38 protein-coding genes and 2 tRNA genes are annotated in these 44428 nt (G+C 58.0%); 23 read left to right on the top strand and 17 right to left on the bottom strand.

The genetic code is table 11. The features are described 5' to 3' along the window. Positions 1-117: 117 nt before the first annotated feature. Together CORAM0001_RS09485 and CORAM0001_RS09480 are read right to left on the bottom strand one after the other, a co-directional pair. Positions 118-1884: a hypothetical protein gene (locus CORAM0001_RS09485; protein ID WP_040361849.1), complete on the bottom strand. Its 1767-nt coding sequence runs from the start codon at positions 1882-1884 to the stop codon at positions 118-120. Next, positions 1885-2859, bottom strand: a complete 975-nt coding sequence (locus tag CORAM0001_RS09480; RefSeq protein ID WP_005511621.1) for a hypothetical protein — start codon at positions 2857-2859, stop codon at positions 1885-1887. Positions 2860-2928: 69 nt separating this feature from the next. On the opposite strand from CORAM0001_RS09480, the gene CORAM0001_RS11115 reads away from it, so the two are divergent. Continuing rightward, entirely contained in the window at positions 2929-3240 is a 312-nt protein-coding gene (locus CORAM0001_RS11115; protein ID WP_005511619.1) for a helix-turn-helix domain-containing protein, read from the top strand. A 269-nt stretch (positions 3241-3509) separates the two neighbouring features. Here CORAM0001_RS11115 and CORAM0001_RS09475 read toward each other — a convergent pair whose 3' ends face one another. Further along, entirely contained in the window at positions 3510-4505 is a 996-nt protein-coding gene (locus CORAM0001_RS09475) for a tyrosine-type recombinase/integrase (RefSeq protein WP_005511616.1), read from the bottom strand. A gap of 613 nt (positions 4506-5118) precedes the next feature. Between CORAM0001_RS09475 and CORAM0001_RS09470 the strand changes: the two genes are divergently transcribed. From CORAM0001_RS09470 to CORAM0001_RS09455, 4 genes are all read left to right on the top strand, one after another. Continuing rightward, positions 5119-5787 carry a hypothetical protein gene (locus CORAM0001_RS09470; RefSeq protein WP_005323141.1) on the top strand — a complete coding sequence of 223 codons (669 nt, stop codon included), beginning with the start codon at positions 5119-5121 and terminating at the stop codon, positions 5785-5787. 209 nt (positions 5788-5996) lie between these two features. Beyond that, the gene (locus CORAM0001_RS09465; protein WP_005323142.1) at positions 5997-6308 is read left to right on the top strand and encodes an ArsR/SmtB family transcription factor; all 312 of its coding nucleotides are present in this window, start codon (positions 5997-5999) and stop codon (positions 6306-6308) included. Continuing rightward, complete coding sequence (locus CORAM0001_RS09460) at positions 6305-6526, top strand: hypothetical protein (protein WP_005323143.1); 222 nt, start codon at positions 6305-6307, stop codon at positions 6524-6526. The genes CORAM0001_RS09465 and CORAM0001_RS09460 overlap by 4 nt, the downstream gene beginning before the upstream one ends. A 275-nt stretch (positions 6527-6801) precedes the next feature. Beyond that, positions 6802-7740, top strand: coding sequence for a serine hydrolase (locus tag CORAM0001_RS09455; protein WP_005511645.1), 939 nt, complete (start codon positions 6802-6804; stop codon positions 7738-7740). Between the two features lie 54 nt (positions 7741-7794). On the opposite strand, the gene CORAM0001_RS09450 is transcribed toward CORAM0001_RS09455, so the two are convergent. From CORAM0001_RS09450 to CORAM0001_RS09435, 4 genes are read right to left on the bottom strand one after another with little or no spacing between them, the layout of a single operon-like run. Then, positions 7795-8145 carry a branched-chain amino acid transporter permease gene (locus CORAM0001_RS09450; protein ID WP_005511612.1) on the bottom strand — a complete coding sequence of 117 codons (351 nt, stop codon included), beginning with the start codon at positions 8143-8145 and terminating at the stop codon, positions 7795-7797. Further along, positions 8142-8933 (bottom strand): AzlC family ABC transporter permease, encoded by a 792-nt coding sequence (locus CORAM0001_RS09445; RefSeq protein ID WP_005511636.1) that lies wholly within the window; start codon positions 8931-8933, stop codon positions 8142-8144. Before CORAM0001_RS09445 ends, CORAM0001_RS09450 begins: the two co-directional genes overlap by 4 nt. After that, a complete protein-coding gene (locus CORAM0001_RS09440; protein ID WP_005511653.1) occupies positions 8934-9575 on the bottom strand; it encodes a YqgE/AlgH family protein in 642 nt (213 codons plus the stop codon). After that, positions 9575-11017: a CCA tRNA nucleotidyltransferase gene (locus CORAM0001_RS09435; protein WP_005511640.1), complete on the bottom strand. Its 1443-nt coding sequence runs from the start codon at positions 11015-11017 to the stop codon at positions 9575-9577. Before CORAM0001_RS09435 ends, CORAM0001_RS09440 begins: the two co-directional genes overlap by 1 nt. 160 nt (positions 11018-11177) lie before the next feature. On the opposite strand from CORAM0001_RS09435, the gene CORAM0001_RS09430 reads away from it, so the two are divergent. The 7 genes from CORAM0001_RS09430 to CORAM0001_RS09400 all read left to right on the top strand — a co-directional run bounded on the left by CORAM0001_RS09430 (position 11178) and on the right by CORAM0001_RS09400 (position 22418). Then, the gene (locus CORAM0001_RS09430; RefSeq protein WP_172620226.1) at positions 11178-12035 is read left to right on the top strand and encodes an NUDIX hydrolase; all 858 of its coding nucleotides are present in this window, start codon (positions 11178-11180) and stop codon (positions 12033-12035) included. 237 nt (positions 12036-12272) lie between these two features. Continuing rightward, entirely contained in the window at positions 12273-14579 is a 2307-nt protein-coding gene (locus CORAM0001_RS09425; protein WP_005511617.1) for a hypothetical protein, read from the top strand. A gap of 27 nt (positions 14580-14606) precedes the next feature. After that, the gene (locus CORAM0001_RS09420) at positions 14607-18209 is read left to right on the top strand and encodes a murein biosynthesis integral membrane protein MurJ (protein ID WP_005511644.1); all 3603 of its coding nucleotides are present in this window, start codon (positions 14607-14609) and stop codon (positions 18207-18209) included. A 148-nt stretch (positions 18210-18357) separates the two neighbouring features. Next, entirely contained in the window at positions 18358-19008 is a 651-nt protein-coding gene (locus CORAM0001_RS09415; protein WP_005511647.1) for a sigma-70 family RNA polymerase sigma factor, read from the top strand. 164 nt (positions 19009-19172) lie between these two features. Continuing rightward, complete coding sequence (trxB, locus tag CORAM0001_RS09410; protein WP_005511625.1) at positions 19173-20111, top strand: thioredoxin-disulfide reductase; 939 nt, start codon at positions 19173-19175, stop codon at positions 20109-20111. 393 nt (positions 20112-20504) lie between these two features. Next, the gene (trxA, locus tag CORAM0001_RS09405) at positions 20505-20825 is read left to right on the top strand and encodes a thioredoxin (RefSeq protein ID WP_005511613.1); all 321 of its coding nucleotides are present in this window, start codon (positions 20505-20507) and stop codon (positions 20823-20825) included. A 408-nt stretch (positions 20826-21233) separates the two neighbouring features. Beyond that, entirely contained in the window at positions 21234-22418 is a 1185-nt protein-coding gene (locus CORAM0001_RS09400) for an N-acetylmuramoyl-L-alanine amidase (RefSeq protein ID WP_005511642.1), read from the top strand. 26 nt (positions 22419-22444) lie between these two features. On the opposite strand, the gene CORAM0001_RS09395 is transcribed toward CORAM0001_RS09400, so the two are convergent. The 8 genes from CORAM0001_RS09395 to rpmH form a co-directional block, all read right to left on the bottom strand. Next, the gene (locus tag CORAM0001_RS09395) at positions 22445-23398 is read right to left on the bottom strand and encodes a hypothetical protein (protein ID WP_005511618.1); all 954 of its coding nucleotides are present in this window, start codon (positions 23396-23398) and stop codon (positions 22445-22447) included. An 11-nt stretch (positions 23399-23409) separates the two neighbouring features. Next, the gene (locus CORAM0001_RS09390) at positions 23410-24687 is read right to left on the bottom strand and encodes a ParB/RepB/Spo0J family partition protein (protein WP_005511614.1); all 1278 of its coding nucleotides are present in this window, start codon (positions 24685-24687) and stop codon (positions 23410-23412) included. Positions 24688-24708: 21 nt separating this feature from the next. Then, complete coding sequence (locus tag CORAM0001_RS09385; protein ID WP_005511648.1) at positions 24709-25665, bottom strand: ParA family protein; 957 nt, start codon at positions 25663-25665, stop codon at positions 24709-24711. A gap of 279 nt (positions 25666-25944) precedes the next feature. After that, the gene (gene rsmG / locus CORAM0001_RS09380; protein ID WP_081451127.1) at positions 25945-26580 is read right to left on the bottom strand and encodes a 16S rRNA (guanine(527)-N(7))-methyltransferase RsmG; all 636 of its coding nucleotides are present in this window, start codon (positions 26578-26580) and stop codon (positions 25945-25947) included. 321 nt (positions 26581-26901) lie between these two features. Continuing rightward, positions 26902-28050, bottom strand: coding sequence for a membrane protein insertase YidC (gene yidC / locus CORAM0001_RS09375; protein ID WP_005511623.1), 1149 nt, complete (start codon positions 28048-28050; stop codon positions 26902-26904). Between the two features lie 86 nt (positions 28051-28136). Beyond that, a complete protein-coding gene (yidD, locus tag CORAM0001_RS11110; protein ID WP_005511649.1) occupies positions 28137-28469 on the bottom strand; it encodes a membrane protein insertion efficiency factor YidD in 333 nt (110 codons plus the stop codon). Further along, positions 28429-28809: a ribonuclease P protein component gene (rnpA, locus tag CORAM0001_RS09370; RefSeq protein ID WP_005511651.1), complete on the bottom strand. Its 381-nt coding sequence runs from the start codon at positions 28807-28809 to the stop codon at positions 28429-28431. The genes yidD and rnpA overlap by 41 nt, the downstream gene beginning before the upstream one ends. A gap of 20 nt (positions 28810-28829) precedes the next feature. Further along, positions 28830-28967, bottom strand: coding sequence for a 50S ribosomal protein L34 (gene rpmH / locus CORAM0001_RS09365; protein ID WP_005511646.1), 138 nt, complete (start codon positions 28965-28967; stop codon positions 28830-28832). 695 nt (positions 28968-29662) lie between these two features. Between rpmH and dnaA the strand changes: the two genes are divergently transcribed. The 7 genes from dnaA (at position 29663) to CORAM0001_RS09330 (ending at position 40305) form a co-directional block, all read left to right on the top strand. Continuing rightward, positions 29663-31411 (top strand): chromosomal replication initiator protein DnaA, encoded by a 1749-nt coding sequence (gene dnaA, locus CORAM0001_RS09360; RefSeq protein WP_005511638.1) that lies wholly within the window; start codon positions 29663-29665, stop codon positions 31409-31411. A 514-nt stretch (positions 31412-31925) separates the two neighbouring features. Then, the gene (gene dnaN, locus CORAM0001_RS09355; RefSeq protein WP_005511615.1) at positions 31926-33116 is read left to right on the top strand and encodes a DNA polymerase III subunit beta; all 1191 of its coding nucleotides are present in this window, start codon (positions 31926-31928) and stop codon (positions 33114-33116) included. Between the two features lie 9 nt (positions 33117-33125). Continuing rightward, a complete protein-coding gene (gene recF, locus CORAM0001_RS09350) occupies positions 33126-34325 on the top strand; it encodes a DNA replication/repair protein RecF (RefSeq protein WP_005511634.1) in 1200 nt (399 codons plus the stop codon). Between the two features lie 5 nt (positions 34326-34330). Further along, positions 34331-34993, top strand: a complete 663-nt coding sequence (locus tag CORAM0001_RS09345) for a DciA family protein (RefSeq protein WP_005511606.1) — start codon at positions 34331-34333, stop codon at positions 34991-34993. 289 nt (positions 34994-35282) lie between these two features. Then, complete coding sequence (gene gyrB, locus CORAM0001_RS09340) at positions 35283-37322, top strand: DNA topoisomerase (ATP-hydrolyzing) subunit B (protein ID WP_005511643.1); 2040 nt, start codon at positions 35283-35285, stop codon at positions 37320-37322. A gap of 74 nt (positions 37323-37396) precedes the next feature. After that, positions 37397-38305: an alpha/beta fold hydrolase gene (locus CORAM0001_RS09335; RefSeq protein ID WP_244262051.1), complete on the top strand. Its 909-nt coding sequence runs from the start codon at positions 37397-37399 to the stop codon at positions 38303-38305. Positions 38306-38352: 47 nt separating this feature from the next. Continuing rightward, complete coding sequence (locus tag CORAM0001_RS09330; RefSeq protein ID WP_005511641.1) at positions 38353-40305, top strand: alkaline phosphatase family protein; 1953 nt, start codon at positions 38353-38355, stop codon at positions 40303-40305. 13 nt (positions 40306-40318) lie between these two features. On the opposite strand, the gene CORAM0001_RS09325 is transcribed toward CORAM0001_RS09330, so the two are convergent. Together CORAM0001_RS09325 and CORAM0001_RS09320 are read right to left on the bottom strand one after the other, a co-directional pair. Continuing rightward, positions 40319-40657 carry a hypothetical protein gene (locus CORAM0001_RS09325; RefSeq protein ID WP_005511632.1) on the bottom strand — a complete coding sequence of 113 codons (339 nt, stop codon included), beginning with the start codon at positions 40655-40657 and terminating at the stop codon, positions 40319-40321. Continuing rightward, entirely contained in the window at positions 40654-40881 is a 228-nt protein-coding gene (locus tag CORAM0001_RS09320; RefSeq protein ID WP_005511609.1) for a hypothetical protein, read from the bottom strand. Before CORAM0001_RS09320 ends, CORAM0001_RS09325 begins: the two co-directional genes overlap by 4 nt. 256 nt (positions 40882-41137) lie before the next feature. Between CORAM0001_RS09320 and gyrA the strand changes: the two genes are divergently transcribed. From gyrA to CORAM0001_RS09300, 4 genes are all read left to right on the top strand, one after another. Further along, on the top strand, positions 41138-43654 hold the full coding sequence (gene gyrA / locus CORAM0001_RS09315) for a DNA gyrase subunit A (protein WP_244262052.1): 2517 nt from the start codon (positions 41138-41140) through the stop codon (positions 43652-43654). Positions 43655-43658: 4 nt separating this feature from the next. Continuing rightward, positions 43659-43991 (top strand): DUF3566 domain-containing protein, encoded by a 333-nt coding sequence (locus CORAM0001_RS09310; protein ID WP_005511650.1) that lies wholly within the window; start codon positions 43659-43661, stop codon positions 43989-43991. A gap of 202 nt (positions 43992-44193) precedes the next feature. Next, positions 44194-44267 (top strand) — tRNA-Ile (locus CORAM0001_RS09305). Between the two features lie 31 nt (positions 44268-44298). Further along, positions 44299-44371 (top strand) — tRNA-Ala (locus CORAM0001_RS09300). Positions 44372-44428 lie beyond the last annotated feature (57 nt).

The following is a 44428-nucleotide window of genomic DNA, read 5'->3' as shown; positions in this document are numbered from 1 at the left end:
GCCGGACAGTGCTAACCAATAAGAAACACAACATGGTTCGTCCCCTCTAAAACGACTTCTAGCCCGGAACCCCATATCGGTTTTCCGAGCTAGATGGATAAAGCTATTTAGTTGGTCTTAAGCTGCCTCGCGCGCAGGCGGCGCGTTCGGGCTTGCCTTCTCGCGCGCCGGATCGCGCGGCGGGTGCGGATCTCGCGTGCCAGGTGGCGGAGTCTTTTCATCCCGATCCACCCGGCCAAGAAAACGCCGAATCATAGATACATTGGCCGCAACCACACCAAGAGCTGTATAGAAGAAGGCCGCAGCAAAACCGCGTACAGGTCTTCTCGTATGGTCACCAATAGCAGCACCGCCGCGATTGTTCTTCACATAGTCGTTGCGCGTTTCAATCACATTGCGCCAGGTACCGTAAATTTTCTGCCACTCAGGTGTCTTGTAGGCCGGGCCAGTCTGGCGGTAGCGAATACCCTCTGTGTGAGGGATGGTCAAAGAGGACTTATTGGTACAGCACTTTCCCATTTGGCTGCGCGGGGCTTCAAGACTAGGTGTTGGGATAATAGGCAGACCTTTAGCCCGAGCGTCCTGCCTCTCGGCCTTTTGCACCAAGGGACATACCAGTGTCTTTCCTTTACCGCGACCAGGACAAATAAACATTTGACTCTCGCCGGTATCATCAGCACCTTTACGACGCATGGCATAAGCGCGGCGCTCGTTAATACGGGCCTTGTAGGTGTCCTCATCAATAAGACCAGCCCTAAACTGCTCGGTGGCCTCAATCAGTGACTTCGGCATGGCCGGGCAATACCAGTGGCCTTCGACCAAGCTCATGGTTTCAAAGCTGCCACGTTGGCCTAACTGGTTGGATTTGTAGTCGCCAACCAGGGTGTATCCCTTTTTACGTAGTGGCTCGTGGAAGTCTTTGGTCTTGGCCACAGCGAAATACGCACGGTCACCAACCACCACGCCTTTAGGCGTAGACGGATCATCAGTTAAATGGCGCATGGCTTGCAGCCCACGAATCGCAGGGTTGTGGCTGGGCCGGTCAAAGGCCATGCCCATAATCAGGTGAGGCTGTGCATATGGGCCTTGTTCACGGATAACTCCAGCCACAAGGGTGGCCTCCCAGCCCCACACGTGCTTAGCGTTCCTTGTGCGCTTGTTTTCACCGTGTGTTTCCTGTCGCTCATCACGGGAATACCAACCTGCCTCCGGCTCAGAGGACATAAGATCATCTGGTCGGTTCGTCCATCGGTTATTTCCACGGCGAACCCCTGGAATCAGTGTTCCGTCTAGAGTGAGGTCTCCCTGCCAGTTGTTGCGGTATTCCTCCGGCATGTCTTTGGTGCTGGCCATGACCAGCTGGTTGAACACATAGGTGGCGCGCTGCCATTTTTCTTCGCGGCGCTCAGGATCTTGTTCGTCCATCAGCCGGTTGAACTCGGCACGGGTTAGCCGTACATGGTGTGGGATGTTGTCGAAAGGGGCAACCAGTTCTAGGAACCTGTGCAATGCACGCCACAGGCGGTGATACCACAGGCCGTGCTGAACAAAGTAATTATCGCCCACGCGACGTGCCTTATCGCGGCTGGGTAGCTCAAGAAGTTCCAGAGCTTTTTCGGTGGTGTCTTTACTAGCTAGCAGGGCAACCATGGTGGTCAAATGCATGGGTTGACCAGAGCGCGCCAGAATCAGATACAGCGCAAGGATGGCGCGGTCACTGACAGTCTTTGGTCGCCCACCTTTCTGCGGGTCGTATCCCTCCTCGCGCCGCCACGTATCAAGGCTTTCGCAGATGTCAGTACGGTCGATGATGTTTAGTGCCCAGGACACACTAGCTCCGTCCAGGCGCAGAAGCGGGGTGGGAGTAACCGATATGCGGGCCATTTAGCTCTCCTCCCCTGTAGGTGTAACCAGCCGCAGCGGCGGATAAGCCGGTTCGTCCCTGTTGCCTGTAGTCCACACCCAGTACTCGGCCTCAGTTAGTGCCCCGGCCTCGACGATCATCCGGTGGAAGGTGTCGTGGAATGGCTGTATGGTGCCAGTGGCATAGACCAGCTGGTTAAAGTCCACACGCGCGGCGGCATGATGAGCAATCCAGGTGTAGCGCAGCCTGTTGATGTTGGGTGCAAGCCCAGTACTCGACGGGTTTTGGCTGGTCTTGTGGATAAAGTCAGATATGAGGTGCGGGCCTGTGGCATCGTTGCGGCGGCGCGCTGAGTTTGGCTTCACCAGTGGTTCGTCCTTACGGTCTGCGCTCACACCGCGCAGGACTTGACGCATGACATCGCTATAAGGCGCGGTCAACGGAATGGTTCGCGACGTAAGGCCTCGGCCACCGCGGGCATGTACTGCTAGCACGGTGCCGAAGTCAGTGAAGTCACCATAGACGCAGTGATAAATCTCCTCTGTGGTCATACCAGCACCAAGGCCTAAGGCCACAAGGATGTAGGCCACACGCCGCGATTCGCGGCGGGGTCTAGAGCGCAGCCAATCCGTAATACGGATCAGCTCGTGGGAGGTGTAGGCGCGGCGCTTCGACTTCGCCGCAGGATGAATAACTTCGGGTAGATCTTCTACCCAATCCAGCGCGCCGTGGTGCTTAATGACGTGGCGCGCGCAGCGGTTAAGGAGGCGGCGGGTGGCATCGAGGCTAGTTGTGGATAAATCTGTGCGGTATTGCAGGTAGTTATGAATGGAGCCGCCGTCTTTAAGCAGCATGATACAGTTGTCCACGGTTAAATCCACGTACCAGCGGTCTCGCACGTAGCAAAAATATGCAGCGAGTTGGCGCTTGCGGTTTGTCGCTACCGCAGGCGTGGTGGCGGGCAGTAATCCGCGTGTCGTCAGTGTGTCGATCACAGCGTAGACCTCACTGTATTTAGACTTAAGTGGTTCGTCCTTTAGTTCTGTTGTCTGAAAAGGTGGCTCGTGGCTTCCGACATTCCCGCCGAGGCTCCGGTCAGGCGTTACGCCAACTGGCCTAATGCCCATATCGAGGCCCACGATCCGGTCATGCGGAAATTGCAGGACTTCGCCCGCAACGTCCAGAAACTCACCCTGGACGGGAGCTACCCCAGTGCCAAAGACTTGGCCGAGGCCTGCGGTATCCCCACCTCCACCATCACCCGAATCATCCGCGGCGAGATGATCCCGACGGGACGTGTCATTGCCAATATCGAGGTCACCACAGGCAAGCCCTTGTGGCCGCGCCATCGCAGCAACCGATACGGCAGTCAGTGACCCGAGGGTTGGAAACTGCATGTTTCCGACACTGGTAAGGCGGGTGTGAGTTACATGGGTGTCGTTCATGGCTCACGAGGTGAGCACACCTACACCACGAAATAGGTGGCGGTGCCTTCTTACCTCAGACCATGAGTAAACCCGCAGGTCACAGGGTGGTTCGTCCCTGGTGCGGTCTGTGCGCCATGAGACGAGTTTTGCGTATCCGCAATCCAACTTTGCGTATCCGCAATCGCTAGGGATAGCTCAGGAAGTCTCCGTGAGCCGAGCTACAGCACGTACAGGCCTCCACCTGGGGTGCCATGAGTCGATCCTCCGGCCAAAAGAATCCGGTAGGCATGGCGGCGGTTAGCTCCGGCCTCGACCACGTAGTCCTCAAACTGGTGCAAGGACTTCAGTCCTGCCGCAGCACACAGCACATCAGCGGGAACTCCGGCTGCAATGCGGTCGATAATCCACGTATTGCGCAGCCTGCGGGTATCCGGCACCATATCCGGCGATGTACTAGGTGTTACCCGGCGGAGATACGCCGAGAGCTGGCTGACGTTCTCGTTGTCGCGGCCTGGCCTGAACAGGTAGTCCTCCGGGCCGGTAGCCATAATGACCGGCTGAAGTACCTCGATATGAGACTTGAGCAGTGGCACCTCGCGCGGGCCAGCCCCGCGGTAGCCGTGCGGAAACAGCAGCACCCCGTCGCCGTCAACACGCACGTCTTTGCCGCGCAGCGTGCAGATTTCTCCTGCGCGCAAGCCCGCACCAAGCGTGAGTGCTAGCACCGTAGTGAAGTTGCGGCGGCGGGCAGCTGTGGGTTGCGACTCGACCCAATCCCACATCCTGTCACAGGCATAAGAGTCGTAGGGTTCAAGGGTTGGCTCGTAGCTAATCGGGTGCTGGTAGTCAGGGTTCCAGTCGTCGTTGATCACCTCCGCCACACGACACAGCAGCGAGCGCTGGGTTCCTGCGGTGGACGGGCTGAGCTTTGCACCATCTCCGGCAAGGAAGTAGTTTCCGATGATGTCGGGGTGGAAGACGGTCTCGACAGTCACCACGCCGTAGCTCACCCAGACCCAGGCGGCGAGCTTGGACACGCAGTTGAGCGTGTTGCGCAGTGCGTCGCGGCTGGTGTTATCCGGGGTGATGTTAAGTGCGCGCACGCACTCGCGGGTGAAGTCGGCAACGTGGCTCCACGGCTCAGAGCGCACGGCGTGTGGTGTGTAGTTGGCGATGATCGCCTCATAGTCGGCGGTGGTGTAGTTACTGGACATGGGCCTTTCCTTCGTCGGCACGATCGCAGTGGAATGGGGCGGTGTAGTGGATGCTACGTAGCTAGGCCACGCAGTGCACTCCGCTACACATAGTCTTGTTTGCCGATCTGCAATCTGGCAAGCAGGTGGCCTCACACCGCCAACTTCGCAGGAATTTCTTATATGGCCTGCATGTTTGCGGTTCCGCAAACATCTACCAGACGAACCACCACATCATGTTGTGGAGATCAAAAAAGGGACATGCCATATTTAGTACCCCCGCGCGAGCCTCGGACACGGCCTTAATCCTACCCACCAAGTCCTTCAAGGCCCCGCTTTGTGGCCCACAGCTATGTCCACCACAACATGTAGATCCGCTGCCCCCGGTTGTGGCTAACCGATACGTGCGCGACCTGCGCGGAGCCTCAACCACACCCCGCACCGACTAGCGTGACCACCGTCGAGCGCGATTGCGTATCCGCAATTTTGTCTTAACTCACGCGGCTTGTTGCCATACCTCGCACATCGGCAACCCACCGCGCGGACAGTTTGCGTATCCGCAAATTTCTACCTGTTACCGTGCCCGACACTTGACATTTCCACTGCTCACCCCCTCAAAGGAAAGGGACGAACCATGTCCACACTCGACATGAGCACACCACTGTACTGCCAGTACTTCACCGCCGAGCTTGAGGTAGACGACCTCGCCCAAGTCACCGAAACCCTGAAACAGGGAAAACAGGTGGCCGACACCATCTTGTCCATGTCCACCGCCGCGCTCTACAACCACGTCATTAGCTTCACAGGCCCGCAGGGGCTTATCACCGAGCGCGAAATCAACGTCCTCACCGCGTTTAACTCCATGTCGGTGGCCACTGCCCCGGTGCGCGTCACGTTTGTCACCCTGGCCGACACTTACGGAAACCGTGCGGGACTCACCCGCATCCAAGGCGGTGAGTCCGCCCGCGGCCTAATCCCGCTTACCCGGTCTGTAAACGAGGCCACGGTTGCAGACATGTCTGCCACCACACCAGGACTCACCATCAATCTGCCCAATAGTGTCCACGACGACCTGATCATTCGCTGCACGACTTTTGACCCGGACGGGTGCGTTCCCGAAGCAAAGGACGAGTTTCCCGGCGTGGACTACTGCCCTAGCCTATACCACCTTTTGCGGGACGAACCATCTCCAGGCATCGACATCACCCACGACATTATCCGCGCACTACTTCCCTACCGCGGGATCCACATGGAGGTAGAGCCGAGGATTCTCGATGGCGATGTAGACATCGAGCGGCTGTAGCTGCTGGCTACGCTGTAAGCCATGAAGGAACCCAGCTGTGGTGTGTGCTGCGGCTGGGTTTCTTCTTGGGGAGGGTGAAGAGGGGACGTGATGGGACACCGGCCACGTCTTAAGTCGGGCAGCGTCTCCGCCAGACCCGGCAGAACTTGCGCACCGCTGACTGTAAGCATATACTTACACCTGACATCGTTCGATTACGATACGGAGGGATGATGGACGCAGCACGGCTCGCTCAGATGCTCAGTGCTCTTGGAAGTGAGCCTCGGTTGCGAATTATCGCCTCCCTAGAGACGGATTCGACCCATGTCAGTGAGCTGGCCCGCCGACTTGGGATGTCTCGGCCACTGCTCTACCAGCACCTCAACCGCTTGGAAGCTGCTGGACTCATCGAGAGTGGCCTGGAACAGCTCGGAGAGAGCCGAGTGAGGAAGCACTACTGGGTCGCTCCGTTTCAGCTTGAAGTAACTCCAGACCACATTAGGCACCTGATTAATCAAGAACAGAAAAGGGAATCTTCGTGACACTTACCGCTACCGTATTTCTTGTCATCCTCGCCGCCGCATTACCACTCGCGATCTTCGTTGCTCTTACCGTCTGGGTGGTACGCACCGTCACCAGCGCACGACGCGAAACGGCGACGGCGATCGATGGTTCCAACCAACTCATCGTGGAGCATCTACGCAACATCACCGAGCGGTTGGATCGGATTGAGGCCCAACTCAGCGAGATCCCCGAGTAATCAGGCTCTTCCTTAAACAAGGGGCGCGGTGGTTTTGGCTCCGCGCTATGGGCTGTCACAGCGTATGCGCTAAGCACGTCGCGTAGACCTCCAGCAACATAAACTTGCTTGTGACTTTGGCGGCGGGGTGTGTCTCCGGTCGTGGCGTTATCCTGTCCCTCTCGCGGATAGGGGCTAGGACTGGGGACGAACCACGTGGTGTGCCCCCACCTCCGACACCGCCCCGGCCCACCTGCCGACGGAACCGGGAACGGAAACCGACGGAAACCATAGCTGTGGTTCGGGTCGTTGCAGGTGGGTGGGTAGTTTCGCAAAAGACTCATCGTCTTTCTACACGCCCGTCCCGCGCAATCCGCCTTGGTCTTACTGGTGTCATCGCTGTCACGAGTCTTCCGCTGGCGGCTGGTAACGCCGCTGCGGCTCCGCAACCGAAGCTAACTCCGCAGGGCACTATTGATGCCCCAGGCCGCACCCAAATCAGCTTCGCTCATACTCCGACCGGCACACACTACGGTACGGCTAATGAAAATGAGGCTCGTCCGGGGCTTTCGATTGTCAAGCTCTACATTGCGGACTACGTCTTCAAACATGGCACCGAAGCGGACAAGGCGAAGGCCACACAGATGATTCGCTACTCCGATGACAATATTGCCAGTGAGCTCTATGGCCGTTACCCGGACTCCATTAACGCCACCGCACGTGAGTACGGTCTCAGCAATACTCACGGTGCAAGCCATTGGGGCAATTCCACGACTTCCAGTGCTGACACCGTGAGGTTCCTGGAGGCCAAGAAACGCGAGAATCCCTCTGACCCGGTGCTGGTTGCCATGAACACCGCATCCCCAGTGGCCGCAGATGGTTACCGCCAGGACTACGGTACGGCCACGCTGCCAGGTGTCATTGGCACAAAGTGGGGTTGGTCCGATGACCGCCAGAGCATTCACGCCTCGGCATCCATTGGGCCTGACTTCAGCGTCGCTGCTAACACCTACGGCACCAAGGAAACTCACACCAGCGATGTTCAGAATGCCTTCGACGGCACGCTGGGCACTCCATCGCTGCCTGGTCTGCCCGACAGCCCGAGCCTGCCGAATATCCCGAATCTGCCCGAGAGCCCAAATCTTGGCGAACTACTGAACCTGCCGGAAACCCCGCAGCTGCCCCAGATTCCGGGACTGCCGAACTTCACAGGCCACGTACCGTCGCAGTTCTAAGCGCTAGTCGCTGGTCTGCTGGCACCGTCCCACCCAGCGCCCACACCGCGCACCTCACGCGACAAGGTTCACGAGGACCATATACAGCGCCGTGCCTACAAAAATCGAAATCACGGTGTTGCGCCACCACCAGTGCAGGCCAATGGTGACCGCCAGCGCTACGGGCACGGCCCAGGCAGCGCCGGGGTCGCCGCCCTCACCACTGAGTCCTAGCCGCCCGAAGACGGTGTAGGCAACCAACGCCACCATGACTCCAACCGGCATGGTCGTGCCGAGGAACTCAAACAGGGGAGACCCCTTAAGGGTGCGCACGAACGCAAACGGCAGCGCACGCAGCGCAAGAGTCACCGTACCCATCGCAAAGAGCGCGGCAATTACATAACCGGAATCGGGCAACGCGGTCATGCTCGCTCTCCCTTCGTTGCACGCCCCTTGCTTAGCGACGTCATGCGCATCACCCGGTCCACCCGCGGTGACCACACCCGCAATAGCAGCATGCCGAAGTACATCAGCAGCCCGATAACCAGCATCTGGTTCGGGTTAATTAACCAACCCACCAGCGTGCAGACGATAGCGGACAGGGGAAGTGACCAATCCTTGGAGGTCTCAAAAGCGTCCATGGCCAGCACCGTAAAGAGCGCCACCAGTGCGAATTCGGCGCCACGGATACCCTCGGGCAGTGCTGCGCCGGTTAGCGACCCGACAATACCGGAGCCCACCCACAGTAACTGGCAGAGAATCTGAATCGTCAGCAGTCGGCGGCCCGACATCTTTTCGTCGGGATTTGCCGCAGAGACGATGGAATACGACTCGTCGGTAAGCGCGTATGTGGAATATGCGCGACCGAGACGGGACCGAATCCTGTCGCGGGGGAACGTCAGCCCATAGAAGACGTGGCGGAAGTTGACCATAAACGAGGTCACGGCACAGCCAAGCAGACCCGTATGGGCCATAACCAGGCCAACAGCGAGGAACTCCATCGACCCGGCGTAGACCACGATGGAGAAAATTGGTGCCCACCACCAGCTAAAGCCAGTTTGTGCGATGAGCAGGCCGAATGCGAGCCCCAGCGGAATGAGCCCCATGCCCACGGGCAGTGTCTGCCGAATGCCGGCAGCTATGTCGCTGCGGTCGCTAGTTGCGACGCGGTTTCCTGCGGGGCTGATTCCTTCGGTACTGATGTGCTCACTCATCTAGTTGTCACGTACATCTACGGGGTAGGTGCCGTACAGTGGCAGCGGCCAGGGCTGACGGCGCATGCAATCACCCCAGATGTCCGCGGCAGCAGGCGCGAGTACATCAGAGGGCAGGGCAGGGGCGACGTACCAATCGCCGCGCTCGAGCTCGTCTTCCAGCTGCCCCGGATCCCAGCCTGCGTAACCGGCGAAGATGCGCGCGCCATCTATGCGGTCGCGTACATCCTCCGGCTCCGCACCGAGGTTGACCAGCGCAAACCTGTGGGCGATGCGTTCCATCAGCGGGGCACCGGTAATACTGTCAGTCTCCTCTGGGAGGGTGGCGCCATTTCGCACTACACCAATGCAGATTGGCTGTGTCTGGTTGACCGGACCCCCGACGTAAAGCACCGGCGGCTTAGCCATCAGCGGCGCCCAGGGCTCGAGCACATTGTGCACCGGCGTCTGCGAACGCTGCGTGAGATCGACACCAAGGGTGCCGTGTTCATCGTGCTCAATGAGGAAAATCACCGAGCGGGCAAACTCCGGCGAGAGAATGCCGGGTGCTGCGAGCAGCAGCATACCGGCGGCCGGGTCGTTGCGCTCGAGGCTGGTAAAAAGCCGGTCGCCGTAGAGATTTTCCGGATTAATCGATGCCATTAGCTCTCACTTTCGCTTTCAGCCTGCTCACCGGACTGCTCGTACCACCATTTCTTCAGCGCCAAGATTGCATCCTCACGCTCCAGCGGACCGGACTCCAATCGCAGCTCTTTCAGGTAATTCCAGGCCTGTCCGACTTCCTTGCCGGGCTTCAGGTCCAGAATTTCCATGATTTCGTTGCCATCCAGGTCGGGGCGGACGCGTGCGAGGTCCTCCTGCTCGGCGAGCTCCTTGATTCGCGCTTCCAGGCTGTCACAGGCTCGTGCGAGGCGTGCTGCTTTACGACGGTTTCTCGTCGTACAGTCGGCCCGCACGATTTTGTTGAGTCGTTCCAACAAATCTCCGGCGTCGTTGACATAACGTCGCACCGCCGAGTCCGTCCACTTGCCTTCGCCATAGCCGTGGAAGCGCATGTGCAGGTAGACCAACTGCGAGATTTCGTGGTTGGTCTTCTTCGGGAACTTCAGCTTCCGAAGGCGGCGGCGCACCAGCTTCGCACCGACCACCTCGTGCTGGTAAAAGGTGACGTTTCCCTGCTCGTTGTAGGCGCGAGTAGCGGGTTTGCCACAGTCGTGCAGCAGTGCCGCCCAGCGCAGCACGAGGTCCGGTTCACCGGGTTCTTCCTGGTCAATAGCTTGCCGCATGACCTGCAGAGAGTGTTGGTAGACATCCTTGTGCTGGCGGTGTTCGTCCTGCGTCATGCGCATGTCGGAGATCTCCGGCAGCACGCGGTCGGCCAACCCCGATTCCACCATCAGGTCGATACCTCGGCTTGGGTCAGCACCCAGGATGAGCTTGTTCAGCTCGGTGGAGATGCGCTCCACCGTGATGCGGTCAATTTCGCTGGACATCTCCTTCAACGCCTTGAGCACACGCGGTGCCACGTCGAACCCCAGCTGGGATGCGAAGCGGCAGGCACGCAGCATCCGCAGAGGGTCGTCGCCAAAGCTGATCTCCGGCGCCCCCGGGGTGTCCAACACACCCGCGACAAGATCCTCGAAGCCTCCGAGCGGGTCGAGGAAGGTGCGGGTGCCGTCGCCGTGGAGCTCCACGGCGATGGAGTTACAGCGGAAGTCACGGCGAATTAGATCGCCCTCCAGCGTGTCACCGAACGTGACCTCCGGATTGCGGCTGACCTGGTCATACGTATCCGCACGGAAGGTGGTGATCTCCATCTGACGGCCATGCCGTTCCGCGGAGAGTGTGCCGAATTCAATGCCGGTATCCCAGACAATGTCCGCCCAGTCATCGAGGATCGCGCGCGTCACCTCCGGGCGCGCGTCGGTGGTGAAATCGAGATCCACGCCCAGTCGCCCTAAGAGAGCATCGCGCACAGAACCGCCCACGAGGTACAGGCGATGGCCAGCTGCACTAAACGCAGCTGCCAGCGAATCGAGGATCTCCGACTCCTTGGCGATCGCCTGATCCGCCACTGCCAGCATTGCCGTCCTGCGCACCTGTGGGTCCGCGTCAGCAGCCGCCGGAGTAGCGCCACGAGGTGTAGTCCCCCCGGGCTGGTCACCATTTGTCGTTGAAGGAGTCGATTGTGTCACGACCGACACAATACCCGCTTATACCTATAAACCCGGTAGTCTAAGTGGAATGAACAACGTGGTACGCAATGACAACTCGGCGGCGAAGAGCCGTCGACGTCGTCGGCGACCGCGCAGAAGGGGTGGCGTTTCCTCGTCCACCAACACTAGCAACGCTACTACCAGCGGAAATTCTGCAAAACGTAGTGGCTCCGGTGCTAATGGCCCCCAAAAGGCCAAGCCAAACTCCGGTGGCGCCAAGAAATCTTCCAAATCACCGAAGTCGGCACGACCCTCGAAGCAGTCGAACAACCGCGGTGGCCGTAAGAACGGTCAGGATAGGAACAATCGCCGTCGTCACGCACAGACGAAGCGCACGAACAATCGCCGTGCGCACTCGTCGCGCGCGCAAAATGCAGCGCCGATGCAGACCTCGATTGAGACTTCGGCAGGCGGACTGGTCGTCTCGGGGCTTGCTGAGGCGGTCGGCGATGGCGGCAAGGTCAACCTGTCACGGATTTATGTCGCGTTGATTGGTCGGCACGATCGTCGCGGACGCCTGCTGTGGTCGATGCCTAAGGGCCATGTCGAGCCCGGCGAAGCCTTCGATTCCACAGCCGAACGTGAGGTGTGGGAAGAAACGGGCATTCGCGGCGAGGTCATCGAAGAGCTTGGTGTGATTGACTACTGGTTTGTCTCCGATGGCACGCGGATTCACAAGACCGTGCACCATCACCTTCTGCGCTACGTCGATGGCGATCTGAACGACGAAGACCCCGAGGTCACCCAGGTCATGTGGGTCCCTGTAGACACCCTGGTGGAACGGTTGGCCTACGCTGACGAACGCAAACTGGCCCGGCGCGCGCACAATCTGCTGCCCGATCTCGCCCGCGCGGAAAAGCGGGCAGGCCGGCAAACGCCGAGGTGATTGCGCATGTTCAGGTTGCAGTTGCCAAGGAATGTTGTTCGTATAGTCACGGCCGCCTCCGCAGCGCTCATACTGTGCTTGCCGACGACCGTTACGCCCCCAGCTTTTGCGCAAGATGAGCAGTTGTGGGGCAGTGGCACCAATCGTGTCGGTGAACAGGGTCCCCTTCGGCTTTCGATAACCAGTTTCACTCCGCATGTCGCGGCTCTACATTCGACACTGACAATCAAGGTGCAGGTGCACAACACCTCCAACGCGGATATCAGCAATGTTGCGCTGCGCCCACAGCGGGCCGGCGCACTGGCTTCCTCTGCAGATGCGCGGACGATTCTCGCTGAGCCTGAATCGGTGTTTGATGTGGCTGGGACCTTCAGTGCCCCCATCGAGCTGAAAGCGGGCGAGAAGCGTGAGGTTACGCTAAGTGTTCCTATCTCCGCACCGGCCCCAGAAGGACTCGACATCACGGAGGCCGGTACGTTTCCGCTGCTCATCAATGCTAACGGGCAACCGGCAGACGACATCGACCGCCTGCTGGCGGAAACACGCGCACTGCTACCGGTGACGGATCCGCAAGCGGAAGGTGATGAGCCGGAACCGCCTGCCGGTGATGAGACCGACAACGATGAGACCGACAATTCCGATGCGCCCACCCGCCGCGACCCAGTGCCGTTTTCGCTGATTTGGCCCATCAGCCAGCCAGTGCCACTGGTCGGCGGTGAGACCGGTGACGCACCCTCGTCACCAAATCTCATCCTCACCGACAATTCTCTGGCCGAATCTCTCGAACGCGGTGGCCGCCTCGACGGTTTGCTCACCTCGTTGGAAAAAGGTTTTGCCGGCCCGGATGGGCAGAGGTTGCGGGAATCGACCTGCATCGCCATCGACCCGGAGACCCTTGACGCAATCTCCCGGATGACCCGCGACTACTGGATTGGCACCAGCCGCCCAAGCCCTGTGGAGTCCTCTCCGCGACTGCGGGATTCCTGGGGAAACGCGGATGACACCAATCTCACGCATATGCCCGCCAGTGACCATGCCGCCGCCTGGCTCAATCGGCTGCACGATCTCACACAGGACACCTGCACACTGTCACTGCCGTGGGGCGGCACCGATGCCAGCGCCGTGGCTCGCGTGGGGGATCACGAGCTTTCGATGGAGGCACTCGCCGCTGGTCGGCAGACTATCGCCAAGCATTTGAACGTTCAGGCACTGCCGGGCCTCTATTTGCCGGCCGAGGGATACGTGACGTCGGAAAGCGCCCCGCTGTACTCGGCGGCGACGGCTCTGAACGGGACCACCCCGGAGCGCGCATTCGAAAACCGCGTAGATACCGGCGAGGCGATGCCACCGTCGACCACTCCACCCGAAGCCGCGCACGACACCACCGTGTTAGTCGCGGACAACACCGCCCTCACCGCCGATGGTCAGACACTGCGCCCTGGCCACAGTGGCGTGCTTGCCGACGGTAGCCGCGCCTTCGCCCTCCCTGGGGCACTGACAACCTCTCTGGCTGCAACAGGACGGTCTCCCCAGACTGTGGCGTATTCGAATCTGCTCGGACGCTACGATTTCCGAATCGACTCCGAGGCTGCACGGATGCAGACAGCGATTGGCACTCTGTTCCAATCACTGACTGATTCGGATGACCCTCGCGCGGCTGTGGTGGCAGCACCGCCGTCCGGTTGGGATCCACTCGCTGGCGACGCCGAAGATTTCATGGCCGCGGTCCGGAAAGCCGTGGACGATAACCTGGCTGAGCTGACTCCGCTGATGGACTCCATCACCGCTTCAGCTCACGACCTGGATGCGGGCTCGGTTACTCCAATTGACGAGCTTGCCGATCCCGCGCCAGTGAGTGAGACGCTAGTGGAGAAGGCTCAACTGGCCTCCCGCGAGATCACAGACCTGACCACAATCATGTCCAACGATCCCAACGTCGCGCTGACGCGGTATGAATTCACCCGCCCCCTGCGGCACGACTTGCTGCGCTCGTTTACGACTCTCGGCCGGCGAAATCAGCTGCAGTCAACTGACGTGCAGCGGCGGAGCGAAGAACTCAGCGACCAGGCACTGATTATGACTCGACGCCTGCGCAATTCAGTGACGTTGGTAGCTCCCGGCGGTGTCTACACCCGCGCAACGCAACTGTCGCCGATTGCGGTGCTGGCTCGCAATGGCCTGCCGCTGCCGGTTCCCGCGTTCGTGCGCGTCGGCGCTGGAGATTCGGTGATGGAGGAGAAGTATGAGGCCGCCATCCCCGCCAAGGGGTCGGTGACGGTTCAGTTCACTCCGAAGTCGGGTGATGATGCAGAATCCACTCCGGCAACCAATGCTCCCGAGGGAGACCGGCCACGGGATAGTGGAGAAAACTCCCACAACCTGTTGCTGTGGCTCGAATCACCTGGCGGCACGCCTATTTCTCGATCAGTGAGTATTTCCGTGCAATCGGGCGCTTCGGTTGGGGTTTTGGCTATCGTGACCCTCGTCATCGTCACTGTTGGTGGGTTTTTTGCCGCAAAACGGTCACAGTACTTTCGGAAATAGACCCCCTTTTAAGCAACAATAGGACATGTGACTGACTCAGACGCGCATAAATCTGGACTTCGAGGCCGCATTCGTCGCCCCGCGCCACCGGCTCCGGTTCCGGCGGCGCGGCCAACGGCGGAATCTCAGCCGGCCGAAGCAGCCCCGGACCTAACTCGCGTATCCGGCCATCAGGCAAATGCCGATCCCGCCGCTGACGCGAAGACAGAATCGGCATCACCATCGCCTGCAAAGGCAGCGACTGCGACAGCAACCGCTTCCAGCGATTCCTCCGCGGGCTCGACGGCGAACTCAAATCAGGGACAGTCGAACTCGGACATCGTCGCCTCTACGGGCTCGATGGCGGTCGCTACGCTGATTTCGCGCATTACGGGTTTTGTGCGAAACCTGCTCATCGGCGCGACGCTGGGTCCGGCTGTAGCTTCGGCCTTCAACGTCGCTAACACACTGCCGAACCTGATTACGGAAATCGTCCTCGGCGCGGTGCTGACTTCTCTGGTGGTGCCAGTGTTGGTGCGCGCGGAGAAGGAGGATCCAGATCACGGTGCCGCCTTCATTAGACGTCTCTTGACTGTCTCTATGACGCTGTTGGCAGTGGTGACGGTGCTGGCGGTGATAGGTGCGCCACTGTTGACCAGATTGAGCCTTAACGAGGCCGGTAAGGTCAACGTTCCGCTGGCAACGTCATTTGCGTTCTTATTATTGCCGCAAATCATCTTCTACGGAATATTTGCGCTGCTCATGGCGGTGCTAAACACAAAGGGAATCTTTAAACCCGGTGCGTGGGCACCTGTCGCCAACAACGTCGTGGCCATTGCCACACTTTTGCTATATCTGTTCCTGCCCGGCCAATTGAGTCCGGATTCGGACGGTTCACTCTCCGATCCGCACATCCTGCTTTTGGGTCTTGGCACCACCTTGGGTGTCGTCATTCAGGCAGCCATCATGATTCCCTACCTCAAGCGCGCGGGCATTGATTTGCGTCCGCTGTGGGGTATCGACGACCGCATCAAACAGTTCACCGGCATGGGTGTCGCGATTATCACCTACGTGGCAATTTCCCAGGCTGGTTACTTCATCACCACCAATATTGCCTCGACTGCCTCCAAGGCAGCGCCGACGATTTACCAGCAGGCTTGGCTGCTGTTGCAGGTGCCCTACGGCATCATCGGCGTCACGTTGCTGACCGCCATCATGCCGCGACTGTCCCGCAATGCAGCCGACGGCAATGATGGGGCAGTGGTCCGCGATCTGTCCATCGGTACGCGCCTGACCATGATTGCCCTGGTGCCAATCGTCGCATTCTTCACCGCATTCGGCCGCCCCATCGCCGTCGGTCTTTTCGCGTATCTGGAGTTCCCCCGCGAAACCGCAGAGATTCTCGGCTGGACGCTGTCCTTCTCGGCGTTCTCGCTTATTCCTTACGCCATTGTGCTTTTGCACTTGCGTGTTTTCTACGCTCGCGAAGAGGCCTGGACCCCGACTTTCATCATCCTCGGCATTACCACTGTCAAGGTGATTCTGTCATTCTTCGCTCCTCGTCTGGCTTCTGACGATGAGACCGTCGTCGTGTTGCTCGGTGCCGCCAACGGTTTCGGTTTCGTCGCCGGCGCAGTAATTGGCTTCTTGCTCTTGCGTCGCACTCTCGGACACTTGGACAGTAAGGCGACCGTCCACACCGTGCTGTGGGCACTGGGGGCCTCGCTTGTCGGTGTCGCCGTTGCTTGGGGCGCATTCGCATTGACCGACCTTGTGCTGTTCGATTTCTTCGGTTCCTTCGGCGTGCTGCTGCAGACCATCGTCACCGGCGTGGTCTTCCTCATCGGTACCGGCCTGGTCCTCGCTCAGGCTCCATTGGAAGAGGTCCGCGTTCTGGGTGGCTTCCTCGGCCGCATTCCGGGTCTACGTCGCTTTGCTCCGCAGCCTCATGCAGCCGACAATGCCGTCGCCGACCGTGAGGATATGAAGCGCGAACGTGGCTTCGCCGCTGATGCTTTCTCGATTGCCCCGTCGAACCTGATCGGCGAGGCCACGGGTCTGGCAAACGAGGGCTTCACCGCTTCGCCGCTGCTGCCGCCGATGCCGACGCAGGGTTCTCGCCCGACCCGCTATGTACCCGGCGAGATGGTCTCAGGTGGTCGTTTCCGTCTGCGTTCTGAAGTCGCGACCTACCCAGGTCTGCGCCTGTGGCGCGCCATGGATATGGGCGATCCCGACAGCTCAGATGTCGCACTTGTCTTCGTCGACACGATTGCACTGCCGTACTACGACACTTCGCCATCGGTTGCTGCCCAGAAGATTGCCACGACGACCAATGAGCTGCGTGACCTGGCCGGCACCGGGATGTCCCGCATTCATAGCGTGGCGAAGACACGTACCGAGGTGCTCATCGTCGCCGACTGGACCAGCAGTATCGGTATTGAGCGGTTCGATCAGGCCGCCCACCCGGATGCCCTGGCACTCGCAGTTGCATCACTTGCCGAGACAATCGCCGATGCTCACGAATCTGGACGCTGCCTTGGCCTGACAAACAAGCCTGGACAACTGCGCATCAGCAGCGATGGCCACATCTACGACGCTTTCCCCGTCGTTTTGCCCGATAGCTCGCAACGTTCGGACTACAACGCGTTGCTTTCTGTCATCGACGAGCTGTTCTACAACGTGCCAAATATCCCCTCCGATATTTCTGCTGCCATCGACCACGCGAAGCAGGTTCGCCCGGAGGACTTCAACCAACAAGAGTTGCCAGCTCGCATACTCGCGGAGGATTTGCGCGCTGCAGCGCTCGGCCCCGACTCTTCGGAGTTTCTCGCAATCGACCCCGACACCGGTGCGCGCGAATCCGTCGATGCCGACGGTGCAGCCCAATCAAACGCTCGCCACACCAAGAATCGCACCCGCGCATTCAGCACCGGCGCAGTCGTTGTCGGTGTAGTCATTGTCGGTGCACTTGTCGCCGCGGGCATCTTTGGTCTGGTTAACCGTTCCTCGGACGCACCGATTAACTCCGAGTCCGTACGACGCGGCCCGGCTCCGGTCACGACACTTTCGCTTGCCGACGCTAGCGAGTGGCAAGCCGACAGCGACAACCCGGCAGCCGGTCCAGACAATCCGGACATGGCTGAGCTGACCATCGATAATGACGAGGAAAGCTTCTGGGTAACTTCTACTTACCTCAGCCAGTTCGGCAATCGTCCAGAGGACTTCAAACCTGGTGTCGGTATTCGGGTCACTCTGGATGCACCGGCAACCATTCGAGAGCTTAAGGTCGCGGCGACCCCGGGCGCACACATTGAAGTTCGCGGCCTACGCGATGCTAATTCGACGAACTTGGACGACACAACGGTTCTCGGAAGCGCAACCGCCACCTCAGGTACGACGACCATCGAAATCGATAGCCGCGACACCGAGTGGAAGAACCTTGTAGTTTGGATCTCCGGCTTGCCGACGGCTGCGGAAGCAGTAGCCGACAACAACTCAGACACTGATGCTGATACGAATGCTGATGCTGAGTCGCTGAATTCCGATGCGGACAACCCACTTGTCGGCGACCGCAATCTGGCTGAGCAATCCCCGGATTCGTTACTGCCAGTTGCTATTGGCGACATCCAGGTGCGTGGTACGGAATAACGCTCTGAGCTTGGCTTAAGCGGCAACAGTTTTAGTTGTCCCAAGTTATCCACAGCTACTGGGACGTTTTGAAATTCATCCACAGCCCGCGGTCTCCACGGCAGTTTTGCCAAGCGGAGAGCGCGGGTTTCGTGTTTGCATAGGAGCCATGAACTTTGGGGGAAGAAAACGAATTGGGGACGGTCACCGTAAGGCCCGCACGGGTCGGCGACTGGGGGACTATGGCGTCGTCGGCACGCGAAAGCATGCAACGGCCGACGAGATTGATCGTGAATTGTTGAAAGCGCACCTAGCGGGGGATCGTCGCGCGTTCGCGGTGTTGGCACAGCGTTATTACCCGCAGTTGGTAGCAATGGCGCGGCGCTATCGTCGGGATGATTTCGATCCCTTGGATGGGGTACAGGAGGGGTTGGCGCGGGCAATTGCGGGGGCGGCGAGTTTTCGCGGGCGTTCGACGGTGGCGACGTGGCTGACGTGCATTGTGAAGAATGCGTGTATTGACCACAACCGCGGTCGTTTTGGGGAGATCCCGCTCTGCGACAAAGAGGAGGATTTTGAGACGTTTATGAGTTCACAGCCGATTCCCTGCCCGGATGTTCCACTACGAGTGACTATGGCCGCCGCATTGGAGCAGTTGCCAACAGATCAACGGGATGCCCTGTTGTACTTGGACATTTTTGGGTATTCGCTGCAGGAGACCTCTCGCAGTATTGGGCAGCCGAGCGGGACGTTGAAATCTCGGCGGGCGCGGGCGCGTCGTACGCTTCGGCGACAATTGGAAGAAGTGCAGGTGGCCTAACAGCTGCGGAGCAGGGGAGAGGCTGGGGGAATAGAGATGGCGAACCTCACGTTGGTTGAGGTGGCTGGTTCCGGTAATTTCTTTCCCGGAGCTGAAAAATTTGCTTACTACTGAGCATCACTGTGCGCCATGTGATGTAAGAGATAAAAATTATAGGAGTCTTCATGAGCGATATCGTTCACGACCTGATCATTGTCGGTTCCGGTCCCGCCGGCTACACGGCTGCCACCTACGCAGCCCGCGCCGACCTGAAGCCTGTGGTGTTCGAGGGCATCGAGTTTGGCGGTCTGCTTATGACGACTACCGACGTGGAGAACTACCCAGGTTTCTCCGAAGGCATCATGGGGCCGGAGCTGATGGATCAGATGCGCGCACAGGCTGAACGCTTCGGCGCTGACCTGCGCATGGAGATTGTCGATCGCATGGATCTCACCGGCGATATCAAGTCTGTCTGGGTTGGTGAAGAAGAGCACAAGGCTCACGCTGTCATCCTGGCGACCGGTGCCGCTCCGCGTTATGTCGGCGCTCCGGGCGAGCAGGCGCTGCTTGGTCATGGCGTCAGCGCCTGTGCCACCTGTGATGGTTTCTTCTTCCGCGACCACGATATCGCCGTCATCGGCGGCGGTGACTCCGCAATGGAAGAGGCAACCTTCCTTACCAAGTTCGCCCGCTCGGTGACGATTGTCCATCGCCGCGATGAATTCCGTGCATCGAAGATCATGGTCGAGCGCGCGCAGAACAATGACAAGATTCGCTTTGCGACGAACAAGGTTGTGTCCCAGGTTCTTGGTGAGGACAAGGGTTCAGTTACCGGTCTCGAGCTGGAGGACACCGTCACTGGCGAGAAGTCCGTCCTGGATGTGACTGCCATGTTCGTAGCAATTGGCCACGAGCCACGTTCGCAGATGGTTCGCAATCAGCTGGACTGCGATGAGAATGGCTACATTCAGGTAGCCGCTCCGAGCACCCAGACGTCCCTCAAGGGTGTCTTTGCGGCGGGCGATGTTGTTGACTCGCATTACCAGCAGGCGATTACTGCCGCTGGTTCTGGCTGCAAGGCTGCGCTGGATGCCGAGCACTATCTGGAAACTGTTGCTCGATAGCTGACACCAGCGCAGTCGTGATAGCTGGACAAACACCTAATAGTTGAGGTAGCGCAATTGTTGGCCAAGGCCAACGATTGTAGACGTCCAACTATTGGGAATACCTTATGGTCGGTCAGCCCAATTGTTGTTAGCTGCAGCTCAACCAGTGCGTAGCGGGACGTGCTAAAGCCCGATACGCCCCGTACCCCTCGAGCATTTGCAGCGTTCCCAAGAGCACCATTAATTAACAACTTAGTACTTCACCCGCACCACCGGAAGCCCTAATTTCTGACGCCTTTAGCGCCAAATCCGTACGCGAGGCTGAAGAAGCTAGGTTGAAAAATTAGAATCAAGACCACAAATCAAAACCACTGAGAACTCAAGCGAGCTCATTCTAAGGAGAAGAATTTTATGGCTCCGGTAACCGTCACCGCCAACACCTTTAAGTCCGATGTCCTCGAATCCGATAAGCCGGTACTTGTTGATTTCTGGGCAGAGTGGTGTGGCCCGTGTAAGAAGATTGCTCCCGTTTTGGACGAGGTTGCGACCGAGCTCGATGGCAAGGCCGTCATCGCCAAGGTCAACGTCGATGAGGAGCGTGCACTGGCTGGCATGTTCCAGATTATGTCCATCCCAAGCCTGCTCCTATTCAAGGACGGCAAGAAGGTCGAAGAGATTCGCGGTGTCCGCCCGAAGGGCGAAATCACGACGCTCATCGAAAAGCATCTTTAAGAAACTTGGGGTTGCTCCTTTCTGATACGAGTCCGCAACTGTCCACCCGTCACTTCGCTACTGCCACCTTCGTTGGACACACCCCATTAAGATGTGACTGAAGTTGTGGTTGTGACTTAGAGTTAGTCTTGGGGTTTTGCCGTCGGGCTAGCCGACGCGCCCTCGTAACAATCAATTCGCGCCTGCGACCTGGTAATCTTGCTGGAAATGGCGGTTTACGTCTTCCTTAATACCGTGAAGGAGCCAGGTTGCCGCCAACTTGAGAGGCATTGCTGACCAAATTCTCTGAGAGTGCTTGGAGTTTCTTAACTGAAGTTTCGTTTAGCTCACTGGCCAGTAATACTGATTAAGTGTTGTGAGGACCCACAACGGTTTGAACATAATTGTGGAGTTCGGAAGGGAGTTTTCGTGCCAGAGTTTCTGAAGGTGGGCGATAGGTCACCTCGTGTTGCCGAGGTACGTTCTACCCTGGCTCGTCTTGGGCTTCTGCCCAACTGGGAGGGCTCAGCTGCAGAGGAGAACTCGCCTCAGTGGTCTGGTGACGATGACCTCTTTGATGAGGATATGCGCAACGCTCTCCTGGCGTTCCAACAGTCCCGCGGTGTCTATGCCGACGGGATCATCCGCGACAGCACCCTGCGCCTGCTGCGAGAAGCTTCGTACACTCTGGGCACCCGCGTACTGTCCTACGATCCACTGTCACAAATGACCGGCGAAGACGTAGGCGTCCTCCAAGCTACCTTGCAGGAACTCGGTTTCCACGATGCCCGAGTAGACGGCCACTTTGGCCCGAAGACCGACGCCTCTGTACGTGAATACCAGCTCAATTACGGGCTGGAGCCCGACGGAATCTGTGGCCCCGTTACTCTCCGGGCGCTCAGCTACTTGGGCAGGAGGGTTACTGGTGGCTCGGTAAACGCCTTCCACGAGAAGGAAATACTGCGCACGATGGGGCCGAAGCTCTCTGGCAAGCGCATTGTCATTGATCCAGGCCTTGGGGCAGGGGAGCCCGGCATTGTGGTCGACGGCCCCTACGGTCAGATTTCTGAAGAAGAGATTCTTTGGGATTTGGCCTCTCGCATTGAAGGTCGCCTTGTCGCGGCAGGTGCAGAAACTATTCTGTCTCGTCCTCGTACCGACAATCCGTCCATCGAAGATCGGGCTGAGATGGCCAACGCCTTTGGCGCTGACATCTTCATCTCTCTGCAGGCTGACCACTATCACAACAACCGCGCCAGCGGTATTGCGACTTTTTACTTCGGCTCGATGAAGGGCTCCAACTCCATTCTGGGCGAACAGCTCTCTGGCCTTATCCAGCGGGAGATTGTTGCCCGTACGAGCCTGGTGGACTGCCGCTCGCACGCCCGTACCTGGGATCTCCTCCGTTTGACCAGGATGCCCACGGTGGAGGTCGCCGTTGGTTACCTGACCAACGAGGATGACGTCGCAATTCTTTCTTCCCCAGATCAGCGGGACGTAATTGCCGAATCTATCGTTGTCGCTGTAAAGCGTCTGTACTTGGGCGATGAAGAGCAGCAGCCAATGACCGGCGCTTACAGCTTTGCGCAGCTGATTGAAGAGGAAAAAGCCTAAGCACGGCCGGCCTATGCAACCCGGCGCTAAAGACTGAACAGCTTTGAGCGCATAAAGGATTCTTTCGCACTTAGATCCAACGCACGGCCGATTTCTTCGTCCCAGTCCAATTCCGCATCCAACTCGATACGGAGTTTCGGATGAATCGGATGTGGAGTCACCACCCGAAACCCGGAGTCAAGCAGAGTTCGCGTACGAATTAAATCACCGGCGTTATGGTTAATCGCCGCCAACGAATCTGAAATACATGGCTTCGGATTTAGCTTTTCTTCGAGTTGCGCCTCGAAATCAGCGATTAGATTCTCCGTACCGTCGTCAGGCGTTGGCGATGACGGCGTGAGTGCCGACATAGAATCGGTTGTTCCACTGCAACCAAACGCCTCTACCGCTGAAATCCCGCGCAGCGCGAGCTTGTGCAGAGCAGTCACAATGAGCACGCGGAGCATGTCATCGTCAACCTCTAAAGCGTTGTAATGCAAACTCGTCAGCGCAATCGCATCCGGCGATACTGGTCCGGAAGGCATGGAAAATGTCGTCGGACAGAACCGCGGGGGAGCAAAGAGGAGCGTGCCGACGGTCTCAGGTTTCCCATCGATAAGTGATGCCGGTGGCTTTCGCCGTAGCGAATATCCGCACGGCCCCCAGGAAAGGTAGACGGCATTGAGCCATGCTTCCTTCTCCAAGCGCACCTGGGCGGCTAAATCAGAGCTTAAATCGCCATTTAAGGGGCTCTCGCTAGCATCTGCTGGCCGAGTAGCGGGATGGCCCTCCGAATACTTTAAATCGCCGTTGAGCGCTTCATCCTCTTTTCGCGTGCGGGGGTCCAAATTAGGGTCGCGCGGCTCAGTCGAGAAGTGGGGTAGGGCAGTTGCAGTACGAATATGCTCCATGCCCTGTTCCCAAAACAGGCTTAACATCGTCTCCGAATAGATGCCATCGATGTCGGCCAGCGAAATTTTCTCGATGAATACTTCAGTCACAGTAACCGGATTTACTCTTCGTCGAGATGCATCAGTGACATGATGCGATCAAAGTCCTCGAGGTTGCCGAATTCGATAACGATTTTGCCCTTACGCTTGCCCATCTGGGCAGTCACCTTCGTATCAAAAGAATTGGACAGGCGATCAGCCCAATTGTGGAGAACCTCCGGCTGCGGTGTGGGCTCGCGGTGCTGCTTCTTCGGCCGCTCGCCGGCATTGAGTAATGTCACTGCCTCTTCGGTCGCACGGACCGATAGTCCTTCAGCAACAATTCGCTCAGCGAGGCGCTGCTGCGCTTCCTTACCTGCCTTAACTCCAAGCAAGGCACGTGCGTGACCAGCCGACAGAACACCGACCGCTACTCGTCGCTGTACCTCCACCGGCAACTGCAAGAGTCGAATCATGTTGGTAATAACGGGCCGCGAGCGACCGATTCGATCCGCCAGCTCTGCCTGAGTTACACCAAACTCTTCGAGCAGCTGCTGGTACGCAGCGGCCTCTTCGAGTGGGTTCAGCTGAACGCGATGGATATTCTCTAGTAGGGCATCGCGAAGCATGTCCTGGTTTGGAGTATCGCGAACGATGGCGGGAATCGTGTCGATCCCAGCTCGCTGAGAAGCACGCCAGCGACGTTCACCCATAATGATTTCAAACTCGGGTTGCGGCGCGTTCGCATCTTCCTTGCGCGCTGCCTCGAGTGCCGCCGCACGACTATCCTCAGAGATTGGCCGTACGATAATCGGCTGCAATAGGCCGAACTCACGAATAGAGTGAGCGAGCTCATTCAGGGGCTCCTCATCGAAGACCTCTCGTGGCTGCTTCGGGTTCGGCGTGATCAGCTTCAAGTCGACCTCGCGATAGGTCGCGCCAAACTCGTTTGCGGCCGAAGCGTCAACATCGGTAGCTTCGGCGCCGCTATGGTCCGCTAATCTCGACGTCGTCGAGGACGATGTTTCACGTGAAACATCACTAGACTTGCCAATAGGTTTATCGTCACTGTGACGTTTCTTTGCCGCCTTGGTATAAGGCTTGCTCTGCCCGGATTTTGCAGATTTTCCGGCGTTTTTCCCCTCAGTCAACGAGGTGCCGGATCCCGTCGCGGCGGCGCCCAGTACATCGGCGACTCCGCTACCCCCAGACTGATTCGTCCCCTGGGTACGGCGGGGACCGAAGATAATATCCGCGGCACTCTCACCTACCGACGGGTTAGCCGCCGGAGCAGTTGGGATCAGCGCAGCGATACCGCGACCGAGCCCTCCTTTGCGGTTGTCCTTTTTTTGATTCGACATCGGTTACTACTCCTAGTGGCTTTAATTTCTCTCAGTGGAATTGGACGGGGTAGGGGAGGAAGCTGGTTTTTGCCCAATCGCACTTCCACCCGGAACTGCTGAATAGTCCCCACGCGTTGCCAATTCCTTCGCGGCATCAAGATAAGCAACTGCGCCCCGAGACCCCGGATCGTAGGAAATTACGGTCTGCGAATATCCCGGCGCCTCCGATACCTTCACGGATCGAGGGATGAGATTACGTAGAACAACGTCACCGAAGTAGTTACGAACTTCATTGGCAACTTCTTCTGAAAGCTTGGTGCGCCCATCGAACATGGTAAGCAGCACAGCAGAAATATGCAGCTCCGGATTAAGGTGCTGACGAATCATCTGCACGTTATTCATCAGCTGAGTCACACCCTCCAAGGCGTAAAACTCACACTGAATCGGTATCAAAACCTCGTTGGCGGCAGTCATTGAATTCAAAGTCAACAGACCGAGCGAAGGAGGGCAGTCAATAATGAGAAAGTCGAAGCCGTTGTCGATCAAGTACTGATCTGGAACCGCATCGAGAAGTCGGCGCTCGCGGTTCAGGAGCGAGACCAGCTCAATCTCGGAACCCGCCAAGTCCAACGTCGCTGGCACACAGAAGAGGTTCTCAGATTCAGGGGAACGCTGGATGACATCATCAATCTGCAGCTCGCCAATCAGAAGCTCATACGTTGACGGAGTCCCGGAAACATGCTCAATCCCCAGTGCCGTAGAAGCATTACCCTGCGGGTCATTATCGATGACTAGAACCTTGAGACCATGCCGCGCAAGCGCCGAAGCGATGTTGACTGCCGAGGTGGTCTTACCCACGCCACCCTTCTGGTTGGCGATAGTAATACGGCGCGGACGCTCGGGGCGTGGAAGCGACAAACGGTTCGGGGCCTTAACTTGCGCCGCCCGTTGAGCTGCCGCAGCGATGGGTGTGTCTTGCCAGGACTTCCGGCTCATTAACTATTCCCCTTACAAGCACAGCAATCACCAATCATGGCCATTGGAGTGCGAATAAAAACTTAGTAACTATCTGCAAAAGCGTAATCATCAAGCCCCAACAACCGTTAGACGCCGACGATTGTGGAAATGTTTCACGTGAAACATCCACCTTGATCGGTAGGACTTTGCCATACCGCGATACTTATCCCACTCTAGCCCGACGGCACTACGCGCCTCAATGTCGAAACCAAAACACAAGCGAACGCGAAGCGGAGTAGGGGAGGGGGGACTTACAACCTACTTCTTCTGGATAATCACGGCGTACGTCGAAGTTCCCAACATGGAACCGCCAACCTCTACGACGCGGGGATTAATTCCCTTCGCCTTGGCAATAAGCTTTGCGTCCCGATCGATTTCTTCTTGGGCAGTTCCACCTTTCAGTGCAACCATCGCGCCTCCAGATTTAACTAAAGGAAGTGACCACCCCGCCAACTTCCCAAGAGGAGCAACAGCGCGTGAGGTGACGACGTCTACTTGGCCAACCTCAGCGCGAACCGCTTTTTCCTCAGCGCGTCCGCGAACCACCGTTACATTGTCCAGCTCAAGATCCTTCACAACTTCATTCAAAAAAGTTGTACGACGCAGCAATGGTTCTACAAGAACCACCTTCAAATCCGGTCGTGCAAGAGCAAGCGGAATCCCGGGCAAGCCTGCCCCCGAACCAATGTCCGCAACTACAAGCCCTTTGCCTATCGCTTCTCCAACTACCGCGGAATTGATAATGTGCCGATCCCACAGCTTTGGAGTTTCACGAGGCCCAATCAAACCCCGGACTGTAGCCTCTTCAGCCAACCAGGAATGATAGCGGTATGCTCGATCGGCATTCTCTCCAAACACGGTGTTTATCACTGAACGCAAATCAGCATCGACCAAACCTGCGGAGGCTTCTTGCTTATCTACGTCCTTCGCGGAGTTATTCAATAGTTCCACTAACCTTTCCAATGGGGCAGCTGTGCCGTCACCCGTCGACCTTTTCAATACCCCTAGTGTACGACAGTGCAACAGCGATGTTTCACGTGAAACATTGACTGGGGATGGATACCCAACTCCAGGCCCCATAGGAAATAACACGCCTGTAATAACAGTGCAGTTGTTTCCGTTAGCGAGCACCAAGGCAAGCAAAAACGCCCCGCATCAAATTGCGGGGCGTTCCGATTAATTAACTGATGTAGACGAAGGGCGATTCTACTTCAGCTATTTCTTTTTGCGCTTCCGGTTCTTCCGATTTGCGGGTTTCTGCCCTGGCGCTGGCTTCGAGGCTGGGCCCTGCTGTCCCTTCCCCGAATTACCATCCGGAAGATGGCTAGAAGCCTTGTTCGCTGCAGAGGCCTGGCCGGACTGCGCCTGCTGCGCATTCTGCGCCGCCTGACGCTTGCCACCCTTCTTCGGGTTGATTGGCTTCTGACCGACCTTCGGAGCGAGCTTCTCCTGCGCCTCGCGCTTAGCGGCCTTCTTAGCTGCGATAGCTTCCTTCTCTTCCTCATCCAGCTTGCCGAAGATGTAACGCTGCTGGAAGTAGGTCCACACGTTATTAGTCACCATGTAGACAAGAAGGCCGATGTGCCAGAAAGCACCGGTAACAAGAATCATGATTGGGAAGAACCAGAGCATCATCTTGTTCATCATGTCCATCTGCTGACCCATAGGGCCTTCCTGACGCTTCACCAGACCGGCTTCCTGGCGGGCACGCGTGCGCTCAACAGACATGCGAGCGTTGAAGTGCGTTGCCAGTGCCGCGATAACAATCAGCGGGATGGCAACGATCATGATGTCCATGCGGGTGAAGTCCGCAGGCGTACCAGGCACGGTAAAGGCTGCGTATTGATCCTCACCCATTCCAACCGAACTGGACAGTGGGGCATTGAGCACACGAGCCAGCAGGAAGGACCGCACCTCATCTACACCGAAGATGTAGTTAGGCGTATTCCAGTTCTGTTCCACCGACATGCCGAGTGCATTGCCGGACGTACCCGTTCGGTTAAACGAACGCAGCACGTGGAAAAGACCAATGAACACAGGCATCTGAACCAGAATCGGCAGACAGCCACCGAGCGGGTTGACACCCATTTCCTTCTGTAGCTGGCGCATAGCAAGAGCCTGAGCCTGCTGATCGTTCTTGTACTTCTCCTTGATGGCCTGCATCTCAGGAGCGAGCTGCTGCATCTTGATGGCAGAACGCTGCTGGTTCAGCATCGGCTTAAACAGGAGGATACGGATGGTGACCACAAGCAAAATAATGGCCAGCACCCATGAGATACCCGAGGAGGGATCGAATAGGAAACCTGAGGCCTTATGCCAGAACCACAGGATGGCCGAAATCGGCCAATACACGAAATTGAGCACGGTCTAAGATCACTCCGTTCTTTAGGGGACAGCGCACTCGCGCCTTCGTCTACAAAGCCCTGTCAAAGGCTAAGCATTACTAGAGGTTACCTGTGCATTCGCTTGAACCACGAACCCAGGCCGGGGAATGTAGCAGGAACTGGATCCCAGCCGCCCGGATGCCAGGGTGCGCAACGGAAGATACGCAGGAGAGTCAGCCACAGGCCACGAATAGCTCCGAAGCGGCGCACGGCCTCAAGACCATATGCGGAGCACGTCGGTTCAAAACGACATGTGCTCGTTGGCTTCAGATTAGAGATACGACGGCGGTAGAAGAGAATCGCCCTCTCAGCCACACGTGCACCGGGGGCCTGGGCGAGGGGGCCGTCGTCAAGCGAATTAGCGCCGACGTTCGTATGTAGCGAGTGCCGATTGCACATCGTGGGACAGCTCCTGGCTGGTGGCTGTGGCAGAAGCGGGCAGCGCGCGAACGACAATGTCCATAGTGGACGGGAGATCCTGCGCGGCCGCGGCCATAACATGGCGGAGCTTGCGGGATACGGCGTGACGAGTCACGGCGTTGCCCACAGCTTTAGATACGACAAGACCGACACGCGGACCACCAAACCTGGCAATCTGCGTATCGGTCTTATCTTCACCGCCAGAAGCGGCGGTGTCACGGATATGCAAGACCAAAGTCTTGCGTCCGATTCGGCGTCCACGTCGTACGGTGACCGTGAAGTCACGCGAAGAACGCAGCTTATTGCTCTGAGGGAGCACCGAAATCGGCGTCCTCTTACTTAAGCGGACAGGCGGGCACGGCCCTTGCTGCGGCGTGCTGCCACAACGGCGCGACCGGAACGGGTACGCATACGGGTACGGAAGCCGTGCACGCGTGCACGACGGCGGTTATTCGGCTGGAACGTCCGCTTCGACACGGTTGACACTCCTTGAAACTCAAACGACCACGAGTCCACGCTGAACACACCGCAGTAAACCCCTCGCTTCGAGTGCGAGGCAGCGATGCGTCTGACGCATTCCCGTGATGCACGGAAAAATTACTTACCGACAGAATGAAAGCTACAAGCGTTCTGTCGGGTCCAAGCACGAGCTCGGACTCATATCTCAATGGATATGAAACACCCAGATAGGGTACGTCGAATCGAGCGAGAAATTCAAATCAACACGCCGGATTTACCTGGAGAATCATTTTCCAAGTTTTCCAACGGTACCGATGTTGACCTGTGGAAATACTGACCTATGCACCGCAATCCACAGGGTGTTTATCCAATCAGCTGTGGATAACTTCCACACCATGAATCACAGCGAGCAGGGGAAATAACGCGTTTACCTAGGTAAACGCAGACTAGGGGGCTATTTTTCATTGTGGGCAAACTGTGGATAAACTGTTAGTCAATTAGCGACGATGTTTATCCACAGGTGTGGACAAACGTGTGGAAGTCCTGCTCGGGGCGTATAGCGCCTTGTGTAGAAACACCCCACAGGGCGAATTACAAGAAATAGCCCCCAAATGGGCAGATATGGCACTCTCGCCATGCCAAAAAACACTCCACAAAAACAGGTCGCCTCGATAAATTTGATGAACGTAAACATGTAAAAGGACATTCACACAGTGAGCGAACAACCAGAATTGCCAGGTGGACTCTGGGAGCAGGTCGTTTCTATCCTGACTTCACCAGAAGGTGCGCCGGAGTTGGGTATTGCACCACTACGCCCGCCACACAAGGCACTGCTGCGGTCAGTGACGCACACTGGTGACTTTCCAGGTTTTTTCCTGCTCAGCACTCAATCGCCCGTAGTGCAGGCGCTGGTAAAAGAAGAGCTCAAGGGCATTATCGAGGCCGTCTTAGCTTCGCTGACCGGCGAGGAGTTGGAAACGGTCATCACCGTTGCTGATCCTGCTGACGACGCTGAAGATAGCCAGGCGGCGGAGGCCACTCAACCATCTGCACAGCACTCGGGACAGACCCCATCTGCAGCTTCGCGTCCGCAGCAGGCTCAGCGTCAACAGCCAAACCAGCAGCACCAGCAGCAGTCTGGCCGTAACTACCCGTTCCCCAATGCAGATACGAACGACTTCAATCTCCACGAGCAGCACCAGGGATCGACGCAGACGCCACAGGTGACGCAGACGCACCAACCGAATGTCCATAATCAGCAGAGTGCCCAGTCACAGCGCCGATCGATGGACGCCGTAGATTCGATGGCGCAGGGGCTTTCGCACTCATCTGCCGAAAATCCGATGACTATTGCTGATCAGCGCCAGGTCACAAGTCCTTTCCGCTCCGAGAGTCACGGCACTCCAACCGAGATGAGCATGCCTTTCGAGGAGCCCACCCTCAACCCGAACTACACCTTCGAGACCTTCGTTATTGGTCCGCAGAATAAGTTCGCCGCCGCAGCCGCCGTCGCTGTTGCGGAGTCTCCGGGGCGCACCTACAACCCGCTGTTTATCTCCGGCGGTTCGGGTCTTGGCAAGACACACCTGCTCCACGGCATTGGCCACTACGCCAAGCATTTGTACCCTAACCTGCGGGTTCGTTACGTTTCCTCGGAAGAGTTCACCAACGACTTCATTAATTCCGTGCGTGACGACGCCCAAGAATCCTTCAAGCGTCGCTACCGCGATTTGGACATGCTCATCATCGATGACATCCAGTTCTTGGAGGGCAAGGAAGGTACACAGGAAGAGTTCTTCCATACGTTCAATGCCCTGCACCAGTCCAATCACCAGATTGTGCTGTCGTCGGACCGCCCACCGCGGGAGCTTAAGACTCTGGAGGATCGCCTTCGTACCCGCTTCCAGTGGGGGCTCAATCCGGATCTGCAATACCCGGACTTGGAGACGCGAATCGCAATTCTGTCGAAGAAGGCACAGCTGTCTGATCTGGCCGTTCCGCATAATGTACTCCAGTACATCGCGGAGAACACCTCGTCTTCTATTCGCGAGCTCGAGGGGCGTCTACTGCAGATTAGCGCTCACGCATCCATGATTCATGAGCCTGTGACCTTGAAGTTTGCACAGGAGATCCTCGGTGCCGACGAAATCGAGGTGCAGATTACTCCGGAGATCATCATCTCCACCACGGCTGAGTACTTCGACCTAACGGTTGCAGATTTGGTGGGCCCGGGTAAGACTCGCCCGGTCGCTCATGCACGCCAGATTGCGATGTACCTGACGAGGTCCTTCACCGAGCTTTCGTTGCCGTCGATTGGCCGGGAGTTCGGAAATCGTGACCATTCGACGGTTTTGCACGCTGAACGCAAGATTGTTAAGGAAATTCAGGAGAAGAAGCCCTCAAAGGACCAGGTCAACGACCTGACCACACGCATTCGAGATCGAGCTCGTGGAACGGCTTAAAAAACCTTGGGTTCGGCGTGCGGAATTCTTGTTATTAACTGCGGTTTTTCCGTGCACAGAGCTGTGGACAACTCGTAAATTTTGTGGATGAAAGATGAAGCCCGAACTCTATCCACAGACACCCCAAGTTATCCACAGTTAGACGCACTGGTTATCCACAGCGCGAAATCAGTGAAGACCAGCGGGAATCATGTAATTTCACAATGTGCACACCCCCTATTACTACTCCCGACTTTAAAAATCTCTAGAAACTTCTAGATAAAAGGGGGCCTGCGCACAACCCCGGGCAAACAACCTCTGGCGCACAACTTTAAAAATGCCAAGAACGAGTAAGAACTACGATTAAGCACTAGACGGACTACAAGAATCCCAGTGAGGTCTTTGGCAGTCTGCAGTAGAGTTGTACGATGGAATCTTTGTAACTCCAGTCATGTGTGCTGACATAGCGCGCTGACAATACAAAAGACGGCTAATAAACGGCTAAAAACAGACATCCAATACCGGTGGAGGAACGATGGAGCAGACCGAAGTCCGTATTCGCGCGGCTAAGGACGATCTCGCGGGTGCGGTGAGCTGGGTTGCTCGTAACCTGCCTGCACGCCCGACTCAGCCGATTCTGCGTGGCATGATTTTTCTCGCGGATGACAATGGTTTGCAGCTCGCTGGCTATGACTACGAGGTCTCCACTCAGATTCGTATTAGCGCAGAGGTCGATGAGCCCGGTCGCTTCGCCGTCAATGGCAAGTTGGTTTCTGACATTGTTTCTAAGCTGCCGAATAAGCAGGTAGAGATGCACTTTGATGGCACGAAGGTCATCGTTCGCTGTGGTTCTTCCCGCTTCGAGCTGCCAAGTCTGACCTTGGAGGATTACCCGCAGCTACCGGAAGCTCCGGCTGCTACCGGCACTGTCGATGCCGCTCTGCTGGCCGAGGCTATTGGTCAGGTCGCTGTCGCTGCCGGCAAGGATGAGTCGCTGCCGATGCTGACTGGCATCCGGATGGAAACCGAAGGTAACGAGGTCACTCTCGCTGCCACCGACCGTTTCCGCCTGGCGGTTCGCAGTTTCGAGTGGGAGCAGGTCCCGGAGGGTGAGACCAAGCTGCTCATCCCGGCCAAGACCTTCGCGGAGACCGCCCGCACTCTCGATACCACTTCTAGCGAGCCAGTGACCTTGGCATTCGGCGACGGATCCGATGATCGTGAGGTCGGCTCCGAAGGCCTGCTGGCTATCCTCGCAGATCCCCGTCGCACTACCACGCGACTGCTGGACGCCGAGTTCCCGAAGTTCCGCCCGCTACTGCCGAAGCAGCATTCCTCCATGGCTGTTGCCCGTGTTGACCAGCTGCAGGATGCCATCCGTCGTGTGTCTCTGATGGCGGATCACGGTGCGCAGATTCGTATGGACTTCTCCGACGGTCAGGTTGTCCTTTCCGCTCATGGAGACGAGGTTGGTCACGCAGAAGAGACTGTGGCCTGCAACTTCTATGGTGAACCACTTCTGATTGCCTTCAACCCGCAGTACCTGCTCGAGGGGCTCAGCGCTGTTCGCTCCCATCGTGTTTTGCTGGGCTTTACGCAGCCGTCGCGTCCTGCGATTCTCATTCCGGAGCCGGAAGCCATTCCGGAGCTCGGTGAGGACGGCTTCTACCCAACGCCGGAGACCGACTTCACTTACCTGCTGATGCCTGTGCGCCTGCCGGGCTAGTCTGCGGCTATGCACATTCGGTATTTGTCCTTGCGGGACTTCCGCTCCTGGCCGGAGTTGGAAGTCGAGTTCACGCCTGGAATTACCGTATTTACCGGGCAAAATGGCTACGGCAAGACCAATATCGTCGAGGCCGTTGGGTATCTCTCCACGCTCGGTTCGCATCGAGTTTCTATGGATGCTCCGCTGGTTCGTTCGGGGACCCCGTCGGCACGCATTTCGGCGACGGCGGTCAATGATGGCCGCGAGCTGACTGCGCATCTGCTCATCAATCCGCATCGCGCGAATCAGGCGCAGATTAATCGCACGAGGCTGAAGTCCCCGCGGGAGCTGCTGGGGATCGTCAAGTCAGTCTTTTTCTCGCCCGAGGATCTCACGCTGGTCAAGGGCGAGCCCGCTTCCCGTCGCCGCTACATCGACGATTTGCTCGCTTTACGACGGCCACTGTCCGCCGGTATCCGTATTCAATATGACAAGATTTTGCGTCAGAAGAATGCGCTGCTGAAGTCTGCGGGCTCGACGCTGCGCCGTGGCTATTCTTCCTCGGAGGGGCAGGCCGCACTGAGCACGCTGGATACCTGGGATGCGCAATTGGCGCAGGTGGGAGCGGCGTTAATGGCTGCGCGCATGGACTTGATTGCCGAGCTTTCCGAACATGTCAGCGAGGCCTATGCCACGCTTGCCCCGCACTCGCGCCCAGCCACGATTGCCTATGCGCCGAAGGTCGACAGCCTGGATGGCGGGCCATTGCCCAGCGAACCGGAGCTGCTGGAGGCATTGCTGCTGACGAAGATGGCGGAGCGCCGCACCGCGGAGATTGAGCGCGGTTCCTGTCTCGTTGGTCCGCATCGCGATGATCTCGACCTCATTCTCGGCAATGACCCCGCCAAGGGCTTCGCTAGCCACGGCGAGACCTGGTCTTTTGCACTCGCGCTGCGCCTCGGTGCGTACTTTTTGCTCCGTGCCGATGGGCCCGACCCGATTTTGGTACTTGACGACGTGTTTGCGGAGCTCGACCGGCATCGTCGGGAAGCTCTCATGGAGATCGCGCAGCAGGCTGAGCAGGTGTTAATCACCTCGGCGGTCGGAGAGGAGTTGCCTCAGGCACTGATCGACGATTCTTCGGTGACTCATCACACGGTGACGGTGGCGCAGACTGAGCAGGGGCGAATCTCGCTTCTGGATGAAAAACCAGTCGCGGAAGAGTGACGGGTATGGTCGAGAACATGGAGCCGGATAACTCACCGGAAGAGGAAAATGACCTGATCAGCGACGCTTTCTTCCGCATGCGCGATGCCGCTAAGGAGGGCGGTCACAAGTTACCGAATCTCCAGCGGCCACCGAAGAAGAAGGGCTCGTGGTCTGGCCTCGATAGCCGCGTGCCTGTGAAGGCCGCGGAGGGGATTGTTGCGGACGTCGATAAGCAGCGGGCAGCGCAAGCAGTGGTGCGAGATCGTGCCGGTACGGTAATTTCGCCGAGCCTGTTGAAGGAGGCGGGGATTCGGCTGTACCGGAAATATGACCGTCGACCTGCGCCGATTGGTGCGGTGCTGAATAAGGCAGTAGTTGATCGCGGTTGGCAAATCCACATTGCCCACGGTGTGATCATGACGGAGTGGGATTCGATGGTCGGCAAGGTTGTTGCGGAACACTCCCAGGTCAAGGAGTTCAAGGACGGCACTTTGGTGGTTGAGTGCCAATCGACAGCATGGGCAACACAGCTGCGGCTAGCGCAGCGACAGGTTTTGAAGTCGATTGCGGAACGCGTCGGCGATGGGGTGGTTGAGGAAATTAAGGTGCTGGGGCCGAAAGCGCCGAATTGGCGCAAGGGCAAATTACACATTGAGGGCCGAGGTCCGCGTGATACTTACGGGTAAAGGTCGGTAAACGGTCTACGAATAGCCGTCGGTATGCGTAAAACTGCGAAATTTGGTCCTTTGAGCGCATCGGCTATATCCACAGTAGGGGACTACGTTGGGGTAAGATGGGCAGGAGAATACCGGCAGGCGGTTCTTGAGACGTTATCGGCATCCAAACTAGCCAGACCTATCTAGTAGTCCTATGTAGTTCTGGCTGGCGCCGATAGCGCTTGACCGCCGGCCTATTTTTCGCGCGCTGACGAATGTTGCGCGGGGAGAGAACCAAGAATAGGAGACGCGCCGAACCGTGGCTGCTACCGAACATCAATATGACGCCTCATCGATTACCATCCTCGAGGGCCTCGAGGCCGTGCGTAAGCGGCCGGGTATGTACATTGGCTCGACTGGTGAGCGTGGCTTGCACCACCTGGTGTGGGAGGTTGTAGACAACTCCGTCGACGAGGCGATGGCGGGTTATGCCACCGATGTTGAGGTCACTCTGCTGGAAGACGGCGGCGTTCAGGTCCGCGATAACGGCCGTGGTATTCCTGTCGAAATGCACCCGTCGGGCATGCCGACGGTGCAGGTGGTTATGACTCAGCTGCACGCCGGCGGCAAGTTTGACTCCGAGTCCTACGCTGTTTCCGGTGGTCTGCACGGTGTGGGTATTTCGGTGGTTAACGCGCTGTCGACGCGTATGGAAACTGAGGTCATCCGCGATGGCTACACCTGGTACCAGAACTTCGACCAGGCCGTTCCGGAAGAAATTATCCGAGGTAAGAAGACTCGTGGTTCGGGCACCACGCAGCGTTTCTGGCCGGATCCGGAGATTTTTGAGACCACCGATTTCAAGTTCGACACCATTTCTCGCCGCCTGCGCGAGATGGCGTTTTTGAACAAGGGCCTGACCATCACGTTGGTCGACAAGCGTGTCTCCGAGGAGGAGCTCGAGGCTGAGGCTCTGGCGGAGCAGGCGGAGACCGAATCCGCTGAGATCGCCAAGGATGCGGCTGAGGAGCAGAAAGAGAAGACAGAGAAGACCACCAAGCCGAAGGAGCGCCGCAAGGTCTTCCACTACCCGAATGGTCTGCGGGATTATGTCGAGACTCTGAACAAGTCGAAGAACATCATCCACCCGACCATCATTTCCTTTGACGCTGCTGGCGAAGGCCACGAGGTCGAGATTGCCATGCAGTGGAACTCGGGTTACTCCGAGTCGGTGCACACCTTCGCCAACACCATTAACACCATTGAGGGTGGCACTCACGAAGAGGGTTTCCGTTCTGCGTTGACATCGCTGATGAACCGCTATGCGCGTGAGCATCGTCTGCTGAAGGAGAAGGAAAATAACCTCTCCGGCGAGGACTGCCGTGAAGGTCTCGCTGCCGTGATTTCGGTGAAGGTCGCCGATCCACAGTTCGAGGGCCAGACAAAGACGAAGCTGGGTAACACCGAGGTGCGTTCCTTCGTTCAGCGCATGACCAATGAGCACATCGGTCACTGGCTGGAGGCCAATCCGGCTGAGGCTAAGGCCATTGTTAACAAGGCCATTGCTTCGGCGCATGCCCGTCAGGCGGCTCGTAAGGCCCGCGACCTGGTGCGTCGTAAGTCCGCGACCGATCTTGGCGGTCTTCCGGGTAAGTTGGCGGACTGCCGTTCGAAGGACCCGAAGCAGTCCGAGCTGTTCATCGTGGAGGGTGACTCCGCAGGTGGTTCTGCAAAGGCAGGCCGAAACTCACTGTTCCAGGCCATTTTGCCGCTGCGCGGTAAGATTTTGAACGTCGAGAAGGCGCGCCTGGATAAGACGCTGAAGAATAACGAGGTTCAGGCCATTATTACGGCGCTGGGTACCGGTATTCACGACGAGTTCGATATCGAGAAGCTGCGCTATCACAAGATTGTGCTGATGGCCGATGCCGACGTCGATGGTCAGCACATTGCCACGCTGCTACTGACGCTGCTGTTCCGTCTGATGCGTCCACTGATTGACGAAGGGCACGTCTACCTCGCTCAGCCACCGCTGTACAAGCTCAAGTGGGCCAAGGGTGAGCCGGGTTACGCCTACTCAGATGCTGAGCGAGATCAGCTGCTGGAAGAGGGGCTGGCCGCCAACCGCAAGATCAACAAGGACGATGGTGTTCAGCGTTACAAGGGTCTCGGTGAGATGAACGCCGCCGAGCTGTGGGATACCACCATGGATCCGGATCACCGCGTGCTGCGTAAGGTCGCCCTCGAGGACGCCCAGAAGGCGGACGAACTGTTCACCATTCTGATGGGCGATGACGTCGCTTCACGACGTTCGTTTATTACCCGTAATGCGAAGGACGTTCGCTTCCTCGACGTCTAAGCCGATACCTAGTCTAGTTATCGGCTTGTCGGTTCCCCTGACAAAACCTCAGTTCAGCCATTAATGTTTATGAAATGGAAGATACTCGAGGAAGCATGGTCAACGGGGAACCGCCAGTCGAGCCACGTATTGTGCAGGAGACATTGCCCGATGGCTCCGTGACCCCGATGGCGCTTCGGACTCCCGAAGGTACGCCTCGGGGCATTGTCATTATTTGGCCGGGCTTTGGCATGGGGGCTCGCTATTACCGGCCGATTGCCCAAGAGTTACAGCGTAGAGGTTTTTGCGTCCTGACCTCGGAGTTGCGTGGCCAGGGTAACCAGACTGCGGTGTCCACCCGCCGTCACAATTGGGGCTACCAGGATCTTGCATCGGTGGATTACCCGTTGGCCGTGGCGCGCGCCCGCAAGGAGTTTGACCAACTCGCGGTGGGGGAGGCCACCGGGGAGAAGCTACCCGTTTATTTGCTGTGTCATTCCATGGGCGGTCAGATTGCCTCGCTGTATCTGGCCCGACCGGAAGCGGACGTCGCTGGTGTAGTGATGGTTGGCTCCGGTACCCCGCACTACAAGTGTTTTACTGGTAACGAGTACAAGCGGCTTCGCTATGGCGCACCGTTTATGCAGGTGGTATCCCAGATTCTGGGTTATTGGCCAGCGGGCAGGTTTGATGTGGCCGGCTACGGCCGACAGGCCCGTAACCATGTGGTGGAGTGGGCGCGCTTCTCTCGCACGGGTCTCCTGCGGCCACGCGGTGCAGACATCGACTACGCCACTGAGATGCCGAAGGTAACTACCCCGGCGTTGTTGTTGAACTGCGGTGGTGACCGTGACTGCCCGGCGGAGTCAGCGCAGGCATTGGCGCGGATGTTGCCGAATTCGGCGAAGTACGAGTTCATTGAGCAGCGCCTGGGACATAACCGCTGGGCGCGTGAGCCGCAGGCTGTGGTCGACCGCCTGGAGCAGTTTATCGAAGAAATTTAAACCGCAGTTTTCCAGTCTGTAATCTGCGCTTCTTAACATAGATGCCTATGGCAACTTCACCTAAAAATATATCTGAGTTTTCCCGTCGGCACTTCCTGCAGACCGCCGCAGGAGTCGGTGCCGTCACCGCTGCGAGCACGCTGCTGCCACCATCACTGCGCCACGCGCTCGCGCAGCCCCGACCGGCTGGCTCTCTTGACCAGATTGAGCATGTCGTCGTGTTAATGCAGGAAAACCGCTCTTTTGATCACTACTTCGGCACGCTCCGAGGTGTGCGAGGGTACAACGACAATTCCGCTTTGCCGGGCGTTTTCAACCAGGGTGGGGTCAGTCCATATCTAATCCGCAACGCCGCTAATCGCGGTGATCTCTCGGTGGAGTACATTGCGAGTCTGCCGCACGGTTGGGAAGACGGGCAGGTTGCACTAAACGGCGGCCGCTGTAACGGCTGGATCGAGGCCAAGGGCAAGGGCACGATGGCCTGCTATGACCGCCAGGACATTGCGTTCCAATTCGCTCTCGCAGAGACTTTCACCATCTGCGATGGTTACTTTTCCTCGATGCCCACGTCGACAAGCCCGAACCGCAACTACCTGTTTTCGGGCGATACCCGAAAGGAACCGTGGGGGACTGGAGCGGTGGGCAATGCCGCATACTTGCCGACGCACTCGGGGTACACGTGGCGCACGTTTGCCGAGGATCTCTCGGCGGCCGGGGTGCCGTGGCGTGTTTACCAGGAGTGGGATAACTACACGGACAACAATTTGGATTTCTTTGCCGCGTTTCGAAATATTGGCCGCAAGGTCATTCGTGAGGCCGGGCTGCCGGGACTCGATTTAACCGGTTTTTATGAGCTGCTTACTGCACTCGGCGATGGCACGCCGCCAACTACAGAGCAGCAGGAGATGGTCGATCGCCTGAATGCCGCTGTGGAGAAGCTGCCTGACGCGGAACGGGATCTCTATGATCGCGCGCTGCACCGCCGCCAGCCGGGCACGCTAGCCGACGCTTTCCGACGAGATGTTGAATCCGGGCAGCTGCCAAAGGTGTCCTGGATTGTGCCTTCGGCCGCGGAAAGTGAGCATCCGGGAGCGTCCTCGCCAATTCAGTCGGCGAATATCACCTACCGTCTGTTGGATGCGTTGGCCTCCAATCCGGAAGTGTGGGCCAAGACGGTCTTCCTGATTAACTTTGACGAGTTTGATGGTTACTTCGACCATGTGGTCCCGCCGCTGCCGCCGAAGAATGAGCCGGGGGAGTGGTACCTGGGCAAGCCGAAGGGGCTCGGTTTCCGCGTCCCGATGACTGTCATTTCACCGTGGTCGGTGGGTGGTTTGGTTTCTTCGGAGGTCTTCGATCACACCTCGGTGATCCGTTTCCTGGAGCAGGTTACTGGCGTGAACTGCGGAAATATCACCGATTGGCGTCGTCGGATATGTGGTGATTTGGTATCCACACTGGACTTCACGGCATCGGCGGGAATGCAGCTTCCGGAGCAGCCGGGACCAGCGCCGGAGTTTGTGAAGCGCTGGAAGGCGGAGCCGGCCGGTGACTATCCGGTGCAGGAGTCCGAGCAGGCGACCGCGCTGCCAACACCGTACCGGCTTCACGCCTACCTTAAAGACGGCAACCTTGTGCTGGTCAACGACGGTTCCCGCGAGGCTGTTTTCGCTGTCTACAGTGGTAACAAGGTAGAGCACCACACCGTGCTCGGCACGTTAGAGCTGCGAGTCGGACTTCTAGACCGCGAACTTACCGTGTGCGGTCCGGACCGCTTCCTGCGTGTATTCAGCAAGGCGGCGAAGGAGTTGCCGGAGGTCACTTTGAAGCACGCGGCGGGACGTGTTCTCGTCGGAGGGCAGGACCGAACGGCTGATTATGTCCGTGATGGCTGGTACGAGGTCGAGCTGACTGAAGGTGAGGCCACGGCGTATTACACGGGTCGACTGGAGTCCGGCAATCGCATTCCGACGAGCCCGTTCGCCCGAAAAATCGACTAGGCCTTGTTACTGGCTAGATGCCGCTTTTGACCAGTTTCCACGTCTCTGCGAATGACACTTCTTCGCCATTGGTGGTGAGGAGTATGTGTGCAAGTAGTGCGCCCAGCGCGGTGTTTCCAAGACTCAGTGGTTTCACGTGAAACGTTGCGTAAGCGACCGCTTGTGCAGCCGCAGAAACCGTGGGAAAGCTACGGTGACCAGCAATGACACCTGAGCTGGCGGCAGCAATGGCGCTGATTGCCCATGGTCGCACAAGCGTAGCGTCAGCCAATTCCGGCACTTTGGCCGCCAGTTCGTCGGTAGCCGCCAGGATTGCGGCCTCGCTGAGAGGCTGAATCTGGGGCCTGCTCATTCCTGTGCTCCCCGGGGCCTTGGGGAGCTCAACTTTCGCAGCAGCGCCATGTCGGTATCAATTACGCTTGCCGTAATTTCCCGGGCCTGACCTTGTTGAAGGGCTCTCGCGGCGGCGGATTCGATGGCGCGAATAACGGCCTCGTGTTTAGACACGCCCTCCATGTGCGCCAGCAGCGCCAAGGCGGTGTCCTGTTCTTTCGTGAGCCTCAAGGTCATTGCCATCGCATTTTCTCCTTGCTGCCTAGCTTGTGCCGTCTTATTCGTCTCTACTAGGCCTAAACCCCAGATTTGATACCACAATGGTATCGAAAAGTTGCACACGACGTCGTAAAGCGTGCTCTAAAGCCCTGTAGAATGGGTGGGAACCTCTTTTAAGTAAAGGAAGCAGTCATTGAGCGACGATAACAACAACGACGGCTCATCCTTCGGAAGTGGAGTATTGGGCCACCAGGTTCGCCCGATCGACATCAATGAAGAGATGCAGTCGAGCTATATCGACTACGCCATGAGCGTGATTGTGGGCCGTGCGCTGCCGGAGATTCGTGATGGTCTCAAGCCGGTGCACCGCCGCATTCTCTACGCCATGTTCGACAACGGCTACCGCCCGGAGCGCGGCTATGTGAAGTCCGCTAAGCCGGTTTCGGACACGATGGGTAACTACCACCCGCACGGCGACAGCGCTATTTACGACACCATGGTGCGCATGGCGCAGCCGTGGTCCATGCGCTATCCGCTTGTCGACGGTCAGGGTAACTTCGGCTCCCGCGGTGACGACGGCCCCGCAGCTATGCGTTATACGGAGGCCCGTCTGACGCCGTTGGCCATGGAAATGGTGCGCGACATTCGCGAAAACACCGTCGATTTCCAGCCGAACTATGACGGTCGTACGACAGAGCCTGTTATTCTGCCGTCGCGTGTCCCGCAGCTGTTGATGAACGGCTCCGGCGGTATTGCCGTCGGTATGGCTACCAACATCCCACCGCACAACCTTCGTGAGGTTGCGGATGCCATTAACTGGTGCCTGGACAACCCGGATGCGGATGAAAAGACCACGCTGGATGCGGTCATGGAACGCATCAAGGGCCCGGATTTCCCAACTGCCGCCCAGATTGTCGGCGACAAGGGCATCAAGGAGGCCTACACCACCGGTCGCGGTTCGATCCGCATGCGCGGTGTGACCTCGATTGAGCAGGAGGGCACTCGTCAGTCGATTGTCATCACTGAGCTGCCGTACCAGGTCAACCCGGACCGCATGATTGCCAACATCGCAGATCAGGTCAAGGATGGTCGTCTGCAGGGCATTGCCTCCATTGATGACGAATCCGACCTGAAGTGGGGCATGCGTATCGTCGTCAAGCTCAAGCGCGACGCCGTACCGCGTGTGGTGCTGAACAACCTGTACAAGCACTCCCAGCTGCAGACCAGCTTCGGTGCGAACATGCTCGCCATCGTCGACGGTGTGCCGCGTACGCTGCGCATTGACCAGATGGTGACGCTGTACGTCGCCCACCAGATTGAGGTCATTGTCCGACGGACCCAGTACCGCCTGGACGAGAAGGAAAAGCGTGCCCATATCCTGCGTGGTCTGGTCAAGGCCCTGGATATGTTGGACGAGGTCATCGCCCTGATTCGTCGGTCCGCCACGGTCGATACCGCACGCACGGGCCTGATGGGTCTGCTCGACATCGACGAGATTCAGGCTGACGCCATCCTGGCGATGCAGCTGCGTCGTCTGGCTGCTCTGGAGCGCCAGAAGATTATCGACGAGTTGGCTGAGATCGAGCTCGAGATCGCCGACCTGAAGGACATCCTGGCTAACCCGGATCGTCAGCGCGCCATCGTCAAGGAAGAGCTGGGCGAGGTCGTGGAGAAGTACGGCGACGACCGTCGTACCCAGATCGTGGCCGCTGAAGGCGACGTCACCGAAGAGGACCTCATCGCCCGCGAAAACGTGGTTGTGACCATTACCTCCACGGGCTACGCCAAGCGCACCAAGGTCGATGCCTACAAGGCACAGCGCCGTGGTGGCAAGGGCGTGCGCGGTGCGGACCTGAAGCAGGACGACATTGTCCGCCACTTCTTCGTCTGCTCCACGCACGACTGGATTCTGTTCTTCACCAACAAGGGTCGCGTCTACCGTCTCAAGGCCTACGAACTGCCGGAGGCCACTCGCGCCGCCCGCGGTCAGCATGTCGCCAATCTGCTGGAGTTCCAGCCGGAGGAGCGCATCGCCGAGGTACTGCAGATTCAGAGCTACCAGGACAGCCCGTACTTGGTGTTGGCCACCAGCGAGGGCAAGGTCAAGAAGTCTCGCCTGGAGGACTACGAGTCCGCTCGCTCCGCTGGCCTGATTGCCATCAACCTGCGCGAAGGCGACTCTCTCATCGGTGCTCGTCTGTGCTCTGCTGACGATGACCTGCTGCTCGTCTCTGAGCGTGGCCAGGCCATCCGCTTTACGGCTTCCGACGACGCGCTGCGCCCGATGGGCCGCGCCACCGCTGGTGTCCAGGGCATGCGTTTCAAGGGCGACGACAAGCTGCTCAGCATGGTCGTGGTCGAGGAAGAGCACAACCTGCTGGTCGCCACGACCGGCGGCTTCGGCAAGAAGACCAAGCTCAGCGAGTACACCCCGCAGAACCGCGGCGGTATGGGCGTGCTGACGCTCAAGTACGACCCGAAGCGTGGGCCGCTGATGGGCGCCCTGGTGGTCGACAACGACGATGAAATCTTCGCTGTCACCTCCGCCGGCGACATCATCCGCACCAACGTCAACGAGATTCGCGCCACCTCGCGTGCCACCAAGGGCGTGCGCCTGGTCAACCTCGCTGACGGCGTGGAACTGCTGGCTATCGACCGCAACGTTGAGGACGAGGGTGAGGAGACCGCTTCCAAGGTCTCTGAGGCCGGAACCCTGGACGTAGTCCCGAAGCGCACTGGCGCCGCCAAGAGCACCGGTGCCGCTGAGTCCGGTGACTCGGAGGCAGAGAAGGAGTAAGCGCATGGCCGAAACTAACTTGGTAGTCGACAAGGTGAGCCCCTGGTCCGCTATGCGCATTACGGCGGCCACTGGTTTCATTGGCTTCCTCGTCTGGCTTGCCGCGGTTGGCCTGCTCTACCTCTTGCTCTCCGGGATGGGATTGCTCGCTCCGATCAGTGAAATGGTCGGCGGGGAGGATTCCATCAGCGCGGGTCTTGTCCTTGGCCTGGCGGCCGCTGTAGGAGCGCTGTGGTGGGTGCTGTCAATTGGGTTCATGGCCCTCGGCGCGGTCATCTACAACGCTTGCGGCGGTCTCGTCGGAGGTCTCAAGATTTCGCTTGCCGACGACAGCTAGGCTGCCTAGCTTCCCGCTGACCCCGGTGTCACCCCCGTTCGGTGGCGCCGGGGCCGCGTTGGTTCAGAGGTGTTTTCAGCAATCTGGTCGTGGAGTAGCCGTAATAGCTACTTAATGACTGCTTTTAACTGAATATTTAGGCCTCTGACCAGGCGATTTGTGAAGTGTCATAGTTACGGGTTAAGTTATATCTCGTTCCACGGGGCCTATAGCTCAGGCGGTTAGAGCACTTCGCTGATAACGAAGGGGTCGGAGGTTCAAGTCCTCCTAGGCCCACTACCGAACAAGGTATAATTGCTCGGTGTATGGGGCTTTAGCTCAATTGGTAGAGCACCTGCTTTGCAAGCAGGAGGTCAGGGGTTCGATTCCCCTAAGCTCCACAAGGAACAAAAGCCCCCGGTCGTAAGGCCGGGGGATTTTTGCTTTGCTGGATTCAA

Source organism: Corynebacterium amycolatum SK46 (assembly GCF_000173655.1).
In the GTDB taxonomy this organism is placed as follows: domain Bacteria; phylum Actinomycetota; class Actinomycetes; order Mycobacteriales; family Mycobacteriaceae; genus Corynebacterium; species Corynebacterium amycolatum_A.
The sequence above is the reverse complement of the archived record's forward strand: the minus strand, read 5'-3'. Positions and strand labels throughout refer to the sequence as shown.

Bases quoted from the DNA above. Each gene is read 5' to 3' on its own strand.
- CORAM0001_RS09325 (WP_005511632.1), bottom strand. From the start codon at position 40,657: ATGAGCAGGCCCCAGATTCAGCCTCTCAGCGAGGCCGCAATCCTGGCG.
- yidD (WP_005511649.1), bottom strand. From the start codon at position 28,469: ATGTGCAATCGGCACTCGCTACATACGAACGTCGGCGCTAATTCGCTT.
- CORAM0001_RS09465 (WP_005323142.1), top strand. From the start codon at position 5,997: ATGATGGACGCAGCACGGCTCGCTCAGATGCTCAGTGCTCTTGGAAGT.
- CORAM0001_RS09450 (WP_005511612.1), bottom strand. From the start codon at position 8,145: ATGACCGCGTTGCCCGATTCCGGTTATGTAATTGCCGCGCTCTTTGCG.
- CORAM0001_RS09430 (WP_172620226.1), top strand. From the start codon at position 11,178: ATGAACAACGTGGTACGCAATGACAACTCGGCGGCGAAGAGCCGTCGA.
- CORAM0001_RS09445 (WP_005511636.1), bottom strand. From the start codon at position 8,933: ATGAGTGAGCACATCAGTACCGAAGGAATCAGCCCCGCAGGAAACCGC.
- dnaN (WP_005511615.1), top strand. From the start codon at position 31,926: ATGGAGCAGACCGAAGTCCGTATTCGCGCGGCTAAGGACGATCTCGCG.
- CORAM0001_RS09415 (WP_005511647.1), top strand. From the start codon at position 18,358: ATGAACTTTGGGGGAAGAAAACGAATTGGGGACGGTCACCGTAAGGCC.
- CORAM0001_RS09470 (WP_005323141.1), top strand. From the start codon at position 5,119: ATGTCCACACTCGACATGAGCACACCACTGTACTGCCAGTACTTCACC.
- CORAM0001_RS09435 (WP_005511640.1), bottom strand. From the start codon at position 11,017: ATGCTGGCAGTGGCGGATCAGGCGATCGCCAAGGAGTCGGAGATCCTC.
- CORAM0001_RS09385 (WP_005511648.1), bottom strand. From the start codon at position 25,665: ATGAGCCGGAAGTCCTGGCAAGACACACCCATCGCTGCGGCAGCTCAA.
- gyrA (WP_244262052.1), top strand. From the start codon at position 41,138: ATGCAGTCGAGCTATATCGACTACGCCATGAGCGTGATTGTGGGCCGT.
- trxB (WP_005511625.1), top strand. From the start codon at position 19,173: ATGAGCGATATCGTTCACGACCTGATCATTGTCGGTTCCGGTCCCGCC.
- CORAM0001_RS09345 (WP_005511606.1), top strand. From the start codon at position 34,331: ATGGTCGAGAACATGGAGCCGGATAACTCACCGGAAGAGGAAAATGAC.
- CORAM0001_RS09310 (WP_005511650.1), top strand. From the start codon at position 43,659: ATGGCCGAAACTAACTTGGTAGTCGACAAGGTGAGCCCCTGGTCCGCT.
- CORAM0001_RS09440 (WP_005511653.1), bottom strand. From the start codon at position 9,575: ATGGCATCGATTAATCCGGAAAATCTCTACGGCGACCGGCTTTTTACC.
- CORAM0001_RS09485 (WP_040361849.1), bottom strand. From the start codon at position 1,884: ATGGCCCGCATATCGGTTACTCCCACCCCGCTTCTGCGCCTGGACGGA.
- CORAM0001_RS09330 (WP_005511641.1), top strand. From the start codon at position 38,353: ATGGCAACTTCACCTAAAAATATATCTGAGTTTTCCCGTCGGCACTTC.
- CORAM0001_RS09390 (WP_005511614.1), bottom strand. From the start codon at position 24,687: ATGTCGAATCAAAAAAAGGACAACCGCAAAGGAGGGCTCGGTCGCGGT.
- CORAM0001_RS09320 (WP_005511609.1), bottom strand. From the start codon at position 40,881: ATGGCAATGACCTTGAGGCTCACGAAAGAACAGGACACCGCCTTGGCG.
- CORAM0001_RS09475 (WP_005511616.1), bottom strand. From the start codon at position 4,505: ATGTCCAGTAACTACACCACCGCCGACTATGAGGCGATCATCGCCAAC.
- recF (WP_005511634.1), top strand. From the start codon at position 33,126: ATGCACATTCGGTATTTGTCCTTGCGGGACTTCCGCTCCTGGCCGGAG.
- trxA (WP_005511613.1), top strand. From the start codon at position 20,505: ATGGCTCCGGTAACCGTCACCGCCAACACCTTTAAGTCCGATGTCCTC.
- CORAM0001_RS09335 (WP_244262051.1), top strand. From the start codon at position 37,397: ATGGAAGATACTCGAGGAAGCATGGTCAACGGGGAACCGCCAGTCGAG.